This is a genomic window from Psychrobacillus antarcticus (assembly GCF_029533155.1).
GTDB classification, from domain to species: domain Bacteria; phylum Bacillota; class Bacilli; order Bacillales_A; family Planococcaceae; genus Psychrobacillus; species Psychrobacillus antarcticus.
On record NZ_JAIZDB010000014.1, the window covers coordinates 57,672 to 115,342 of the forward strand.

54 protein-coding genes, 1 pseudogene and 1 riboswitch (2 of these 56 cut by a window edge) are annotated in these 57,671 nt (G+C 35.9%); of the genes and pseudogenes, 6 read left to right on the forward strand and 49 right to left on the reverse strand.

Features of this window, described 5'->3' with window-relative positions; all coding sequences use genetic code 11:
* The 11 genes from LDK52_RS09020 to LDK52_RS09070 all read right to left on the reverse strand — a co-directional run.
* A protein-coding gene (locus LDK52_RS09020) for a nuclease-related domain-containing protein (protein ID WP_277585625.1) crosses the window boundary here: on the reverse strand, nt 1-262 show its start. Its footprint begins 689 nt before the window's first position; 262 of the gene's 951 nt are visible here — the first part of the coding sequence; the start codon lies at nt 260-262; the stop codon falls past the left edge of the window.
* Nucleotides 263-1,156: 894 nt separating this feature from the next.
* The gene (locus LDK52_RS09025) at nt 1,157-1,963 is read right to left on the reverse strand and encodes a MetQ/NlpA family ABC transporter substrate-binding protein (protein WP_277585626.1); all 807 of its coding nucleotides are present in this window, start codon (nt 1,961-1,963) and stop codon (nt 1,157-1,159) included.
* Nucleotides 1,964-2,026: 63 nt separating this feature from the next.
* A complete protein-coding gene (locus LDK52_RS09030; protein WP_277585627.1) occupies nt 2,027-2,695 on the reverse strand; it encodes a methionine ABC transporter permease in 669 nt (222 codons plus the stop codon).
* Entirely contained in the window at nt 2,688-3,713 is a 1,026-nt protein-coding gene (locus LDK52_RS09035) for a methionine ABC transporter ATP-binding protein (protein ID WP_277585628.1), read from the reverse strand. Before LDK52_RS09035 ends, LDK52_RS09030 begins: the two co-directional genes overlap by 8 nt.
* A gap of 90 nt (nt 3,714-3,803) precedes the next feature.
* A riboswitch (SAM riboswitch) is annotated at nt 3,804-3,908 on the reverse strand.
* Between the two features lie 34 nt (nt 3,909-3,942).
* Nucleotides 3,943-4,263 (reverse strand): thioredoxin family protein, encoded by a 321-nt coding sequence (locus tag LDK52_RS09040; protein WP_277585629.1) that lies wholly within the window; start codon nt 4,261-4,263, stop codon nt 3,943-3,945.
* A gap of 11 nt (nt 4,264-4,274) precedes the next feature.
* Entirely contained in the window at nt 4,275-4,625 is a 351-nt protein-coding gene (locus LDK52_RS09045; protein WP_277585630.1) for a toprim domain-containing protein, read from the reverse strand.
* A 73-nt stretch (nt 4,626-4,698) separates the two neighbouring features.
* Complete coding sequence (gene gcvH, locus LDK52_RS09050; RefSeq protein ID WP_277585631.1) at nt 4,699-5,079, reverse strand: glycine cleavage system protein GcvH; 381 nt, start codon at nt 5,077-5,079, stop codon at nt 4,699-4,701.
* Nucleotides 5,080-5,153: 74 nt separating this feature from the next.
* Nucleotides 5,154-5,516 carry an arsenate reductase family protein gene (locus tag LDK52_RS09055; RefSeq protein WP_277585632.1) on the reverse strand — a complete coding sequence of 121 codons (363 nt, stop codon included), beginning with the start codon at nt 5,514-5,516 and terminating at the stop codon, nt 5,154-5,156.
* A gap of 743 nt (nt 5,517-6,259) precedes the next feature.
* Nucleotides 6,260-8,041, reverse strand: a complete 1,782-nt coding sequence (locus LDK52_RS09060) for an acyl-CoA dehydrogenase family protein (protein ID WP_277585633.1) — start codon at nt 8,039-8,041, stop codon at nt 6,260-6,262.
* 30 nt (nt 8,042-8,071) lie between these two features.
* Entirely contained in the window at nt 8,072-9,247 is a 1,176-nt protein-coding gene (locus tag LDK52_RS09065) for an acetyl-CoA C-acetyltransferase (protein WP_277585634.1), read from the reverse strand.
* Nucleotides 9,248-9,276: 29 nt separating this feature from the next.
* Nucleotides 9,277-11,661, reverse strand: coding sequence for a 3-hydroxyacyl-CoA dehydrogenase/enoyl-CoA hydratase family protein (locus LDK52_RS09070; RefSeq protein ID WP_479687889.1), 2,385 nt, complete (start codon nt 11,659-11,661; stop codon nt 9,277-9,279).
* A gap of 198 nt (nt 11,662-11,859) precedes the next feature.
* Here LDK52_RS09070 and LDK52_RS09075 point away from each other — a divergent pair, with 198 nt between their 5' ends.
* Nucleotides 11,860-12,177, forward strand: a complete 318-nt coding sequence (locus LDK52_RS09075; protein ID WP_277585635.1) for a thioredoxin family protein — start codon at nt 11,860-11,862, stop codon at nt 12,175-12,177.
* 215 nt (nt 12,178-12,392) lie between these two features.
* Entirely contained in the window at nt 12,393-12,857 is a 465-nt protein-coding gene (locus tag LDK52_RS09080) for an STAS domain-containing protein (RefSeq protein WP_277585636.1), read from the forward strand.
* Between the two features lie 76 nt (nt 12,858-12,933).
* Here LDK52_RS09080 and LDK52_RS09085 read toward each other — a convergent pair whose 3' ends face one another.
* Together LDK52_RS09085 and LDK52_RS09090 are read right to left on the reverse strand one after the other, a co-directional pair.
* On the reverse strand, nt 12,934-13,284 hold the full coding sequence (locus LDK52_RS09085) for a sterol carrier protein domain-containing protein (protein ID WP_277585637.1): 351 nt from the start codon (nt 13,282-13,284) through the stop codon (nt 12,934-12,936).
* A gap of 53 nt (nt 13,285-13,337) precedes the next feature.
* Nucleotides 13,338-13,910 (reverse strand): GNAT family N-acetyltransferase, encoded by a 573-nt coding sequence (locus tag LDK52_RS09090; protein WP_277585638.1) that lies wholly within the window; start codon nt 13,908-13,910, stop codon nt 13,338-13,340.
* 139 nt (nt 13,911-14,049) lie between these two features.
* Between LDK52_RS09090 and LDK52_RS09095 the strand changes: the two genes are divergently transcribed.
* Nucleotides 14,050-14,565 (forward strand): C39 family peptidase, encoded by a 516-nt coding sequence (locus LDK52_RS09095; RefSeq protein WP_277585639.1) that lies wholly within the window; start codon nt 14,050-14,052, stop codon nt 14,563-14,565.
* Here LDK52_RS09095 and LDK52_RS09100 read toward each other — a convergent pair whose 3' ends face one another.
* Entirely contained in the window at nt 14,566-15,441 is an 876-nt protein-coding gene (locus LDK52_RS09100) for a 5'-3' exonuclease (protein WP_277585640.1), read from the reverse strand. It lies immediately after the preceding gene.
* 103 nt (nt 15,442-15,544) lie between these two features.
* Here LDK52_RS09100 and LDK52_RS09105 point away from each other — a divergent pair, with 103 nt between their 5' ends.
* Complete coding sequence (locus LDK52_RS09105; protein ID WP_277585641.1) at nt 15,545-16,759, forward strand: NAD(P)/FAD-dependent oxidoreductase; 1,215 nt, start codon at nt 15,545-15,547, stop codon at nt 16,757-16,759.
* A gap of 124 nt (nt 16,760-16,883) precedes the next feature.
* Here the strand turns inward: LDK52_RS09105 and LDK52_RS09110 are convergent, their stop codons facing one another.
* The 27 genes from LDK52_RS09110 to LDK52_RS09235 all read right to left on the reverse strand — a co-directional run bounded on the left by LDK52_RS09110 (nt 16,884) and on the right by LDK52_RS09235 (nt 45,631).
* On the reverse strand, nt 16,884-17,804 hold the full coding sequence (locus LDK52_RS09110; RefSeq protein ID WP_277585642.1) for a polysaccharide deacetylase family protein: 921 nt from the start codon (nt 17,802-17,804) through the stop codon (nt 16,884-16,886).
* Between the two features lie 94 nt (nt 17,805-17,898).
* On the reverse strand, nt 17,899-18,621 hold the full coding sequence (locus LDK52_RS09115) for a hypothetical protein (protein ID WP_277585643.1): 723 nt from the start codon (nt 18,619-18,621) through the stop codon (nt 17,899-17,901).
* 46 nt (nt 18,622-18,667) lie between these two features.
* Entirely contained in the window at nt 18,668-20,308 is a 1,641-nt protein-coding gene (locus LDK52_RS09120) for a GNAT family N-acetyltransferase (protein ID WP_277585644.1), read from the reverse strand.
* Nucleotides 20,309-20,323: 15 nt separating this feature from the next.
* Entirely contained in the window at nt 20,324-21,232 is a 909-nt protein-coding gene (locus LDK52_RS09125; protein WP_277585645.1) for an NAD-dependent epimerase/dehydratase family protein, read from the reverse strand.
* Nucleotides 21,229-22,329, reverse strand: coding sequence for a glycosyltransferase family 4 protein (locus tag LDK52_RS09130; RefSeq protein WP_277585646.1), 1,101 nt, complete (start codon nt 22,327-22,329; stop codon nt 21,229-21,231). The genes LDK52_RS09125 and LDK52_RS09130 overlap by 4 nt, the downstream gene beginning before the upstream one ends.
* Before the next feature lie 84 nt (nt 22,330-22,413).
* Nucleotides 22,414-23,700, reverse strand: a complete 1,287-nt coding sequence (locus tag LDK52_RS09135; protein ID WP_277585647.1) for a type III PLP-dependent enzyme domain-containing protein — start codon at nt 23,698-23,700, stop codon at nt 22,414-22,416.
* A 59-nt stretch (nt 23,701-23,759) separates the two neighbouring features.
* Nucleotides 23,760-24,959, reverse strand: a complete 1,200-nt coding sequence (locus LDK52_RS09140; RefSeq protein WP_277585648.1) for an ATP-grasp domain-containing protein — start codon at nt 24,957-24,959, stop codon at nt 23,760-23,762.
* 18 nt (nt 24,960-24,977) lie between these two features.
* Nucleotides 24,978-26,012 (reverse strand): dTDP-glucose 4,6-dehydratase, encoded by a 1,035-nt coding sequence (gene rfbB / locus LDK52_RS09145; protein WP_277585649.1) that lies wholly within the window; start codon nt 26,010-26,012, stop codon nt 24,978-24,980.
* 11 nt (nt 26,013-26,023) lie between these two features.
* Nucleotides 26,024-26,902, reverse strand: coding sequence for a glucose-1-phosphate thymidylyltransferase RfbA (gene rfbA / locus LDK52_RS09150; RefSeq protein WP_277585650.1), 879 nt, complete (start codon nt 26,900-26,902; stop codon nt 26,024-26,026).
* Nucleotides 26,899-28,017, reverse strand: a complete 1,119-nt coding sequence (locus tag LDK52_RS09155) for a DegT/DnrJ/EryC1/StrS family aminotransferase (protein WP_277585651.1) — start codon at nt 28,015-28,017, stop codon at nt 26,899-26,901. Before LDK52_RS09155 ends, rfbA begins: the two co-directional genes overlap by 4 nt.
* 34 nt (nt 28,018-28,051) lie before the next feature.
* Nucleotides 28,052-29,263: an ATP-grasp domain-containing protein gene (locus LDK52_RS09160; RefSeq protein ID WP_277585652.1), complete on the reverse strand. Its 1,212-nt coding sequence runs from the start codon at nt 29,261-29,263 to the stop codon at nt 28,052-28,054.
* Complete coding sequence (locus LDK52_RS09165) at nt 29,260-30,747, reverse strand: lipopolysaccharide biosynthesis protein (protein ID WP_277585653.1); 1,488 nt, start codon at nt 30,745-30,747, stop codon at nt 29,260-29,262. Before LDK52_RS09165 ends, LDK52_RS09160 begins: the two co-directional genes overlap by 4 nt.
* A gap of 9 nt (nt 30,748-30,756) precedes the next feature.
* Complete coding sequence (locus LDK52_RS09170) at nt 30,757-31,752, reverse strand: glycosyltransferase (protein WP_277585654.1); 996 nt, start codon at nt 31,750-31,752, stop codon at nt 30,757-30,759.
* A complete protein-coding gene (locus LDK52_RS09175; RefSeq protein ID WP_277585655.1) occupies nt 31,730-32,893 on the reverse strand; it encodes an O-antigen ligase family protein in 1,164 nt (387 codons plus the stop codon). The genes LDK52_RS09170 and LDK52_RS09175 overlap by 23 nt, the downstream gene beginning before the upstream one ends.
* A 30-nt stretch (nt 32,894-32,923) precedes the next feature.
* Complete coding sequence (locus LDK52_RS09180; protein ID WP_277585656.1) at nt 32,924-33,649, reverse strand: tyrosine-protein phosphatase; 726 nt, start codon at nt 33,647-33,649, stop codon at nt 32,924-32,926.
* 15 nt (nt 33,650-33,664) lie between these two features.
* Nucleotides 33,665-34,969 (reverse strand): tyrosine-protein kinase domain-containing protein, encoded by a 1,305-nt coding sequence (locus LDK52_RS09185; protein ID WP_277585657.1) that lies wholly within the window; start codon nt 34,967-34,969, stop codon nt 33,665-33,667.
* 122 nt (nt 34,970-35,091) lie between these two features.
* Entirely contained in the window at nt 35,092-35,202 is a 111-nt protein-coding gene (locus LDK52_RS20025; RefSeq protein ID WP_320415356.1) for a CpsB/CapC family capsule biosynthesis tyrosine phosphatase, read from the reverse strand.
* A gap of 31 nt (nt 35,203-35,233) precedes the next feature.
* On the reverse strand, nt 35,234-35,887 hold the full coding sequence (locus LDK52_RS09190; RefSeq protein ID WP_277585658.1) for a sugar transferase: 654 nt from the start codon (nt 35,885-35,887) through the stop codon (nt 35,234-35,236).
* Between the two features lie 250 nt (nt 35,888-36,137).
* The gene (locus tag LDK52_RS09195) at nt 36,138-36,860 is read right to left on the reverse strand and encodes an exonuclease domain-containing protein (RefSeq protein ID WP_277585659.1); all 723 of its coding nucleotides are present in this window, start codon (nt 36,858-36,860) and stop codon (nt 36,138-36,140) included.
* The gene (locus tag LDK52_RS09200; protein ID WP_277585660.1) at nt 36,850-37,824 is read right to left on the reverse strand and encodes a DUF294 nucleotidyltransferase-like domain-containing protein; all 975 of its coding nucleotides are present in this window, start codon (nt 37,822-37,824) and stop codon (nt 36,850-36,852) included. The genes LDK52_RS09195 and LDK52_RS09200 overlap by 11 nt, the downstream gene beginning before the upstream one ends.
* Nucleotides 37,825-37,876: 52 nt before the next feature.
* Complete coding sequence (locus tag LDK52_RS09205) at nt 37,877-39,145, reverse strand: ammonium transporter (RefSeq protein ID WP_277585661.1); 1,269 nt, start codon at nt 39,143-39,145, stop codon at nt 37,877-37,879.
* A 246-nt stretch (nt 39,146-39,391) separates the two neighbouring features.
* Nucleotides 39,392-39,874: an MgtC/SapB family protein gene (locus tag LDK52_RS09210; protein WP_277585662.1), complete on the reverse strand. Its 483-nt coding sequence runs from the start codon at nt 39,872-39,874 to the stop codon at nt 39,392-39,394.
* 166 nt (nt 39,875-40,040) lie between these two features.
* Nucleotides 40,041-41,384 (reverse strand): GH1 family beta-glucosidase, encoded by a 1,344-nt coding sequence (locus LDK52_RS09215; protein WP_277585663.1) that lies wholly within the window; start codon nt 41,382-41,384, stop codon nt 40,041-40,043.
* A 17-nt stretch (nt 41,385-41,401) separates the two neighbouring features.
* Nucleotides 41,402-42,436 (reverse strand): LacI family DNA-binding transcriptional regulator, encoded by a 1,035-nt coding sequence (locus LDK52_RS09220; protein WP_277585664.1) that lies wholly within the window; start codon nt 42,434-42,436, stop codon nt 41,402-41,404.
* Between the two features lie 34 nt (nt 42,437-42,470).
* Complete coding sequence (locus LDK52_RS09225; RefSeq protein ID WP_277585665.1) at nt 42,471-43,313, reverse strand: carbohydrate ABC transporter permease; 843 nt, start codon at nt 43,311-43,313, stop codon at nt 42,471-42,473.
* Nucleotides 43,314-44,258: a carbohydrate ABC transporter permease gene (locus tag LDK52_RS09230; protein WP_277585666.1), complete on the reverse strand. Its 945-nt coding sequence runs from the start codon at nt 44,256-44,258 to the stop codon at nt 43,314-43,316.
* A 74-nt stretch (nt 44,259-44,332) separates the two neighbouring features.
* A complete protein-coding gene (locus LDK52_RS09235) occupies nt 44,333-45,631 on the reverse strand; it encodes an ABC transporter substrate-binding protein (protein ID WP_277585667.1) in 1,299 nt (432 codons plus the stop codon).
* Nucleotides 45,632-46,203: 572 nt separating this feature from the next.
* Here LDK52_RS09235 and LDK52_RS09240 point away from each other — a divergent pair.
* Nucleotides 46,204-49,233, forward strand: a complete 3,030-nt coding sequence (locus tag LDK52_RS09240; protein WP_277585668.1) for an efflux RND transporter permease subunit — start codon at nt 46,204-46,206, stop codon at nt 49,231-49,233.
* A gap of 63 nt (nt 49,234-49,296) precedes the next feature.
* Here LDK52_RS09240 and LDK52_RS09245 read toward each other — a convergent pair whose 3' ends face one another.
* From LDK52_RS09245 to LDK52_RS09280, 8 genes and pseudogenes are all read right to left on the reverse strand, one after another.
* Nucleotides 49,297-49,506 carry a hypothetical protein gene (locus LDK52_RS09245; protein WP_277585669.1) on the reverse strand — a complete coding sequence of 70 codons (210 nt, stop codon included), beginning with the start codon at nt 49,504-49,506 and terminating at the stop codon, nt 49,297-49,299.
* Nucleotides 49,507-49,912: 406 nt separating this feature from the next.
* A complete protein-coding gene (locus LDK52_RS09250; RefSeq protein ID WP_277585670.1) occupies nt 49,913-50,920 on the reverse strand; it encodes an LLM class flavin-dependent oxidoreductase in 1,008 nt (335 codons plus the stop codon).
* A gap of 16 nt (nt 50,921-50,936) precedes the next feature.
* Nucleotides 50,937-51,221, reverse strand: a complete 285-nt coding sequence (locus LDK52_RS09255) for a DUF3219 family protein (protein ID WP_277585693.1) — start codon at nt 51,219-51,221, stop codon at nt 50,937-50,939.
* A 157-nt stretch (nt 51,222-51,378) separates the two neighbouring features.
* On the reverse strand, nt 51,379-52,911 hold the full coding sequence (gene ahpF / locus LDK52_RS09260) for an alkyl hydroperoxide reductase subunit F (protein ID WP_277585671.1): 1,533 nt from the start codon (nt 52,909-52,911) through the stop codon (nt 51,379-51,381).
* A gap of 15 nt (nt 52,912-52,926) precedes the next feature.
* Nucleotides 52,927-53,490: an alkyl hydroperoxide reductase subunit C gene (ahpC, locus tag LDK52_RS09265; protein ID WP_277585672.1), complete on the reverse strand. Its 564-nt coding sequence runs from the start codon at nt 53,488-53,490 to the stop codon at nt 52,927-52,929.
* Nucleotides 53,491-53,891: 401 nt separating this feature from the next.
* Entirely contained in the window at nt 53,892-55,124 is a 1,233-nt protein-coding gene (sstT, locus tag LDK52_RS09270) for a serine/threonine transporter SstT (RefSeq protein ID WP_277585673.1), read from the reverse strand.
* A gap of 343 nt (nt 55,125-55,467) precedes the next feature.
* Nucleotides 55,468-55,950 (reverse strand): annotated as a pseudogene (locus tag LDK52_RS09275) (gamma-type small acid-soluble spore protein); the annotation flags it as partial.
* Nucleotides 55,951-56,024: 74 nt separating this feature from the next.
* Entirely contained in the window at nt 56,025-56,855 is an 831-nt protein-coding gene (locus LDK52_RS09280; protein ID WP_277585675.1) for a MurR/RpiR family transcriptional regulator, read from the reverse strand.
* 153 nt (nt 56,856-57,008) lie between these two features.
* Here LDK52_RS09280 and LDK52_RS09285 point away from each other — a divergent pair, with 153 nt between their 5' ends.
* Nucleotides 57,009-57,671, forward strand: the 5' portion of a protein-coding gene (locus LDK52_RS09285) for a DUF8171 family membrane protein (RefSeq protein WP_277585676.1). 195 nt of this gene lie beyond the right edge of the window; 663 of the gene's 858 nt are visible here — the first part of the coding sequence; the start codon lies at nt 57,009-57,011; its stop codon lies off the right edge, out of view.

The following is a 57,671-nucleotide window of genomic DNA, read 5'->3' on the forward strand; positions in this document are numbered from 1 at the left end:
TTCCATATGGAGTTATTATTAAATAATCTAATTCAAATGCACATTCTGCGTAGAGAAACATTTTGTGGAAAATATAACTCTGATAAGGAAGTTTCATTTGCTCCAGCTCTTTGTAAACAATCTCTTCTCCATAATCTCCCGCTTTAATAGCTCCTATTTCTTTGGGAATTCTTGAATATTGTGGATGCTGCGGAGAAAGTCTTTCCGCTAATTCCGACAATCTCGCTACATATTTGGTTGGGGAATACGGTTTAAGTATCAAATTATCACCACCTCTCCAACACAATAGCATGAATAGTTAGTTTTTTCTAGTCTAGATTTTAAATTACGCAATGTTTTGTGAGGAATGCTTAATGCAGGGATACGACTTCTTCTCGGGCGTTCATTCAACTCTCGGGCGTATAACGGGCGGGCTCGGGCGTATGGCTCGGGCGTATGGCTCACCCGCTCGGGCGTATACGACTCCTTCTCGGGCGTTCATTCAACTCTTGGGCGTATAACGGGCGGGCTCGGGCTTATGGCTCCCACGCTCGGGCGTATACGACTCCTTCTCGGGCGTTCATTCAACTCTCGGGCGTATAGCGGGCGGGCTCGGGCTTATAGCTCCCCCGCTCGGGCGTATAAGACTCCTTCTCGGGCTTACATTCAACTCTCGGGCGTACAACCATCGGGCTCGGGCTTATGGCTCCCACGCTCGGGCGTATACGACTTCTCCTCGGGCGTTCATTCAACTCTCGGGCGCATAACGGTCGGGCTCGGGCTTATGGCTTACCCGCTCGGGCGTATACGACTCCTTCTCGGGCGTTCATTCAACTCTCGGGCGTATAGCGGGCGGGCTCGGGCTTATAGCTCCCCCGCTCGGGCGTATACGACTTCCCCCCGGGCGTTCGTTCAACTCTCGGGCGTATAACGGTCGGGCTCGGGCTTATGGCTCCCACGCTCGGGCGTATACGACTTCTCCTCGGGCGTCCGTTCAACTCTCGGGCGTATAGCGGGCGGGCTCGGGCTTATGGCTCCCACTCTCGGGCGTATACGACTCCTTCTCGGGCGTTCATTCAACTCTCGGGCGCATAACGTTCTGGCTCGGGCTTATGCGACTCCTTCCTGAGCAAACCAAAAAAAACAGACATCCAAGGATGCCTGTTCCCATAAACTATTATTTTACCGGTACTACTGATCCGCCCCACTCGCTTAGGATGAAGTCTTGGATTTCTTTAGATTTTAATGCTTCTACTAAAGCTTTAATCTCTTTATTATCTTCATCACCAGAGTTTACTGCGATGATATTTTTATATGGGGATTCATCTGATTCTTCAATTGCGATAGAGTCTTCTAATGGGTTAATGCCAGCGTCAATTGCATAGTTAGAGTTGATCAGTACAGCATCACCTTCATCATTTTCATACAACTGAACCATTAAAGCAGATTCATAATTTGCGTCAAATTCAAGGTTTTTAGCATTCTCAACAATATCTTTTACTTCTGCTTTTGTTTTATCAATACCATCTGCTAATTTAATAAGCCCTTTAGCTTCTAACATTGCAAGGATACGACCGTGATCTGCAACAGAGTTACTCATTAAAATAGTTGCGCCTTCTGGAAGTTCTTCGATTGAACCGTATTTTTTAGAGTATAAACCGATTGGTTCGATATGAATTTCGCCAGCGTTAGCGAAATCATACCCAAAATCAGCTTTTTGTGATTCAAAGTAAGGGATATGTTGGAAGTAGTTTGCGTCCAAATCGCCTGAATCTAAATCTTTGTTTGGTAATACATAATCTTGGTATGACTCAATAACAAGCTCAATTCCTTGTTCTTCAAGGATAGGTTTTACTTCTTCTAATATAACTGCATGCGGTACGTTAGATGCACCTACTACAAGTTTACTACTTTCTTCATCTCCACATGCTGCTAGTGTTAATGCACTTACTGATAATAAAACTCCAGCTAATAACTTCTTCATTTTCAATTCTCTCCCTTTTTATCCTATAATTTCTATGTGATCGAGTAATCTCGTTAACATCAATTATCGTTTGTCTATTTTTGTTGTAAGTACATCGCCTATCCACTGGATAATAAATACCATGATTAATATTAATATCGTAGCAACAAGCGTTACATCTGTTCTACCTCTTTGGAATCCATCTAAGAAAGCTAATGTTCCTAAACCGCCAGCTCCGATAATACCTGCCATCGCTGTATACCCAACTAAGGAAATCGCTGTAACCGTAATTCCTGATACTAAAGCTGGCATAGATTCCGGCATTAAAACCTTCCATATAATAGTAGAAGTTTTAGCACCCATCGATTTTGCAGCTTCTAGCACTCCTTTATCAATTTCTCTAAGTGCTATTAAAACCATACGAGCGTAAAATGGAGCAGCACCGATTACTAGTGCCGGAAAAGCTGCGTTTGGACCACGCATGGTACCGACCAATAACTTCGTTAATGGGATTAATAAAATGATCAAAATAATAAACGGAATAGAACGGAAAATATTAACGAATGCCCCCGTTAACCAGTTTGCTAATTTGTTCGCCCATGCCTGATGCGGACTAGTTAAGAAAAGCAATAGACCAAGAACTAGTCCAATAATTGCTGTTAAAATAGTTGATACTGCAGTCATATATAATGTTTCGAGTGTTGCTTCCCACATTTTTGGCCAATCAACATTTGGAAATAAATCATTAATCATTGTTGATCACCTCTGTATTCACTTTTTGTGCATGGATATAGCGAATTGCCTCATCCACTAGTAATGCATCTCCCTCTATTTGAAGGATTAGTGTGCCAAATGCGCCATTTTGAGTATGTGAAATATTCCCTTGAACAATATTCACTTCTAAATCAAACTGCTTGATAAGTCTAGACAGTATCGGCTGCTCTGTTTGCTCTCCTACAAATACGAGCTTGATCAGCTTGCCATTTGGATATAACTCAATTAAATGCTGTATTGTTTGATTTGCTTTATTTGAATCATTGACTTGCGAAACAAAACGCTTCGTTATAGGTTGTTGTGGGTTTTGGAAAACATCTAAAACATTTCCATCTTCTACTACTCGCCCTTCTTCCATTACTGCTACACGACCGCATATTTTTTGAATAACCTGCATCTCATGGGTTATCAGTACAATCGTCAGACCTAGCTTTTCATTAATACTGACTAATAAATCCAAAATCGAGTCCGTAGTTTCGGGATCCAACGCGGAGGTTGCTTCATCACAGAGAAGGACTTCTGGACGATTGGCTAATGCACGTGCAATACCAACACGTTGTTTTTGTCCACCTGATAATTGGGAAGGATAATAATGTCCGCGACCCTCTAACCCTACTAATTCAATCAGCTCATTTACTCTTGAAGTACGCTGGTCTTTTGGAACACCTGCTATTTCTAGAGGAAACGCAATATTTTCGGCAACCGTCCTAGACCATAACAGATTAAAATGTTGGAAAATCATACTGACCTTTTGTCTAACTTGACGAAGCTTCATTTCATTTATCTTGGTGATATCTTGATTGTTCACGATAATTTGTCCAGAAGTTGGTTTTTCTAATCCATTTAATAATCGAATAAGTGTACTTTTACCTGCACCACTATATCCGATAATGCCAAAGATTTCACCTTTCTTTATGTCAAGATTCACCTCTTCAACTGCAACGATCGTACCTTGTTTCGTACTAAAATTTTTCGAAACATTACTTAACTTAATCATGGGAACCTTGCCACCTTTCTAACTAAAAAAACCCTCCTGCAAAAGAGCAGAAGGGTTTAAAGTTATCCAATTTAATAACATTCATCCATTCTCTCATTTCCCAAAGCATTTGCTTTGCGTGATTTGGCACCATTTCATTTACATGACGGTTGCCGGGCTTCATAGGGCACTTCCCTCCACCTCTCTTTATAAGAGTGAAACTATTTAATTTATTGTATAACGAATATTATCATACGACTACTTGCTCGTCAATACTTTTTATTGCATCTAATAAAAAAGGTACTGATTGGAACGCATATATTTTTTTATATACCGCGCCACCTTTAGCAATTAGCAGACATGGCACACTTTCAATTTGATAATCCATGGCAAAATTTCCAAGATAATTAATATTTGCTTGACCAATCGAAAAATGCTTCATCTCTTGAACTACTTGCATCATTTTACTAGCAACTTGGCATGTTCCACATAAAGGAGTATAAATGTAAAACATTGTAAGCTGACCACTGTTCTTATGGCTGTTCCACTGTTCAAGTGTCCATTCATTCATATCACATCATCCTAAAGTAAATATTGTCTTTTCACTTTTATATTAACACTTTTTAATATGGAAGCCAAAACTTTGAATGGAGTACTTGCTACTTCGCTGTAAACAGGGTTCGTGTAGAGATGAATTGCTTCGGGGTATTCCTTCTTCACAACGGACCGAATTTGCTCTCCTGATTTATCTGCATCCAAAAATGCATATATTGGAAGCCCGTCATAAGGACTTAATATTTCTTCTAGCTTTACGTTTGAGATCGTTCCATTCGTACAAATAATTTCTGAAGCTTCATCAAGAAGTTTTAAAAGCTTTAGTTTATCCGATCTTCCCTCAACGAGAATTACTTTTTCACTAAAGACAATAGCCATTCAGCTCTCCCCCAAATTCGCTCTTTCCTTTATTGTATGAAAAAAACGCCGAAATTAAGCGGCGTTTGCATAATTATTCTGAAATTAACTCTTCGTATTTTTCTGGAGAAAGTAAAGCTTCTACTTCTGCTAAGTCAGCAGGTTCAATGACAATCATCCATGCATTTTCATAAGGGGATTCGTTTACAAATTCAGGACTATCTTCTAACTCTGTATTTACTTCAAGGACTTTACCGCTTATTGGTGCATACAGTTCAGATACCGTTTTAACAGATTCTACACTACCGAATGGATCTCCTGCTTTAATCTCATCTCCAACTTGTGGAAGCTCGACAAACACGATATCTCCAAGTTCAGATTGTGCAAATTCAGTAATACCAATACGGACATTTCCGCCTTCAGTCTTTACCCATTCGTGTTCAGCTGAGTATTTTAAATCTTTAGGTGCGATCATCATATAAACCCCTCTCCATTAATTAAACATTCATCTACTATATTCACATATTTTTAGAGTAAAAACAAGTGACATTAAGATGTCTTCCAAACATCCTCAAACTGTTGTTCCTTGAAGCCTAATGTCAATTCTTTTCCGTCAAAAACAACTGGTCGCTTAATAAGCATTCCATCAGAAGCAAGTAAGGATAATTGCTCGTCTTCAGACATTGTAGGAAGTTTTTCTTTCAGTCCAAGTTCTCGATACTTCATACCAGAAGTATTAAAGAATTTTTTAAGTTCATATCCACCTACTTCGAGCATTTTTTGAAGTTCATCTTTGGTTGGAGGATTTTCCGCTATATGGTTGTCTATGTATTCTAGATCATTGTCCTTTAACCATTTACTCGCTTTTCTACACGTTGTACATTTAGGATAGCCGTAATATTGAATAGTCATGTTGTACCGCCTTTTTCTTTTTATCATACATAAAAGTGGAAAGGATAGGCAATCATTTTGAATAGATTAATATAATGATTCAGCCTCAAATTAAGAAAAATCGAGCAAAATGCACCGGTTCCTTTAAAAATAAGAATGTAGAAATGCCATTGATTTCCGCTTCGAGCGGACGCTTTCCGTGGGCACGGCTTCAGCCGCTTCCCTCGCTTACGCTGCTCAGTCCAGGGTCTTCAGCTCGCGCTATTCCCACTGGAGTCGCCGCTCTGCGCTTCAATCAATTAGTTCCACTTTATATAATTGGATAATTGGCTTTAAACCACCTAAATATACATGTTTTACTTTAAAATAAGTAAGGCTGAAAAGAATTATCCAGGAAAATCCACTTTCTTCTTTCCTAATAAAATAGTATTCCTAACCAAGCGGACGGTTTTATCCCTATATTACCTTTGACTACTCTTATTATCAAAGTAAGAAGCTATGCTCTAGCTAATTGTTAAGTACTACTCACTTAATTGATTGTAGTGCCAGGTGACGACTTCGGCGGGATGAGTGAGACAGATGAGATATCACAGCGACGGTGATAGCTCATCGATCCCCCCGCGAAACGCGTCCTTCTGGAACGGAAATCAGTAGTATTATTTATTCATTCTTTCACCCTTAAAACACAGTGTTCATGCTGTATTTTTATATATTTTCTTTCAAAAAAGCCGATCCATTAAGGATCGGCTTTTTCATGTAGTTGATTAGAGAACGTATTTTGCTGCTTCGATTAATTTAACGGATGCTTCACGTTTTTTCTCGATCACATTATATGGTGTGTAGCGAGTTAATTTACGTAATGCAGAAATCATCATACGTTGGTTATCCCCATCTACAGCTGCAATAAGTGTTTCTTTTGCCGCTTGTTCGATTTCAATAAACGCTTCTTGTGTAAAGATTTGTGTATAAAGAAGTTTTTGTGCTGCTTTTTCTTCTCCATCACGTCCGATCGCTTTTTCTGTACGAAGAACTGCTGATTCCATTGCAAATAAATTATTTGCAATATTAGCAATGTTCACTAGAACTTCTTGTTCAGCCTCTAGCTTAGTACCATAACGTTGTGCAGCAAGTCCTGCAACTAGAATACCAATTTTCTTCGCATTAGCTACTAATACTTTTTCTTGCGCTAGTGCTTCTGTTCCAACCTCTTCTGGCATCATCATTAACAGTTCTTCTTGTAAGCCTGCAGCTTTTTGAAGAAGTGGTAATTCACCCTTCATCGCTTTTTTCAGGAAAGTTCCTGGCACGATTAAGCGGTTAATTTCATTTGTACCCTCGAAAATACGGTTAATACGTGAGTCACGGTAAATACGCTCTACCTCATACTCTTGCATGAAACCATATCCACCATGTAATTGAACTGCTTCGTCTACAATGTAATCTAGAACTTCAGATCCTACTACTTTGTTAATAGAACATTCAATTGCATATTCAGCGATAGAAGCAGCAATTGCTTTACCGTCTTTTTGCTCTTCAGGGCTTAACTGACTCATACGCTCTTCAAAATATCCCACTGTACGGTAGATTAAACTTTCAGTTGCATACAGTTTAGAAGCCATTGTAGCTAGCTTGTTTTTTGTTAAATTAAACGAAGAGATTGGTGTTTTAAATTGTTGACGTTGGTTTGTATAAGTAATTGCTAATTCTAACGCGCGTTTAGATCCACCAATTGTACCTACCCCTAATTTATAACGCCCGATATTTAAAATGTTGAATGCGATAACGTGGCCACGACCAATTTCACCTAAAAGATTCTCTACTGGAACTTGAGCATCTTGTAATATTAATGTACGAGTAGAAGAAGATTTAATACCCATTTTCTTTTCTTCTGCTCCAACAGATACTCCTGAGAATGCTTTTTCTACGATAAATGCTGAGAATTTGTCTCCATCTATTTTAGCGTAAACTACGAATACATCCGCAAACCCTGCATTTGTAATCCATTGTTTTTCACCATTCAGAACATAATGAGTGCCTTCTGCATTTAACTTTGCAGTAGTTTTTGCACCTAGAGCATCTGAACCTGAACCAGGTTCTGTTAATGCATAAGCAAATATTTTCTCCCCAGTAGCTGAAGCCGGTAAGTATTGTTGTTTTTGTTCTTCATTACCAAAAAGAACGATTGGCAATGTACCGATTCCTACATGTGCCCCGTGAGTAATGGAGTATCCACCAGCTACAGACATTTTTTCTGAAATCAGTGCCGATGAAATTTTGTCTAAGCCAATACCGCCATATTCTTCTGGAATATCAGCAGCAAGTAAACCTAAATCTCCGGCTTCTTTTAGCAAACGTACAGAATGTTCAAATTCATGATTCTCCAACTTTTCTACAACTGGAAGTACCGAATTTTTAACATACTCCTCCGTCGTTTTCGCGATCATCTTTTGCTCATCATTAAAATCCTCTGGTGTAAATATGCGGCTAGCGTCTAAATCTTCTACTAAAAACGCTCCGCCTTTGATTGCCTCTTTTAATTCGTTCATATATATTCCTCCTAGTTGTTTAAAAGATTCTTATAGTAATTCGAAAACTCCAGCAGCTCCCATACCGCCACCGATACACATTGTAACAACTCCGAATTGCTTCCCTTGACGTCTTAACTCACTCATCATTTTCAATGTTAAGATTGTTCCCGTCGCTCCAAGTGGATGACCAAGTGCAATTGCTCCACCATTTACATTCACTTTATCCATATCTAAACCTAAATGGCGAACAACTTGAATTGATTGAGAAGCAAATGCTTCGTTGATTTCCCAAAGATCGATGTCCTCAATAGATAAACCAGCAAGTTTTAATGCTTTTGGTACTGCTACAATCGGTCCAATCCCCATTACTTCAGGAGGCACTCCACCAACTGCAAAAGAACGGAATTTCGCAAGCGGTTTTAACCCCTGTGCTTCCGCTACTTCGCGGTCCATAATTAGAACAGCACCTGCTCCATCTGAAGTTTGTGAAGCATTCCCTGCTGTAACAGACCCACGAACGTTGAATGCTGGACGTAATTTTGCTAGTGTTTCAACTGTAGTACCTAAGCGAACTCCTTCATCCATTTCGAACATGAATTTTTTCTGTTGCGCTTTATTGTTTTCATCTACAAAATGCTTAATAACTTCAACAGGGACGATATCATCGTTAAACTTTCCTGCAGCTATTGCAGCTGCCGCTAGTTCATGTGATCTTACAGCAAATGCATCTTGATCTGCCCGACTAATACCATATTTTGTTGCCACTTGTTCAGCAGTGTGACCCATCCCCATATAGTATTGCGGCGCAGTTTGTGCAAGTTGTGCGTTTGGACGAATTGTATTCCCCATCATTGGCACCATACTCATCGACTCTACGCCACCAGCGATAATCGCTTCGGCATGACCTAACATAATACGTTCTGCACCGTATGCAATGGACTGTAATCCAGACGAACAGAACCGGTTTACTGTAATTGCTGGTGTTGTATCAGGCAAACCTGCTAATGCACCGATATTACGAGCAACGTTCATCCCTTGCTCTGCTTCTGGCATCGCACAACCTAATATAAAATCATCTATCGGGCCATCATATCCACCCGCTCTAAGTAATGTTTCTTTAACTACTAGCGCACCAAAATCGTCTGGACGTACTGTTGCTAAAGAACCTTTTTTTGCTTTACCTACTGGTGTTCTTGCCCCAGCTACTAATACTGCTTCACGCATAAGCTCTCCTCCTTTACCTTTATACAACTTTAGTTGCGTAGTGGTTTACCCTTCACTAGCATGTGTTGCATTCTTGCTTGAGATTTTGGATCTGCAACTAAGCTTAAGAAAGCTTCTCGCTCCAAGTTAAGTAAATATTGCTCGTCGACTAAAGTACCGTATGGAACTTCTCCACCTGCAATAACGTATGCAAGTTTTTTCGCGATTTTCAGATCATGCTCACTGATGAATCCAGATAATAGCATCCCTTCAGCCCCTAAAAGTAAAGCTGCGTAGCCTGGAGAACCTGAAACTGGAACTTTTTCACGAATTGGTGCTCTATATCCTGATTCAGCAAGTGCCAATACCGCTTGCTTCGCATCGTATATTAAATGGTCTGGGTTTACACTAATGCCATCTGCAAAATTCAAGAAGTTATTTTCACGAGCTTCTTCCCCCGATGTAGAAACTTTCGCCATTGCAATTGTTTCGAATACTTTGATTGCGACAGTTAAATAATCAATATCTACGCCGTTTGGAAGTCCCTTCAAGTGCTTAATATAAAGCTCTTTGTTACCTCCACCACCTGGGATAAGGCCAACCCCCGCTTCAACTAAGCCCATATAAGTCTCAGATGATGCTTGGATATGAGCAGCTGGTAAGCATGTTTCTGCTCCCCCACCTAAAGTCATTCCAAATGGAGCAACTACGACCGGTTTAGCCGAGTATTTAATCTTCATCATGGCATTTTGGAATTGACGAACAACAAAATCTAATTCGAAAATATTATCGTCCTGTGCTTCCATTAATATCAATCCAAGATTCGCTCCAACACTAAAGTTTTTACCTTGGTTACCAATAACAAGACCTTTGAAGTTCTTTTCAACTTCGTCAACAGCAAAACTAATCATTTGAAGAATATCTAAACCAATTGAGTTGGATTTCGAATGGAATTCAAGCAGTGCTACACCATCACCTAAGTCTATTAAACTTGCACCAGAATTAGATTTAATGACACCATGTTTTTTCTTATATCTTTTAAGGTCAATTACCTTTTCACTTACAGCAACCAGTGAATAATCAGTTCCATCGAAATAATATAGATCGCTATCTTCTTCTTTATAGAAGGAATGGAATCCTTTATCAAGTAATGATTGTACGAATGCTGGTATTTCTAGGCCTTCAGCTGACATCTTTTCAACTGATTCCTTTACCCCGATCGCATCCCAAATTTCAAATGGCCCTTGTTGCCAACCGAAGCCCCATTTCATCCCTTGGTCAATAGCGACGATATCATCTGCAATTTCGCCGTGAAGCTTAGCAGAATAGATTAATGTTGGACTTAAAATACTCCAAAGTAATTCACCAGTTCTATCTTTTGCATAAGTTAATGATTTCACTTTTGCAGCAAGACCTTTTTGTTGCTTCGCCATTTCCATTGAAGGCGTTTTCAATTTTTTCATTGCTTCATATTCTAGTGTTTCTGTGTTTAACTCTTTAATTTCTTTTCCTTCTTTTAAGAAGAATCCTTGCCCTGTTTTAGCTCCAAGCCATTTGTTTTCTAGCATTTTTTGCATAAAAGCAGGTACTTCAAATACTTTTTGCTCCTCACCAGTTGTTTGGTCATATACATTTTTCGCAACATGTGCAAATGTATCCAGACCAACGACGTCTAATGTCCGGAATGTCGCTGACTTAGGACGACCAATTAATGGACCTGTAACAGAGTCTACTTCTCCTACCGAATACCCTCTTGCTTGCATCTCACGTAATGTTACAAGTAAACCATAGGTACCGATACGGTTTGCTATGAAGTTTGGTGTATCTTTAGCGAGTACCACGCCTTTACCTAACACATCTTCCCCAAATTGCTTCATGAACTCAACTACTTCAGGTGCAGTCGTGTTAGCTGGAATTACTTCTAAAAGTTTCAAGTAACGTGGAGGATTGAAGAAATGTGTACCTAAGAAATGCTTCCCAAAGTCCTCTGAGCGTCCTTCCACCATTGCATTAATACTAATGCCCGATGTATTAGAGCTAATGATTGTTCCTGGTTTACGGACTGCATCTATTTTTTCATATAAGCTCTTTTTAACCTCTAAGTTTTCAACTACTACTTCAATAATCCAGTCCACGTCTTTTAGTTTTTCAAGATCGTCCTCTAAGTTCCCAGCAGTAATTAGTTGCAGGTTTTTAGTTGCTGTTAGTGGTGCTGGTTTTTGCTTCAACAATTTTTGAATAGCCGACTCCGCAAATTTGTTTCTTACAGAAGAATGTTCTAAAGATAACCCCTTTGCTTCCTCATCTTTACTAACCTCTTTTGGTACGATATCTAATAATAATGTAGGAATACCAATATTTGCTAAATGGGCAGCAATTCCTGAACCCATTACCCCTGAACCTAAAATAGCAGCCTTTTTAATTTGATATGTCACGTGCAAAGCCTCCCCTTCGTTTTGAATGAATGCTCATTCATTTTAAATACAAAAAAAATAGAAGCAACATCTATATCTACTAGTTTAGAACATTATTTTAATTTTCGCAATAATAAAATGAATAAATAATACTTTTTTCTTTCTCCAACTTTAAAAACAGTGTACACTGTAAACAAAGTCATAGGAGGTAAATAAAACATGCAAAAAATTACAACTACTGAACAATTCAATGAAATTATTTCTGGGGACAATGAGGTTTTGGTAAAATTTGAAGCTGGCTGGTGTCCTGATTGCCGTCGAATGGAAATGTTCATCGATCCAATAGTCGAACAATATAACCAGTATACTTGGTATGAAGTCAATCGTGATGAACTTCCTGAAGTTGCTGATAAATATGAAGTAATGGGAATTCCAAGTCTTCTTATTTACCAAAACGGCGAGAAAAAAGCACATCTACATAGTGCAAACGCAAAATCACCTGAACAGGTAACTGAATTTCTAGATGCACAAAACTAGTAAAAAGTATCTATAAAACAATGCATCTAAATATTATACTGCGACGAGCTTTGCGCAGGAGCACGGTAACTGAATTTCTAGATGCATAAAACTAACTAGGAAAATATATATGAGACAAATAAAAAGACTGTTTCTCTTTGAAGCAGCCTTTTCTTTTTAATCCGTGTTAAGTAAATATATTCGGTATAATAAGAAAAAACAGGGGTGCTTATTTTATGTCACTAGAACAAGAAATAATCGAGTTAAAAGAAAAAGTCGCTTATTACGAGCGAATTATTAAAACAATTTCTACTCCAATTATTCCATCAATCGTTCCTAAGACCATTTTAATCCCTATTGCTGGCTATATGTTTAGAGAGCGCTTTGATAATATCCAGACTAAAACACTCGAATATATCGGAGAGCATAAAGAAATTGAACAAGCAGTATTTGATTTTAGTGGGGTTAATGTAGAAGATTTAGAAGCATTCGATTACAATGAACTTGCCATGTCTATTACCAGTTTGAATAGCTCTCTTCGCTTAATGGGAATTCGCCCAATTTATGTTGGGTTCAATCCTCAATTTATCCGTGAGATTGTTCACGCTAGTATTCAAGTTGACATTGAGACATATAAAAGCTTCCGTGAGGCCTTGAAAAAGCTGTTAGCTGAATCTAAGAAATCCATCGGTGATAAATAAAAAAAGTAAGGAGAGCCGCATCAGCGCCTCTCCGTTATTCGTTAACTTACACAGTCACCCTAAGCTAGTGAACAGCTCAAAAAGCTGTAAAACAAATAGGTCCATACCTTGGTTTGAACCATTCATCTAGCATTTTAGAGTCAAGCTGATGTACTTCTGCTTCCCCGTGATTAGAAAGAGACTCTACCGATACACAGCCCATCCACCAAGAACTTAAATCATGGATTCCTATTGTAAGATTCGCCTGTTCATGCGTGCTTTCTACTTTATGAATTTTCCACTGGTCTTTACTATATGATAATTCATATAGCCCCTGCTGCTCTGCTATAAATGAATCCTTAATTGCCAATAGAACCTTTGTATTTTCCAGAGGTCTTCCTAAACCATTAAAATTAGTACCATTAACAAACGACTCAATATTTGTCATTCGATACATTATACCTGAACCAGTAGTAGCCACTTCATGATAAACACTTGGGATTACATGATTTGAATCATTTGTGGGATTAGAAAGACTATACACAAATGATTGATCATTCGGGACACGATGGCATCTTCATCTGAAGGTGTTAAAAATTTCACCTGGCTTTTATTGCCGTCTGAGATTAGTTCTGCTGGTTTAAATTTAAATTCATATAGTAATGGTCCATAACCATAGCCCATTTTCCGATAGAAACTAGGGTTAAAAGGATAAAGTGATACAAGCGCGACATTTTCCTGTCTAGCGTAGTTATGAAAATAAGCTAGTATTTGAAACGCTACTTTTTCTTTTTTATGTAACAAATGAACAGCAACCATTCCAATACCAAATATGCTTTGAAACTTTCCATTTATATTACATTCAAAATCATTCACTCGAAATATCCCTAGAAGCTCCCCCTGTTCTTCGAAACAGCCAAAAAATTGTATTCCATTATCTTCATTTTGTTCGGTTGTCAATCGCTCCATGAATTCTTTTTTCTTTTCATCTGACTGTATTTGCATTCCTGGATACGCAAGTGCAGCTATATCGGTCGCCTGTTTCATGTCCTCTGATTGTAGTAAGCGAATCATTCCAATTCCCCCTGTTTTAATGACTGTGTTAAATTGTATTATAGAATAAACAAACAATTATAAGAATAAGAATTTGGTTATATAAAAAAAGAGTTTTCCCATAGAAAAAAAGAGAACTCTATTATTTGGAGGTCCGATAATGAATATACAACTGCCAGTCCAAGGTTACTCACAATATGATTCATCCATTCAATCAAACTATCAAGCTTCAGCATGTGGACCAGTTACTGCTTACGTATTGTTAAATTACTTATTTCCAAATGCTTGTCCCTATCAACCTAATGAACTCTATAAAAAATTAGGAGGAACTCGCATCGGGTTATTTACCTATCGGTTTATTCGAAACTTGCGTAAGTTGCTTGGACCTAATTGGAAAGTAAACAAATGTACTTTGCAAGTAGCTTTGGAAGAACTCAAAATTGGAAGACCCGTTGCATTAAAATTCGATAAATACTTTTCGCTACAGTGTAATAAAAAATTCACTTTTTCCTATCACTGGGTTCCACTTATTGGCTATGAATTAGTAGATAGTGAACTGGTACTAATCATTCATGACAATGGTGGTAGAAATCGTCCCAGTCAAATAAGGAAAGTTCGGTATTCAGATAATGCGTCCATTCTTACGTTTGTTCAAATTACTCCGAAAGAAAAATAACTATTTTTGAAGCTGTCTAGCCAAAATAGTATAACCATGCTCATATAGGAAATCATGTTTCGCCGAAGGGATTTCTTTTATGAGTAAATGTTCTAGCTCAGCTCCTATTGGGACATCTCTTCGAATCGTAGCAAGCTCTTTGGAAAGCTTCAGCATCTCCAAATCCGTCTCGATTTTCGTCCGTTGACCTACTTTCAAAAGTGGTAATGCCTCTAAAACTTTATCAACAGTTCCATAGGTTTGAACGAGCTGCAGCGCTGTTTTCGGACCTATTCCCTTCACTCCTGCATAGCCATCACTAGAATCTCCCATAAATGCCTTCACATCTGGGAACAGCAACGGAGAAATGCCGTATTCTTCCAGGAAACGAGCTTCATTGTATACGTCATAAATGGTGAACCCTTTTTTCGTGAATGCAATTTCTGTGGAAGGCTCCAGTAATTGAAGAAGATCTTTGTCTCCACTCACGATTGTAAACCTCGCGTCCTCTTTCCACTTATGGGTAATAGAAGCAATGGTATCATCAGCTTCCATTCCTGCTTGTCCAAAATTCATCCACCCCAAATGCTCTGACAATTCCTGAGCCATATCAAACTGTGGAATAAGCTCTTCGGCTGGCTTGGGACGGTTTGCTTTATAGCCATCATATAGCTCATTTCTAAATGTAAGCATACCTTTATCCCAGCAAATAGCCATATGAGTAGGTTGCATTAAATTTTGTGCTGCTAATACATGGCGAGCAAATCCTTGCACCGCATTTGTTGGAATGCCTTTATCATTTTTAAAATAATTTCCGGACATTGCAGTTGCAAAAAACGATCTAAACAATAATGCCATTCCATCTATTACTAATACATGTGGTTTTTCCTGAGTCATTTCAAACACCCTTTTTAATAGTTTACATAATTATAACATGAGTAGATTAAATCTATTAAATGGTGGGTATATAGTTAAAAACTATTAGAATGGAGTATGAAATATGAAAATACATAATGGATCCCTCTACTGGCCTACAACTACAAACCCATTCACTCCAAAAAATACTTTTGAAAAACTAGACTTATATGATGTAGTAATAGTCGGTTCTGGAATGTCAGGAGCTCTTACTGGACTTGCATTAGCAGAGGCTGGTCTCAAGATAGCGATACTAGATAAACGTGAGATGGCCACAGGCAGTTCCAGTGCAAATACTGGTCTATTACAATATTCCAATGATATTATGCTACACGAATTAATCGGACAAATTGGAGAAAAAGATGCTGTTCGCTTTTACCAGCTTTGTTATGAAGCAATGGACGATCTTGAACGCATTGCAAAGAGTTTACCAATAGAAGTAGACTTCATCCGAAGACCAAGTATATGCTATGCGAGCGACGAAAACGATGTTGAAAAGATAAAAGCAGAATACGATACATTAATAAAGTATGGGTTTCCTTGTGACTATTGGGGACCAAATGAAATGGCTGAAAAAATGCCTTTTTCCAAACCAGGTGCATTAGTAACATTCGGTGATGCGGAGATTAATCCATTAAAGTTTGTGCATGGTATTCTAACTAAACTAGAAGAATTAGGTGTACATTTTTTTCCTTATACGGAGGTTTTAGATGTATTGGAGGATAACGATAAATTAGAAATACGTACCTCTGGTCAACCTTTTTATGCCAACCATATCGTCTACACAACTGGCTATGAAACAACTCCCGTAGGTGAGCGCATTGGGGCTGATATTAACCGTTCTTATGCATTTGTCAGCAATCCAATCCCAGCATTTAATGATTGGTATGAACAGGCATTAATATGGGAAACCAAGCGCCCTTACTTATATATTCGTTCGACTGTAGAAGGAAGAATCGTTGTCGGTGGCTTGGATGAAGACAAGCCAGAAGCACCGGACTCTGATGAAGTCATCCTGCAGCGAGCAGAAAACTTATTACAACAAACAAAAGAGCTTTTCCCTAATTATGACATTCAGATAGATTATGCATATGCGGCAAGCTTTGGCGAATCTATTGATAATATTCCATTCATCGGAGAACACCCAACGAAAAAAGACCACTTTTATTTACTAGGTTATGGTGGAAATGGAACAGTATATAGCATGCTAGGCTCACATATTTTAAAGGATTTAATAGAAGGTAAACGGAATGAAGATGCTGAGCTGGTGCAGCTTGAGAGGAAATATGGCGTGAGATAATTATAGAAGCTTAAAGGATCATGTACTATGATGCATGATCCTTTTTTTCATCATAACTAAAAAATATTGACTCTAATGAATAATTTCTTTATATTCTTTTAGTTTTAGCACTAAACCAGTAGACTTAAAAAACGACAATAAACGGGAAGTAGTAACTTTTTGCAACTACTTTTGCTGTAATAACTTTTAATACATCCGTAACATCCCGCATATGCATACTTTGAAAGTTATACTTGTTCTTTAAATAGTCGACATGCTTTAAGATTTCTTCTAAAAATTGTAGGTTTTCCTTTGTATCTCTACCAAAATTATGTGGGTGCCACCATAAATGATAGAGTTCGTTTTTCTTTGCAGCCCTAGTTAATCCCTTTTTAATTCGTATGAGACGAAGCTGCTCTAGCATGGACAACCGGCTATTATAAGGTCTCAAAAAGCGACTAGAAGGAATATTGACAATAGGATCTGTTTCGATATTCTTTAAGCAATACGTATGATTGCCTGATATATTCATATAGGCATCGATTAGGCGACACAGTCTTTTCAGCGAAGAATTTTTTTCAGCTGTATGAGCTTTATACATCCAGTTTTTTTCATTTCCTCGGTATGCCTTTACTCCAAGCTCTTTACATACATGTAAATAATGAAGGTTTACTTGGTTCCTTGGAAAAACCAAAGATGCTGTTTTCTCCAAAGAAGAAACAGCTACCAAATCCTTTACAAAATGCTCCATATTTTGCCCGTCTTCTAAACAATAATAATGAGAAAAGGTGTGTGTTCCAATCTCTTGATTGGATGTTTCTCGTATCATATCGATTAGTGACCTTCCGAAATGGTAAGGGTCTACCGTTTCATTCTCCCCTACGTTGGAGAGATTTTTTATTGGGCTAAATGCAGTATTCTCATAAGGTATATCCATTGTGTTAAAATATGATAAAAGTTCCTGTTTATCCTTGCAATACAGCATACCAACAATTGCCCATGTCGCATGAATATCATATTTTAAAAACAATTGGAGTATTTGAGGAATAGCTACACGAGCTCCCAAAATATTGTTGCCGTATTCCTCTATTGTGTAAACATCGTGTACTCCCCAATTAAGCTCAAAGTCTAATGAAATAATAAGAGCCCCCCCCAGTTCCTCATCCTTTCCTCAGTTTCATCGTTCTCCCTAAGAGGACTAATTTCCCTAATAGGGAGCTTGCTTCGTAACCTGAATAGACATCGGTAATTTTACCGCCGAATTCCCTTTTAAAACTACTAATATTATCATTTGTTGTCAAACCACCCATATCATATACCAAATTCTTTCTATCCTTAAAATACAAAATATTTCTCCAAAGTAAATAGCGGCTAGCTATACTTAATATTCTCTTATCAATTGCGTTATTCTTAAATCTAAAGTGGGTTGCAGAGTATAAAGAAAAGGCAGTCTCATCATCTGTAATAAAGACTTGATAGCCAAGGATTTCTCTATTACTCCCATTTACTATTCTAGTAATAATTAAATGACTAGCTTCCATTAATAACTCCATTGTTTTTATATGAAATGCACCACATTTATACGTATTTGTGTGTTTGACAAATTCATTGTAAAAGGTTTGGAATTCCCTTATATTAGCTAGGGTTGGTCGGTCCAATACTTCTATTTGAAAATCATACTTAGCCGCCTGGCGAATTTGTTTTCTATTTGTACGATGAAGGTCTTTTAATAATTGTTCTTCACTTTTTGTTAAATCAATAATGATCGTAGTTTCTTTTATCAATTGGTTAACAGGTTGATAAGCATGAGAAAAACCAATTAAGTGCGCTTTTGGTAATGGAGTTTCACCCGTTTTTAAAAAGTAGCAATTTACTAAAGTCAAATTTATAAGTTTCCTTTTAACAACTATTATTATGGCACCTTCTTCTCTATTTGAGTTCTTCTCTACTTGTTTTTGACTTTCCAAGTATTCGAGTAAAAATTATTTTCTCGGTCCATTGAAAGCCAAGCTGATTTAGCAAATTCATACTTTCCTTATCTTTTCTATTAACAGATACATATACATCTTTACATTTGTAATTAATATTTACAAAATCGAGAATTTGTAAGAGGTTTTCTTTTTTCCAATCTTTAATGTAGATGCTTCTCTTTTTTAGATTAAACACTACTTTAATATCATCTAAACGAATGACGTTTTCATTTATCCAAAATGCTTTTAATATGTCATCCAAGTAATACCCAGCGTATCCACTATAAACTTTTTGTAATATATCTCTTCTTCGTTGCTTAGAAGAAAGTGCTAAGTCCGTTGTGATTTTCGAGACATACACGTTATTATTTTCTATCGATGAGTAGGGTTTCGTCAGCTTACCTATTAGATACTGTCTCTTGTAATAAATATAGTGTAAGAGTCTTTCTTTAATGTCACTCATCAAATAGTACTTATTTTCTTCTTGACGTAAAAGGTACTTAATCTTCCCTATCGTATTTCTACGAAACATAACAACTACTCTGTACTTTTTTATTTTAGAGATTAGAATATCCTTCAGCCATAATATATTTCTACAAGTCTTTGCCCGAATCGTATTCGTAGAAAATATTGATTTTCTAGTAAAATCTACGTTCGTATTCCATTCCATTTTATATGGCTCATAACCAATGCTCATATCCAACTTATGAAAACCGTCGGAAATTAATTGACTCATTTTTTCTTTTATTAACAATCTACCTGGCCCATAGGAATCAAAATCTGAATCGTGACCTAGTACATATCCTAAATATCTTGTTCTACATGTAAACCCGTAAGTGAAAGCGACTTTCTCACCTTGAACTTCTAAAGCTGTTAAACGAACCGAAAAATTTCCAGGTGGTAGAGCAGCTAAATGTCTAAAGAATACCTGCTTTCTTTCTGTTGAAAAGCCGCTCGTGTCATTTTTCTTTTCCCACCTTCGCTTATGTAGCCTTACAATTTCATCCATATCATTTTCTTCTAATATTTTTAACGAAACGTCCCCTAATGCCCTCAACCTTTTTTCTCTTCGATCCATGCCGTGTAGTTTTTTTCGAGTTTTCATGTACTCGTCAAAATTAAGCTGCTTCAGATTTATATATGGAGTAATGATTGAAAAATGACGTTCCTTCATATTCCTTGCATTTAAATACTGAGTAATAGCAAAAGGTGTGTCTGTGCTTTCTAACAGACCATGAAGAGAAAATACAATACTTTTCTTCATTTTTATCAATTCATCAAATGCAAACATAATGGCACGACTTGCATCTGATTTCCTCACAATAATATCCATATAATTTGCTATACCTAGCGCTAAAAAGTTAGCCATATATCCATACCATGTTTTTTTAAATTGAAAAGGGAAAAAAGCAATCATCCTGTTGTGTTCTTCAATTGCTATAATTTCAACATTTTCTTTAGATCCTAGTATTCTCCACCAGTTATATACAAACTCATATTCTATGAAAGGATTAGTATTTTCGATATCCTCAATAATTTTATTCCAGTCTTGTTTGTAAACTTCTAAATGGCTATAAGATTTAATACTTATAAGTTTCAAATAATCCTCCTTCGTTTACAATTTATTGCCCTTATTGTTAGACTGAATAATTTTTTCCAGTCCCTCCTCCAATGTGTAAGATGGTTCCCACTGAAGAATTCTTTTAGCTTTTTCATTTGACAGGACACTTCGTTTAATCTCAGCAGCATCCAACTCTTTTACAATTGGTTCTATTTCTATATTAGTAATATGTGAGATTAACTTAGATACTTCTTTAATAGTTCTTTCTATACCAGAACTAATATGAAAAACACCGGTTTCATGACTTACCATTGCAGTAAGACAAGCAGCGGCTACATCCTTAACATATATGAAATCCCTTGTTTGACTTCCATTATGAATAATTGGCGCTTCTTTTTTAGAGATACGATTAAGAAAGCTCGAGATGACGCCACTCTCTTGATCAGGTCCATAAACATTCGAAAACCTTAAAATACAGGTTTTGAGGCCGAACATTTTTTCATACAGGCGCACGTAATTCTCAGCAGAAACTTTCGATAATCCATAAAAGGAAAGTGGAGATAATTTAGCGTCCTCCTCTACGGGTAGAGCACTCGAATTTCCATAAACAGCTGCTGAGGAAGCTAAGATAAATTTTTGCACATTAAATTGATTGGCGTATTTAAGTGTATTGATTGTACCTAAAACATTAGCTTGGCAATCTGCTATTGGGTTCTCCATAGAAGCTAGGACCGAGGTTTGTGCTGCAAGATGAATAACATAATCTGGCTGTTCTAGTTGGAAAATGCGCTCAGTCTCAGAAGTTGTAATATCAACTTCATAGAATGTTGCATTTCTAGGAACTCTGCTTTTTTTACCATTCGAAAGATTATCTAAAGCAACAACTGAAAATTGATGATTTAACAGCTCCTGGACTACAAAAGAACCTATGAAACCTGCTGCTCCTGTTACTAGTACCTTCAATCTTTTTCCTCCAATTTTATTAGGTTTTTATACGTTATGAAGGTTTGACTATACATCTGTTCAAAGGTAAAACTTGCTTCATATATTTCGCGACTTTTTTTCCCCATACTTTTTCGGAGAGAAGGATTTTCGATTAAAGTGGTAAGTAACTCGGGCAAATTATGCTCAATTAAAAATCCGTTTTCAGAATTCCTCACAGCCTCTTTCACTCCCCCTACATTAGAAGCGATAATTGGCAGTCCATGCGCCATAGCTTCTAATATGGATAGAGGCAAACCCTCCCATGCAGAAGTAAGCACAAAAATATCCGCATCCTTCAATAGCTCGGAGACGTTAGAATGATTGCCTAAAAATGTTACTTTATCCCCCAAGTTCTGCTCCTGAACATATTTAGCCGCTTGTTCCTTTTGCCTACCGTCACCAGCAAAAATCATATACCAATTTAACTCTCTTATTTGAAGAAGTGCATGTAATAGCTCCAATTGTTTTTTAGGTGTGTCAAAACGAGCAACCATTAATATTTTTACAATGTCATTACGTACAAATTGAACACTTCGTTGACTTTGGTCCATAACACCATTGTGAATCGTTATTAATTTGGAAGAGCTTAACACCTGGTGCTGCAAAGCTAGAATTCTGTCATAATCACAAACAGTAATTACTATTTTTGATATTTTACCTATGCATTTTTCTACTCTACGATAGAAAACCTGTTTGTTTTTCGCCACACCATCTGTGAAAGCCCATCCATGTGCTGTGAAAACGAAAGGAATTCGAAGCGTCCAACAGGCGATTCTTCCAAGTATCCCAGCTTTAGAAGAATGAATAGCTACAATATCAGGATCCAGTTGTTTTAAAGTTTTTCTAATTTCAATAAAAGCGAGTATATCCTTGACTAAATTCATATTTCTTATTAAATGCTTCAGTGGAATGTATTCAATCTCTTTTACATAAAGCTCATCCGCTAGTTGTTTTTCGGTTCCATAAAGGATTGAAACTCGATTACCATCTGCTACCATTCTTTTCGAAAGGTCAAGAACATGTACTTGAGCCCCTCCTACCTCATACATATGTGTAATCAGTTGAACAATTTTCATCTACTATCCCTCATTTTCCTTTGTAGAAACCTATTGATAGTAAGTGCTATTCAATTTAGAGTTTGGAATCCATTAAGTTACATATTAGAAGACATAAACATTACTATTGATAAAATCATCTAATTCCTCTCTCTTCCTAACTGCCTTAAATTCATTGCCTATTTTAGCGATAATTGGAGGTCTCTCTTTGATAAAAGGAGGATTAAGTACTATAGTGTAAGCACCCATGTTGTGGAATACTAGAAAATCTCCTACTTTTGGAATTTCTCCAACATGGTCAATCATTAAATAATCTTTCTCCATACATGTATAACCAACAACATTAAATCTGTCTGTTTGATAACAAGCTACATTTGTTTTGACAAGCTGCATCGAGGTATTTTTTTTACTAATACTAGGTTTAATATTATGAACACTCCCATTAACTAGAACAAAATATTCATTACCATTTTTCTTCACATCGACTACTTTACAAAAGAATTTAAATGTATCGACTACTAATGATAAACCTGGCTCTATTATTAAAAATGGCTCGTTTTTAAAATGTATTTTTTCTTTATTCATAATGGAACAGATCGCCATAGCATAATCATCATAGGATGGGACGTTATTTATCTTCATTGTTTCGGGTACATTACCATAAAATCCTCCACCAATATCCAGATACTCTAATGTGTTTGAAATATATATTTTTGACAGATCGCATAATTTCTGGGTTATTTTCTCAAAAACTTCTAAACTTCTTAATTGGGTGGAAAAATGACCATGCAGACCAACCACATCTAAGTTTTCTATTCGCTTTAAATCGTTTAAGGCTTTCTCTAAATTTCCATTTTCAACGCAAAAACCAAATCTACTTTGTTTAAATCCACCCTGAAGAGGGCTTTTCCCTTCAATTGATATATCAAAATTTACTCTTAATCCTACTTTATAATGCTTATTTTTATTCTTCTGAGTATATTCTTTTACAAACTCAACCTCACTAAACGAATCTAAATTAATAATACTGCCTTCTTTCAGTGCTAATGCGATATCTTCAGAAGACTTCAACGGACCATTAAAAATAATATTTTTTGGATTCATTCCGATTTTTAGTGCTAAATCATATTCAATCCTAGAAACAACTTCTGCGTATCCTCCTAATTTAGATATCTCTTTTAATAAAATTGGTAAATAATTTGTTTTATATGAATATCCCAGAATAAATTTACTGTGCCTACTACTAAATGCTGAGAACATCTTCAAATAGTTTGTGCTTAGTTTTTCCAAGTCAAATAAATAAAAGGAGTCCCCAAATTGTTGTTTTAATAAATTCACTTTCTTTAAAAAATCAACCTGGTTTCTATTCTCTATTCCCTCAATATTGTTCACCGATTAATTAGCCCCTTTTTTATTTATAATTGGTTGAACACTGAAATTAAATAAAAATTTTAGCTAATCAATTGAATATCAATGTGTTGTTTCATGTTCTTCATTTTAGATTTCAACTCTTCTGAGGAACTAAACTTCAGGAAAACAATTCCCACTATTTTATTTAAGCCTTTAAATATTTCTATTTGATCATTATATTTTTTATTTATTACTTTTTTAATAATATTTCCTTGTATTTCATCAGAAAATACTATGTCTTTTAGCTTTCCTCTTTTAAATGAATGCAAGTAATAAGTAGCATAGTAATTCTGTGCCTGCCTATCTTTTATTTCTATCTCATTGTTATTTAAAGCTGCTTCAACGGTTGCTTTTACAAAGTCTACTCCCGTTGCCATCTCTAATAGTTGAGATATCATATGTCCACCATTCCTAGCAGCCATTTCAATAATATATGGTTCTCCATTTCTATCAAACAGAACTTCAATATTAAAGACTCCCCTACTTATGTTCAATAAATTTATTACTTTTTGCAATTCCTTGCGTACTAAGACTAGCCTTTCTTCCTCTATAAAAACTGGGTAACTATTACCTGTTGGGATAAATACATTTTTTTCTATATCTCTATATCCATTTAAAAATCCATAACATTCAATAATTCCATTTACTACGATTATGTCACCACCAATCATGCACTCATGTGTCATACCAATATACTCTTCGAGAATGACTAGTTTTTGTTTTGAATTTAAAAGAGCTTCATCAAATGCCCTATCAAACTCTTCCAGAGAAAATATTCGCGTAACTCCTCTACTTCCTGAAGAATCTACAGGTTTTACCATTATCGGAAATTCAAAATCTGCAAGGCAATCCTTTGCTTCACTTTTTAAATGGTTGCTTCTCACTTTTGGACAATTAAAACCGTTATTCATTAAAAAATCTCTGAATAGATTTTTATTTGATAAAATTAATACGGATTCATATGGATTTGATGGTAAATTTAATTTGTTAGCTACATAAGCTGCCGTAGCTGTTGCCACTTCTGATGAATAAGCAACAATTCCATCTATATTCTTTTGCTTTGCAATTTCAAGAATCGCTTCCTTATCCGTTGTGCTTACACAATAATATTCATCCGAATGATATTGTCCTGGATTATCTATTAAGTAATCACATAAAATAGTGTAATATCCTTGATCTTTTGCAGATTTAATCGCAATAACTTGCTGATCCGATCCACCAAGTAACATGATCTTCTTCATACATACACCCCAGTAATTTTAATGTTTTTTTGAAGTCTTGTTCGCAATAGAAATAGGAGACGTTATCCATTCTCTATTTTCTAAATACCATTGTATTGTTTTTGAAAGACCGTCATTGAATGTATTAGAAGGAACCCATCCCAACTCTTCACTAATTTTAGTATTAGCAATAGCATATCTTCTGTCATGCCCCAAACGATCATCAACAAATTTGATTAAATCCTCACTTTTGTTTAATAAATTTAGAATTATTTTAACAGTTTCTATATTTTCTTTTTCATTATTTCCACCTATGTTATATACCTCTCCAATTCTTCCAGAGTGGAGTACTGAATCAATTGCAGTACAATGGTCTTCCACGTGTAACCAATCTCTTACTTGTTTTCCATCTCCATAGACTGGTATTGGCAGATTATTTAAAGCCTGTGAAATAATCATGGGAATTAACTTCTCAGGATATTGATACGGACCATAATTGTTTGAGCATCTAGTAATAACAGCAGGTAATTTGTACGTTTCATAATAAGCTCTCACCATTAAATCTGCAGATGCTTTGGAGGCAGAGTATGGACTATTCGGTGAGAGATTTGTCTTTTCAGTAAAATATCCTACTTTACCTAAAGCACCGTACACTTCATCCGTAGAAATTTGGATAAATTTAACGTCGTCTTTGTATTCAGTGCAATATTTATCTGATTTATGGACCTTCCAATAATTTTTGGCTGTATCTAATAATGCCTGTGTACCAAACACATTTGTTTTCAAGAAAATTTCTGGTTCATCAATACTTTTATCTACATGAGATTCAGCTGCGAAGTGAATAACAGCTTGAATATCATATTGATGAAACAGTTTATTTAGTAAATCACGATCACAAATATCTCCATTTACGAAGTGATATCTTTCTTCGTGCTCGATATCCTTTAAATTTTGCAGATTACCAGCATACGTTAATAAATCCAGATTAACTATTGTGTAGTCATATTTTGACAGCACATATTTTATAAAATTGGATCCGATGAATCCTGCTCCACCTGTAACTAAGATATTCATCCTAATCTCCTTTATGCTCTATTAGAATTCGCAACATCTACTAAATACTTGCCGTAGTTTGTCTTCATTAACGGTTCTGCGAGCTTTAATAATTGTTCTTTCGATATATAGTTTCTGCGAAAGGCTATTTCCTCAATACATGAAACATATAATCCCTGTCGATTTTGGATAGCTTCTACAAAATTAGATGCCTCTAAAAGAGACTCATGGGTTCCTGTATCTAGCCAAGCTAATCCTCTTCCCATTATTTTTACCTTCAATTCTCCCAATTGAAGGTACTCATTAATAATAGAAGTTATTTCCATTTCTCCTCGGGAAGAAGGTTTAACCTCTTTGGCGATTTTTGTTACTTGATTATCAAAAAAATAGAGACCTGGTACCGCGTAAAAGGATTTTGGATTCTCTGGTTTTTCTTCTATTGAAATGGCATTTTCTTCTTCATCTACTTCTACTACTCCATAGGCTCTAGGGTCCTTCACATAACACCCGAAAATTAGGGCACCTTTAGATAAGTTAGTTGCCGCTTCCTTTACTTTATGCCCAAAATTAGAGCCATAAAAAATATTGTCACCGAGCACTAAAGCAACCGAAGAGTCTCCTAAGAATTTCTCACCAATAATAAAGGCATCTGCAATACCGGTTGGATTTTCTTGTATTGCATATGTTAAATTCACTCCTATTTTAGTACCATCTTCCAATAATTCTTGAAATCCCTCTATATCTCTTGGTGTAGAAATAATTAATATGTCTCTAATCCCCGCAAGCATTAAAACGGAAAGAGGATAATAAATCATTGGTTTATCGTAAACTGGTAGCATTTGCTTAGAGATAACTTTTGTTAGCGGATATAAACGAGTACCAGATCCACCAGCTAAAATAATTCCTTTCATATAGAATCACGAATCACTTTACAAATTTTCTCCACTGATTCCAAATGAAGTTCACCGTAATAGGGCATAGCCAATACTTGTGTAACAGTTTTATTTGCTATCGGAAGATTTTCTTTCCGGGCAGACTCTAAATGCTGGTACCATTCAAAGTCGCTACATAAAGGATAGAAATACTTTCGTGTAAATACGTTGTACTCTTTTAGTTTCTCGTGTAGCCAATCTCTTGATTTACCATATAACTCTTCGTCTATTTGAATGACAAAATACTGATAACTGCTGCATTCATCTTCTAATTTCGTCAACACGTTAATACCGGGTACATCTTTCAAGTACGATTCATATGCTCTTTTTATTTCATGCCTCTTCTTGCGTTCGGTTTCCACAAGCTTTAATACTTCAAGTCCAATTACTGCCTGAATTTCGTTTAACTTTGCGTTTAGACCTGAAAGAACAACCTCCTCTGGATTTGCTATTCCAAAATTTTTTAGGAGATTAAGTTTTTCAACTAAACTATTGTCTCTAAAAGTCAATGCTCCGCCTTCGATAGTATTAAAGAGTTTTGTTGCATGGAAACTGAACATCGTCATATCTCCATATTCGCTAACAGGCTTATTATTAAAATTTGTCCCAAAAGTATGTGCTCCATCATAAATTACTTTCAGTTTATATTTGTTTGCGATTAATTGAATTTGTTCGACATCACATGGATTTCCAAATGTGTGAACACCAAGGATAGCAGAAGTTTTTTCTGTAATAAGGGGTTCAATTTTTGCTGCGTCTAGGGTAAGTGTTGTGGGATCTATATCACAAAATACAGGGGTTAAATTATTCCAGTCGAGTGCTTGGACTGTTGCGGGAAAAGTAAATGGAGTAGTAATCACTTCTCCGGTTAGGTTTAAAGCTCTTAAACCTAAAAGTAATGCAGATGTGCCATTATTAAATAGGGATAAATTTTCTACTTTCAAGAAGGTTTTTAATTCTAGTTCTAACTTAGATTGCTGTGGACCACTATTAGTTAGCCATTTGCTATCCCAAACTTCTTTTAATTTAGCGTATATATCATCTAGATCTGGAAGTAATGGTCTTGTAATGTAAATAGGTTCATCTTTTATCATCTAAAACTCCCTTTTTTTATTTCGTTTGGATTGATTACTTTATATCGTCCATTTGTATTTTAATAAACTTATTCATATTTTTCATTTTGGAATTTAATTCTTCTAAACTTCTATACTTTAGAAAAATAATTCCAATTGCTTTGTTAGAGCTATCAAATATTTCCACTTCATCATTTACCTCTTTAAAGATAAATTTGTCTAATATATTTTCTTGTATTTCCTTGGAGAAAATAATGTTCTTTAATCTACCTGCTTTAGAAGAATGAATGATATAAGTTGAAAAAAAAGAATCTATTGGGAAAGAACACCTAAGTTTTAATTCTTCCACTTTTCCTAAAGCAGCTTCCACGGTAGCTTCAACTAAATCTACTCCAGTTATTATTTTGAGTAGTTGTGGTATCATATTGCCACCGTTTCTTGGTCCCATTTCTATAATGTATGGACCTCCATCTTTACTGAACATTACCTCAATATTAAATGCCCCCATACTTATGTTCAGAAGGGTTATTACTTTTTGTAACTCATCATGTATTAAATGTATTTTTTCTTCCTCGATTAATAATGGATAGCTTTTACCTATTGGTACCAATGAATTGACTTCTTTACTTCTATGACAGTTTAATAACCCAAAAAATTCTATTTTTCCTTTGACTACAAAGATATCACCCCCGACCATATATTCATGGGACATCTCAATAAACTCTTCTATAATCACCTTTTTATCCTTGGAGTAAGAAATGGCTGTATTAAATGCTTCAAATAATTCTTCCTGTTTATCAATTTTGGAAACACCTTTACTACCGGAGGAGTCAGTTGGCTTAACTATTAATGGAAACTGAAATTCACTTAAACTTATTATTGCTTCTTCAACATTTTTGAAGCTTTTTGCTTTTGGACAATTAAAATTTTTATTGAATAAAAATTCTCTAAACAATTCTTTATTTGATAGCACTAATACTGACTCGTACGAATTGGAAGGTAAATTCAACTTATTACTAACAAATGCTGCAGGTGCTGCAGCTGGATCGGATGCATAAGCTACAATTCCATCGATTTTTTTTTGCATCGCGATTTTACAAATTTTTTCTTTATCCGTTGTGCTCTCACAATAAAATTCATCTGAATAATATTGTCCTGGATTGTCCTGTAAGAAATCACATAAAATCGTATGATACCCTTGTTTTTTGGCATATTGCATTGCTGGTAACTGCTGTATTGAGCCTCCAAGGAACATGACTTTTTTCATGAATTCCCCTCACTTTTTCTTGATTTCTGTCCAGATAAGAAAGACCTTAATAGTTCAATTAAAAGATGTAATTCACGAATCTTAAAGATTTTACTTAATCCTATATAAGCTACAATACCTATGCTAATTTGAGAAATAAGTGTTGGAATACTCCCAAGTATTATTATCTTACCTACCATAAATACAATAGTTCCCATTACAATGGAAATCCCAAAAATCGGCAGAAGGTCTTTTAGCTGTTCTTTAGTCGAATATGAAATCTCTCTTGCTGAATAATACATATTAATAAGTAATGAAAGATAAGAACTTATAACTGCTGCGCAAATTAACCCAATGATTCCTAGCTTAAATAAAAAAGAAAGAACAATAAGTATCGTGAGAAGGCCTTTTTTAATAATTTCTAATCGTAAAAACAAATCAGATCTACCTTTGACTTGTAAAATATTTAAGTTGATAGCGTGAAGTGGGTATAACATTCCTGCAAAACACAACAATTGAAAATATATGACTGAAGGAATCCACTTTTCTCCAAAAAGAATTAGGAAGATTGGGTTCCCTATTGCTGCCAGGCCAATTAACAATGGAAAGTTAATAAATGCAGAAAGTTTAATTATTTTCTTGAATCCTAGTTCAAGACGCTTCTCATCGTCTTGAATACTACTAAGCACTGGATACGTTACTCGTTGTACTGTCGAAGCTAAGGATTGCGATGCAAGGTCCCTAACTTTTACCGCATTTGTATAATAACCAAGCTGTGTAATTGAAAAAAACTTACCTATTATTAAAAAATAGAGATTGTTATAGAAAGTGTCAATGAGACCAGAAAGAAGTAATTTTGAACCAAAACTAAAAAAACGTTTAAAAGATTGGTAATTAAATATAAAACTTGGCATCCATCTGTTATAAATAATGAGCAACAATGTCTGAATTAGCTGAAGAGAAATCATATTAACTACCAGACTCCAAACACCAAATCCTAACACTGCTACAATTATTGTAATTGTTCCTGAAATTACGGATGATATGACACTAATTTTTGTTATTGTACGAAAGTCAATTTTCTTCATAAGCATAACTCTTTGAATAATTGCAAAGGCATTAATGATAATGACAATAGAAAGCACTCGAATAATTTCTATTAATTGTGGTTCCTCGAAAAAAATACTAATTCCTTTAGAGCTGATAAAGAGTATTCCATATAAAATCATCGAGATTCCAAGATTAAAAAAGAACACAGTTGAATAGTCTTCCTGAGTTGTCTGCTGATCTCTTATAAGAGCCTGGGTAAATCCACTGTCCACAATAGAGTTAGAAATTGCGATAAATACTAAAATCATTCCAAATACACCAAAATGCTCCGGTACTAATAACCTAGCTAAAACAATTTGTATAATAAACTGAATCCCGTAATTTGCCATCAATTCAGTAAAGCTCCAAACAATCGCTCGTGTCGTCTTATTCGTTAAAGTGGCTGTTCCCTTCATTGGATGTCCTCAAGCATTTGGTTTTTTCATATATTTAGTAGTTTTTAAGCTGGATAATTTCATAAACAACTGCGGATAATTGCAACGTAGAAATACTTTAAGATGTACACTAATTTTGTACAAGAAAGAATAGTTGTGTATATTTTTATTGTTTATCTTTTTCTTTTGGAGGATTAATATTTCATATTCTAAGACTTCCTTAACCTTTGCTATTTCATTTTTGTACCTAAATTCGGAGTACTCATTAAACCCGGTTAACAGATTAATAATTCCACTATTTATTTGAATAACTTTTCCTCGAATATTACCGCTAAGAATCATACGATTTGTCCATGACCCCTCTACACCACTTCGATATGCGCACATGCTTTTATCCATATAATATGCATAACCTTGACTTGCAAGTAGCATCTGCATAGGATAATCACCTATGGGTGCTGATTCATAAAAGGGAGGTGGATTTTCCATAAGGTTTTTAGGATAAAATAACGATGGTGTTGGACAAAACCCTCCACCTTCAATAATAATATCCTCCATTGGGCTAATTTGATCAGTAACATATGGTCTAATGAATCTATTAGTTTTTATACTAGGTGCCTGAATAATTTCAGCTGAATGAAAGCACAAAGTACAATTTGGATGCTGCTCCATATAGTTTACTTGTCGCTGTAATTTGTTGGGATCTGTCCAATAATCATCCCCTTCGCATTCAGCAATATACTTTCCTTTACTGTTTTGAATAAGCCTTTGTGAATTTTTTCTTGCACCTACATTAGTCGGAGATGTTATTATTCTTATTTTATCTGGATACAAATTTGCGTAGTGTTCTACTATTTTTCTAGTATTATCAGTGCTGCAATCTTCTCCAATAAGAATTTCATATTTGAAATTTGTTATTTGATTTAGAAAACTTTCAATGGCTTCTGCTATATATTGTTCATGATTATAAGTAGTACAGTTTACACTTACTAATATGGTCAATCTACCACTCATTTCTTCGCTCATTTAATGGAATCCATGCTAAAGCTAATAGCAGCCAAAAATGTCTCCAATGTAATGTATCAACAAAAAAACTATTAAATGCTAAACCGATTAGACTTGCAAATATAACGACATAAAAAACGCCATCTTCCCGCTTCGAACTCCAGTAACTACAAAGTGCTTTATACAAACTAACAATGAGAAATAAAATGAAGGATAAAAAACCTATTACACCGTTCTCTGTAAACACCCGGGCGTATAGGCTATGTGGAGAATATTGAAAGATACTCTCCGACTGACCTGCTCCAATACCGAGTGGGTTAGAAATCCCACTTTCAAAAGCCGCAAGCTGCGTACCAAATCGCTCATTATCATAATTCTGAAAGCTTAATCGAGATACGAGTAAGTCTTCGATTAAAGGAGACTGAATAATAAATAGAATAACCGGAATTCCGACAATTACGATAAATAAAACAGTATTAATCCTTCTTTTAAATAGATTGACTTTAAATAGAAATAGATAGATCAATAGCGAAATTAATAAGTTGCCCCATGCTGCCCTAGAAAAACTAATAATTACTGCAGCTATTAATATTAGAAAAGTAGTATAGTAGAAGATTTTTTTCTTTAATGGCATGTCCTTACGCTCTGTCATACTTAATGAAAACAAGGCTGGCATAACTAAAAATGGTCCAAAAACATTAGGATCTTTGAAAAGCGCTTTGGCTCTTCCATACATTAAAAATAAATCACTAAAAGGTATCAGATTAAAATAAGCTAGAAGACCAATAATTGCTGAAAGGCATGCAGAAATTAAATAACCATGTAATATCAATTGCAATCGAGTTTGGGTAATCCGTTCGCTCAGCCCAATTATCCCAATCCAAGTTAATGCTAAGTAAAATGTAATTGCTGTAAAGAAAATAGAAGGACCAATAGCTTTAATAAAAAATAAAGATAATAGATTGCTTATTAAGAATATAGAGAGAATTATTATTGGAAAAACCATTTCCTTGGAAAATCTATAAATAGATAATGCAAAGGCTATTCCAATAAGTAGAATAATAAATAGATCATAGGGAGATGGTTCAATGACAACAAAGGAACTGACTGCCAATGTGATAAATAAAAAATACGATAACCAATCATTACTTCTCTCCTTCATTTTCTTCTCCTCAAGTATAATATTTTCTAATTATCTCTTTGTATCCAGTACGTTAAACTCACTGCCTTTTAATACATGCTCTGAATTTCCTTTGAAATATTCTACTAAGTCAGTACCATACTTACTTTCAATATACTCATATGCTTTGGTCAATAGAAATGGTCGGTGCCTTATACTATGCGCATCTGATGCAATAAAGTGAACAAGTTGTTCTTTTAGTAGCTGTTTAGAAAATGCTTTAACTTTCGTTCCATTCTTTCCAAGTACACTTCCAGCAGTAATTTGTAATAGTGCACCTCTTGCTACAATTTCTAATAATTTACCTTTGTTCTTCATGAGAAATAGGTTCTTTTCTGGATGAGCAATGATCGGTATTAAACCCTTTAATTGAAGTTTATATAATACATCGAATAGATAAGGAGGAAAGTGATTATTAGGTAATTCAATTAGTAGATATTTCCCACTATTTGCCAAGGTTAATAATGTATTATCTAGTATACTTTCATTCAATAATATTTCCATGCCAGCATATAAGGTAACTGGAATATTTTTTTCTTGTAATAGTGCATTCATTTCACATACCTTAGTGTATACAACCGATGATTTGTTTTTATATGTTTCGTTTTGGTGCGGAGTTGCAATAATATGTTTTATTCCGTTAGCTCCTGCATTAGCTATAAGCAACAATGATTGCCCTACTGTTGAAGCACCGTCATCTAGCCCTGGTAAAATATGATTATGAATATCTACTATCAAATTGTCTCCGCTCCTTTAGTAATATTCAGTTGGACGATCCTGTTGATATTTATTTCTATTTAGAATTGTTCCTAATACATTAGCTTGCACTTTATGAAGCTTCTCCAAGCTTTTCTTTGCAGTATCCTTTTTTGTTTTACTACCATTGATAACAAGCAGACAACCATCCGCTATATCTACTAAACTAAGCACATCAGCAACTATTAATGGTGGACTATCAATAATAATTACATCAAATTGCTTCTCTAACTGGTTGAACAATGTTTTCATCTCAATGGATGAAATAATCTCAGCTGGATTTGGAGGATAAGGACCTGCCCCTATGAATGACAGGTTTTCAAATTCTGTAAGTTGAATAATATCTGCAAGCTTTGCCTGCCCAGCAACATAGGAAGTTATCCCTGCTTGTTTTTTCATATTAAATATTTTTCTACCTACAGGTCGACGTAAATCAGCATCAATATAGACAACTTTTTTGTTATCCATCGCAAACGTTTTTGCCAAGCTTGTACTGATAAATGATTTTCCCTCCGCTGCAAGTGAGCTTGTAATTACAAAAGATTTTATTTTTTTTTCATTTAATTGGAATTGTATATTTGCCCGTATGTTTCGAAAGGACTCAATCGAATGTTCAAATCTTTCCAAATGGTCTTTTATAACAGGAATTGAGCCCATGCTAGGTAAACTAAGATGCTTTTCTGTTAATTCCTCAAGATTTAAAATAGTAAAATATGTTTCTTTTATTATTAAGAAAACGAAACAGATAAATATTCCTAGGAAAAATGAAATAACGAAATAAAATGCAGAATGTGGATTAACTACTCTTGTATTATTTTTAATAGTTGCTTCTCCGAGGATATTCAAATTATCCATCTTCATCAAATTTTTAATCTCTTCTTGAAATACATTTGCTACAGTATTTACTAAATTAACTGCACTCTTCGCTGTTCCATCCTGTACTTGAATCGTCATTATTTGTGACTGGTTATTCGATATTATTGTTATTTTATTTCTTAACTCACCTATACTTACTTTGCTATCCAAGGAATCACTTACTTTTTCTAATACTTGATTTGTAGTTAATAAATATTTATATGTTTCAATTAATCGTAAATTCATATCGATTTCATTGATGGAGACGCCTGTTTCTGGAGTCGTTGAATAATTTACAAGGATATCCATTTCTGCTTCGTATACTTTTGGAATGGTTAGTCCAATGGCTCCCCCAAGGCAAGTTATGAACAAGATAAAGACTAGTATCCGAATCCAATAATTTCTTATCACTGCAAGTATTTGCTTAAGATTGATACTATAATTCATGTTAGCTTCAACATGTTCATATTTAGTAAACCCCTTCCTCAAAAATTCCAATCAGAATTAGATTTAAATCGTTTATATCATAAATTCGTACATATCCTTACCATCTCTTCTTTACGTTTTGATTAATTTAAGAGGGGCTGCAAGCTAGCAAATGCATTAGTGGAGTCTTCCTCTATAGACTCAGGACCATCATCTAAACCTGGTAAAATGTGATTATGAATGTCTACTAGCAAACCCCTCTCCCTTTCTAAATTAAGTTATTCCTTACCAAGCACCTTTTCCAATAATCACTATATATACTGTATGAAGGATGATTTTCACGTCTAATAAAAAAGAGCAATGGTTGATATAATACAAATCATAAGCAATTTTTTCTCCGTGTGTTATTGCAGAACGGCCATTTACTTGTGCATATCCTGTAATTCCTGGTTTTACTTGTAATCGTTTTTTTTGAGTAGCGGAATAATAATTAGTAATTTCAATCATTTCAGGTCTTGGTCCTACTATACTCATGTCCCCCTTTAAAACATTCCAAAGCTGGGGAATTTCATCTATACTATATTTCCTATATATTTTCCCTAGTTTCGTGATGGTTAGGGTTTGTGGTGTTGTAAATTCAAAATCTTGTGGCACCTCGTCTTTCCATTCATATTTGTGTGAGCTAGATTCAATATCCTCCGCTTGCATGGTTCGAAACTTCCAAATAATAAATGGTTGTTCATGCAAGCCCGCCCTTAGTTGATTGTAAAAAAGGGGACGTCCTGAGAAAATCAATAAAATAACTGAAAACAGTATAATTGTAGGAAATAACAAAATAAGTAATAAGCTGCTCCCTAATATATCTACTGTTCGTTTAACAAAACTACGATAGAAATACGTTGGAGCCTGTTCATAAGTCGGTTGGTCTAATTTTTCCACGCTTTGTTCTCCTTAACATAAAATATTAGAAAACAATTCCATACATAAAAGAATATTCAATGCTCCTATAAAAAAGACCTATTCTTATATAACTATTAAATTATTTCCCATCCTTATTAGCTTATGAGTTTATGAGTTTATATACCTTATGATGGGGGACATTCTATTCATGCCTTAGTAATTTTTTTTTGTATCTATTGTAAATTTCATAACAAAAAGCACTACAGGTTAATTTTCTCCTGTAGTGCTTTTAGATTCTTGCAAACTGATTGTATACATCTTCTAACGTTTCACAGCCGTGCCTTTTTACTTTCTCCACATAGATGCTCCAAAGTTTTGCGGTCATTTTAGCGTCTTCTAATGCGTGATGGCGTCCCACAATTGGAACGCCGTTATGCTCGCATAGATCTTCTAACGAACTGAGTTGTATATTGGGCTCCGCAATTTTGTATAAAAAAGATGTATCCACAATTCGATGCTTAAATAGTGTACGAAAAATCTTTGTACTAGCATATTGCATAAAACTTCTTTCGTGATTTGCGTGATGCGCCACAAGTGTGCTGTCTTTTGCAAATTGAAGAAATTCCATTATTACATCCCCAACTAATCTTGCTTCCTTCAATTGTTCATTTGTAATACCTGTTAGTGCCACGATATTTGAAGGTATTTCTTTTTCGGAATATATTAGAGAGTAGAAAATCTCGTCTTCTTGAATGGTTGAACCGACCATTTTTATAGCACCAATGGATATAATGTCATGGCCTTGCACTGGACTAAATCCTGTCGTTTCAATATCCAATACTACTACGTCTAGCTCATCCAAGGGGATCTTTAGTGTATCCTCTTTTTTCATTTCTTTTTGGAGGTTTCTTAAAAAAGCCATTTGTTGGGTACTTTGAACATCACCTATGCCAACATTCGTACGTTTACCTTGAATACCTCTTAGTATTTGCATGAACGGTTCAAATGCCATGGTGAACACCCTTTTTCATTAAGGCAATTATTTCACGATGTAATTTACTTCCTCCTTTAAGAATACGTTTTATATCTTTCAGTTCCACCTTGGTTCGTTTTTCAACCTGCAGATAGTGTGTATCTGAATAGCTTTCAACCTGCGATAATGACAATCGATATGATAATAAATCCGAAAAATTTCTTTCGCTATTTTTCAGTAAGCCTGCATATTCCTTCATTTGAATTAGTTTATTCATTCGAGCTAAAGTGGAAGTTTCCATTATCCCCTCTCTGATTGAAAGTAGTCGAATGGCATTTACATATGGTAGGAATCCAGCGTATTTTAAGTTCACGCACCCTTGATATAATCCATGCCTTTCTACTAATAGTTGGCCAACAGGACCTATGACATTTTTAATATGTTCTATATTAGTAGTGAACCGGCTTAGTAAAATTGGATGTTGTAATTGGTATGCATGAATGAATGACTTCAACTGATGAATAATTTGCCAGTTTCCATGAAACACCCGTGCATCATAAAAAATGTGAAGAAAACGAATGGACTCCCAGCTTTCATCAGTCGCCCAATCGTGGAGTTGAATTTTCCAACCATCATAAGATTTACACCACTCAGGATTAGAACTCATCACCTTACCTTCACAATACGGATATCCTACTTCATATAAGCCTTTAGAAATTTCCGTTCCAAGCATCTGAAAATACATATCATTTTCAGCATTAGCTATTTCATAAGCAATTCCATGATCCTGATCACTAATTAACCCTTGTTCTAATCGGCCTCCACTGCCTGTTATAAACCAAGAAAATTCACATGGAGCTGGACCAGTTCCCATTTTCTTAGATGCTACTTTCAATACTTTTAGCATCACCTGATCATGAAAATCATTAAGCGAAACGATGTCATCTTGGAAGTTTGTCATATTTAATTCCTTCCACTCTCGAATAGATTTATACGTTTCCACAAGTACACGCCCTTTTATATAAAGAGCCTCTAAATTAAAGAGGCTTTCATAATTAATTAAGTGATTTAGATTCTTCTAAAATCATTTGTTCTGGATAACCATAGTTGCCATGTTCGCTCATATCAAGGCCCATTAGTTCCTCTTCCTCCGTTACCCTAATACCACCCATTACTTTTTTCATGATAAAGAGAATAGCATAGGAAACGATGAATGCAAATAAACCACAAGACACAACACCCATTAGCTGAACTCCTAATTGATCAAATCCTCCACCGTAGAATAATCCCGCTTTACCAACGGATGCAAGCTCCGGTGTTGCAAAGAATCCAGTAGATAATGTCCCCCATACCCCAGCTGCTCCATGGACTGATAAAGCATAAATCGGATCATCCACTTTTCTCTTTTCAAAAAATCTTGCGCTATAGAATACTAACACTCCCGCTAGTAAACCAATGACAACAGAAGCCCAAACATCCACGAATGCACAAGAAGCAGTAATAGCGACTAATCCAGCTAAGGCTCCATTTAAAATCGTAGGAATATCTGATTTACCTAATACTACCCATGATATTAGTGTTGCTGCAACCGCTCCCGCTCCAGCAGCAAGTGTTGTATTTAATGCAACATATCCAAAGAATGCAGCATCTACAGATATAGTACTACCTGCATTAAATCCGAACCAGCCAACCCAGAGGATGAGTACGCCTAAAGCTGTATATACTTGGTTATGTCCTGCAAGATTATTTGCTGATCCATCTTTATTGAACTTCCCAATTCTTGGTTTAAGAATCATTGTTGCAGCTAAGGCAGCCATCGCACCAGTTAAATGAACTACAGTTGAGCCTGCAAAATCCTGCTTGCCATGTTCGGCTAACCAACCTCCACCCCACACCCAGTGTGCAATTACAGGGTAAACAATTATTCCAAAAAGAATAGTGAATATTACATATGTGGATAATTTAGCACGTTCTGCAAATCCACCTAACGCAATCGTTACTGCGATACCAGCAAATGCTAATTGAAAAACAAAGAATACGGTTGTTGCAAGACCAGCTCCCTCTAATATTTCACCACTATAGAAGAAGTCTGTCATTCCTACAAAGAAATTTGCATCTCCCCCGAAGATAAACCCATAACCTACTGCCCAGAACACCATGGACGCTAATCCAAATGTGAATATTGTTTTACCTGCGACATGACCAGCATTTTTCATTCTTGTCGATCCAGCTTCTAGTAATATAAATCCACCAATCATAAATATGACTAAAATTGCAGCTACCATCGTCCACAAGCTGTTCATCAAATACATTACATCTTCCATTGTCATCTCTCCCCTTTTATTAATTGTTACGTTCTCTCAATTTTAAATGTGAGAAAACCTAACATCTTTTATATTTTTATTCTATTCACTTTTATAGAAAAGTCAACACAATTTTCTGAATATTTTTAACTTTCTCTTTAAAAACCTTTAAAACCCTTACTAAACCTCATTAAAATATTTTTACAAATAAAAAAACTGCCACCACTGTTTTATCAGTGATGACAGTTTATCTATCATATACTTATTTTAATCCCATTCCCCATCGCTATCCTCTTCTTCTTTACCTCGAGCAGGGAGTATACCAATTTTGACTACTAATTTCGGTAGGTTCATCGCGATGAACATTAATACGACTGTTATGATTGCTAAATCATACGCTCCATAACCAATTGTTAACCCTACACAAGCAGTGATCCAAAGGTTTGCTGCCGTTGTAAGTCCTCGTTTTACGTTATCCTTGTCTACCCAGATAACACCCGCCCCAAGAAATCCAATACCACTGATTACTTGCGCTGCTAAACGCATTGGATCCATGTATGCACCCTGGTTTAGAGAAGATAATGCCATAGCTAATGTGGACCCTAAACACACCAAAATATGTGTTCTTATTCCAGCTGGTTTATTTTTTAGCGCTCGTTCTAGACCTATAAAAAAACCTATTATAGTAGCCACAACTAACCGAATGTATAAGTCATAATGTGAATTAAATAATGTAGTAATGAAGTCCATTGGCTAAATCCTCCTAATAATACTGTCTCGATAACATTCGATATAACTTTTTAAAATCCTTCAATCCTCCATATTATCACATATTGGTTAAGGAATCATAGATGGTGCACAATACAAAAAAGAAGCAAGCACTAAGTTACTTAGTGCTCACCTCTATATTAAGAGATTATACTATAAATTCACCTTTTTTGATTGTTTCACTAAACCAATGATAACTATCCTTTTTTGTTCTTTCTAATGTCTCATAATTTACATGTACAATGCCAAAACGCATACTATACCCTAAAGCCCATTCAAAGTTATCCATAAGCGACCAGTATAAGAAGCCTTTTACATTAACACCAGAATCCATACTTCGCTTCAAGGCAGTCAAATGAGTCCTTAAGTAATCAATTCGTTTTTGATCAGAGACAACACCGTTTACTGGTTCCTCGTTATAGCAAGCACCATTTTCAGTAATATAGATCGGCACACTGCTGTAAAGATCTTTAATTGTGACTAAAACTTTATAAAAACCCTCCGGATAGATAAACCAGTCTATAGCTGTTTTGTCATAGCCAATATCTATATTTTCTAAGTCGAATAATCCTTCATTTTCTTTATAGCGCCCTACATTGCCTGTGTAATAATTTATCCCTAAAAAATCGATAGGTTGCGAAATTATTTCCAAATCACCATCTAAAACTGTCGGGACAGCTCCTTTTTCTTTAAACCACTCCAACATAAAGTCAGGATAGGTACCTTTAAAAACTGGATCAAAAAACCACTCTAAATTCCAAGCGTTCCCTCGATTGCAAGCTTCAATATCCTGTTCTTTCGTACTGTATGGTTCAAACCAAGTAACATTAGGAGCGTAACCGATTTCACCCTCTATCTTACTTTCTCTAAAACTTTTCACGGCACGACCATGTGCAACCAATAAATGATGCGCTATATCCATCGCTAGTTGGAGGTTCTGATTACCAGGTGCATGTACTCCAATATAATTTGACAGGAATGATGAGCACCAAGGCTCATTAACTGTTATCCATTTTTTAATCTTGCCATGAAATTCCTTAAACATAAAGTCTGCATATTGAACGAAAGCTTCAATTGTATCCCGGTTATCCCATCCACCCTTGTCCTGTAACGCCTGTGGGAGATCCCAATGATACAGTGTACACATTGGTTCGATACCTTTTTCTAACATATAGTCGACCAATTTGTGATAATAGTCGACCCCTTTTTGATTCACTTCTCCAGTACCATTTGGGAAAATCCTCGGCCAGGCAACTGAAAATCGATAGACATCCGCACCTAAATCATGTATTAGATCTACATCTTCTTCATACCGGTGGTAGCTATCGCATGCTACATCACCAGTGTCTCCATTATGTACTTTACCTGGAGTCTTTGAAAAGGTATCCCATATAGAGAGCCCTCTACCATCTTCGTTTGTTGCACCTTCAATTTGATAGGAAGCTGTTGCTGCTCCCCATCTAAAATCCTTTGGAAACTGAATAATTGCCATTTTGTGACACCCTTCCTTTATCGTTTCTTCGTCGTTTCCTCAACAACACCAGAAGAACTCCTCACTACCAACTCTGGATCTACGAGTGACGGTCTTAAACCAGTTACTCCATTTATCAAATCATTTAACTTTATAGCAGCCAATCTACCTATTTTCTGCTTATCCTGCTTAATAGTTGTAAGAGCAGGCTCCATATAACGACAAGCTTCTACATCATCACAACCTATTACTTGAATATCTTGAGGAATTCGAAGCCCATAATCTTTTATAGCCCTCATAGCACCTAATGCCATCATGTCGGAAGCAGCGATAATTGCTTTTGGCAAGGATTCACTTTGAAGAATTTCTTCCATTGCTTCGTAGCCACTCGACTCAAAAAAGTTCCCATGTTTAATCCAGCTTGGTTGCGGGCTCATACCGAATTGACTCATTGTCTGTAGAAATCCCTCTAATCGTTGGTTCGATATTTCAGAACTTTCTTTCCCAGCAATATACCCTACATCTCTAATAGAGTTTAAATACAAGTATTCCACCGCAAGCTGCGATACTTTATAATTATCCGTCATAACGTAGCTAGAATTCTGTCCAGTCAGTTCAATGTCAATTCCCAGACATGGGACGTCACTCTTATCCAACTCCGACACAGCTTCCTCCACTTCTTCTCCAGCAATTATTAGGCACCCATCTAAACGGAAATGCCTCGATCTTGCAAGGTAATCTACATTTTCTTTATCAAACATCTCATTGGAGAAAATGATAATATCATACCCCATTGCACCCAATGTTTTTTGAAAAGATGAGATTACTTCATTGAAAAACGGATGGTTAAACTCTACATTTATTTTACCGGCATAAATGAGTCCTATTAAACTGGATTTCTTCGTCGCAAGTGACCGAGCAGAAAAGGTTGGTTGATAACCAGTTTTATCAATAATTGCTAATACTTTACGCTTTGTCTGTTCACTCACGCCAGCATAGTTATTGATGACTTTAGAAACTGAACTTCTCGAGACACCGGACATTTCTGCTATATCACCTATAGTTAAAGTCATTTTACTTCCCTCATATCCCATATGTTTTTTGCTATTATTTTACCGATCCCTCGGCAATACTTGATATGAACAATTTATTGAACAATAAGAACACGATAAGCAGTGGTATCGTAGCCCAGAATACACCAGATAATAACATACCAAAATCTACTTTATGTGTATTGTTCAGTGATGCTAATGCTACTTGAATTGTGTAGGATTCAGGATCTCTAAGCACCGTAAATTGCCATAAGAACTCTCCCCAAACCGAGGTAAAAACAATAATTCCAAGCGTCGCAAAGGCAGGTAAAATGATTGGCAGCACAATGCTTCGATATATCCGGAAAATAGAACAACCATCTAGCCTTGCCGCTTCTATCAATTCGTCAGGCACTGATTCACTCACATACTGCCTCATCAAGAATATCCCTAAAGGATTTAGGAAAAACAACACCATCGCTGCAAACAAATTATCTAATAACCCAGCTTTTGCAACTAACAAATACTGTGGTATTAAGCCTAGTTGTGGCGGAATAATAATAGTGAATAATATTGCGAAGAAAAGAATATTCTTTCCTGGAAATTTTAATTTTGAAAATGCAAATCCAGCTAACGAGCTTATAAGTAATACTACAATCGTTACTGTAAGACAGACGATTAATGTATTAAGCATTGATTGAAAAAATGGAATCATATCCAATACTTTTTGGAAGTTCTCCTTCAACTGATCTCCTGGAACCATCGCTGGAGGTATCGAATTATAAGCAGAGCTATGCCTTGTGGACATTACGAACATCCAGTAAAAAGGGAATAACGAAAAGAGCGATATTACTGTTAAAAACAAGTACATCCCTAGACGCCCAATGCCCCACTTTTTAGTACCAACATCACCTTTCATTTACGTTTCCCTCCTATCATTGCCAAGTCTTTTCGTAAGCATCATATTAAATGCAGATGCAACTACAATGAATAAAAGTAGAACAATAGCAGCTGCGGATGCTGTCCCGAAGGAAGATAACCTAAACGCATCACGATATAAATACATAACTACTGTCATTGCTTCATCCCTTGAAAATGCGGTGTTCCCTAAAAATACTGTCGGCTCTGTAAATAATTGCATCGCTCCAACCGTCGAGAAAAAGACAGTCAATAAAATAAATGGTTTCAGTAGAGGAATCGTAATATATCGAAGTTGTTGGAATATACTTGCACCATCTATTTTTGACGCTTCATATAACTCTTTCGGAATACTCTGCATCCCCGCTAAATAAATAATGGTGTTGTATCCAAGCCACCGCCAAAAAACCATCGTAGCGATCGCAATTTTTGCTCCCCATTCAGAGGTCTTCCAGCTCACTGGATCAAAGCCAAACAACCCAATAATGTAATTTACTAACGCCGTTTCATTGTTACTAAAAAATACGCTAAATACTAATGCAACAGCTACCATAGAAGTAATATATGGCATGAAAATTGTTACCCGAAAAAATGCTTTAAATCGTAAATAAGACAAATTCAATAAAAAAGCGAGTATTAATCCAATGACAAGTTGTGGAGCAGTACCCATTAGTCCAAGAATGATTGTATTATAAACAGATTTCCAAAATAGCGGATCACTTAGTATTACTTTGAAATTACTTAACCCAACAAACTCCATTTCTCCCATACCATTCCACTTTTGAAAAGCGAGGATTAAACTAAATATTGCCGGATACAAACCAATAATCGCAAATATGATAAAAAAAGGTGATATATATAAATATCCCGAAAGCATTTCCTTCATCTCCTGGGATGAAAAACCTTTCCTTCGTCCCTTTTGCTGTTTTTCATCTAAAGAAACCATACATTTGCCTCCTGCCTACATACAGAGTATATTCGGCGAGTTTACCCGCCGAATATGTTAATCACTTTCATCCCTTAGCGATCTAGTTTAGTTTTAATACGCTTAACAGCATCTGTCCACTCTTTCTCTGAATCCGCACCAGCCTGTGTGTTAACTAAAGCAGCAAGAATCTCATCATGTACGCTCGTATAATCTTTACCTTTATATACTTTTCCAATTTTTTGTGCAGATTGAGCAAACACTGTTTGCGTAGACTGTCCACCGAAGTACTCATCGCTCGCTTCTTTAAATTCAGCCTCATCATATACAGCAGGAGCAGAAGGGAATAGACCATTGCTCTTAAATGATTTTAATTGATTTTCAGGTGAAACTAACCATTTTACAAATTCATATGCTTCTTCTGCATGTTTCGTTTCTTTAGGGATAGAAATATAAGAACCACCCCAGTTCCCGCTGTACTCCGTCGGTAATGTAGCTATGCTAAATTTCCCAGCAGCTTCAGGGGCATTTGATTCCATCCATCCTTTGAACCAAGCAGCTCCTAGTTCAACAGCAAAGTCACCATTATCCACACCATTCGCCCATTCAGCAGACCACATTGCGTAATTCCCTACTAAACCAAGTTCGTTCATATCGATAGCTAAGTCATAAGCTTCTTTTACACCGTTACCACTTTCTTCGATTAATAAATTTCCTTCTTTATCAAAATAACTTTCCTCTAACGCATCCAATTGAGCACGGTACATCATTTCCATACTCGCAACCATCGGTATTCCAGTTTTTTCTTTTATTTGTAATGCAACTTTTTTGAAGTCCTCTGGTGTTTCGATTAAAGCAGAAACTTCTTCAGGTTTTGTTGGTAATCCCGCTTTTTCAAATACATCTAATCTGTAGTAAAGCCCCTTTGGACCAATATCCGTTGGAAGACCCATTAAGAACTTTCCATCATCGTTCTCAGCAATTTCCCATTTCCAATCCAAATATTCTCCTTTGATATCCTTCGCGCCAATATCATATAGATTCACAAATCGATCTTGTGCATCACGGAAACGATCCAATTGGTCAAGCTCAAGCGCCGCAATATCAGGTGCCCCACTACCAGCAGAAAGTGCAGTAAATAAGTTGTTGTGATGATCAGCAGTTTCTGATGTTTTTATTTTTATTTCAATATTATCATTTAGTTTCATATACTCTTTTGCAAGTTCTTCATATCCTGTAGCACCGAACATCCAAAAGTTTAACGATACTTTTTCTCCATCTTTACCTGAATCACTTTTCGTTGAATCACTTGACGACGAATCGGAAGAACATGCCGCAACGATAAATACAAACAAAATGGACAATGAAGCGATTAGCAGTTTTTTCAATTTCATTTTGATTTCCCCCTGAAATTTAGTAGTTTAGTAGTTTAGTAGTTTTTATACCATAATACCCCTATTACTCCTAACCGCCCTCCAATCTATTATTTACTCCATCAAGCATCTGCATCTTCGGTGTCGTATAGTCACTTCATTTTATCGAAACCGGTTTCCGTAAAGTATAAAAAAATATGGATTAAACCCGACTTTCTTACGATAAAGCGCTTTCTTTTATTATTATAGCCCAATATTCAGAAAAATCAATATTTTTTTAGAATATTCTTGTAAATCGGTTTCTATCACAATCTATTCTATGCCTAGAAGTCTTCAATCATACTACTTCTACTTCTACTTTTTGTTCCTTGCAAAAAGCAAAGTGCTTAGAACCTCCTACATCTCAAGCCCTAAACTAATTTATGTCCAAAGTACAATGTAGAACTTTACTCCCTTTTATACAATGAAATGGTAACCATACCATTCTTAGGAAGGAGAAATTAATACCAGCTTTAATAATTATTTAGCAGCATTTTATTTAAGCATTTTTTCTATTTTTATACCAAGGTAATTATTTTAGGAGGAAACTTACAATGTCATTACTCACAAAATGGGCTTTTGGAAACAGGGCAGCGGTAGCTGTTTTAACTGTTTTAATATTAATTATAGGGATTGCAAGCTATTTTAGACTCCCTATGGAATTTCTACCGACTGCGGACAATCCGCAAGTCACCATTATTTCCATGGGTCAGGGTATTGACTCCAAAACGATGGAATCAGAAGTAACCCTACCAATTGAAAGAACTGTCACAGGTTTGAATGGCAAAACGTCTGTCTATTCAACGACGGGTGATGGATTTTCAAAAGTAGACCTATTTTTCGAAGCAGGATATGATATGCAGCAAGCAAAGCTAGATGTTCAAGATGCATTAAATAGTATTTCTTTACCTATCTATACATCTAAGCCAATTATTTCACAACTTAATACTTCTATGATTCCGATCGTCAACATTGCTGTCACCTTTGATGAAGGGTTAACAGAGGAAAATTTAGAATTCGCACGTAACGAACTACAATCGATGTATCAAGATATAAAAGGTGTCTCCAAGGTAGATGTATATGGGATAGCAGATTCCATCATTTCAGTTAATATTGATGAAAGATATTTAGTAGAAAATGAGATTCCCCTCCAATCAATTATAGGTATCCTCCAAGGGCAAAATACTGCCGTAACAGTGGGAGAAAAGATTATTGATGGAAAAACTAGCAATATTAAAGTAATCGGCGATATTAATCTAGATTCACTAAAAGCCTTACGAGTAACATCCGATTTAGCACTAGGAGATATTGCTACTATTGAAGAAACGAAGGATTCAAACTTCATTAGTCGGTTTAATGGAATGGATAGCTTAGATATAAGTATTACAAAAGATAGTCAATCCAATGCAGTTACGATTAGCAAGGAAATTGAAAAAGTAACAAAAGAAATCAATGAAAAATATGACCAACAAGAATCGGTTATTTATGTTTCTTCAGCCGATTTGGTGGAAACTTCCGTTCATACGATGATCAAAGAAGTTCTACTTGGCGCATTATTTGCAACAATTGTTATTATGCTCTTTTTACGAAATATACGTTCCACTTTTATAACGATCATTTCAATTCCTTTATCTCTTTGCTTTACATTATTTTTGTTATCATGGTCTGGTGTAACGTTAAACATTTTAACGCTAGGCGGCGTCGCTGTTGCAGTTGGACGGCTTGTGGACGATAGTATTGTGGTCATTGAAAATATTTTCCGCAAAATGCAAACGGAGAAGTTCTCCATTCAAATGATTATAGACGCAACAAAGCAAGTTGGAGTAGCCATAACAGCTTCTACATTAACAACAGTAGCTGTTTTCCTGCCAATGAGTTTGTTAAATGGAGGACTTCAGGAATTTCTTTTACCATTCGCATTAACGATAACCTATTCTTTACTTGCCTCTTTAATCGTTGCATTGACAGTTGTGCCACTGATGAGTGCGACTTTATTGAAGAATGCTAAAATTCCAGAGCATAAACCGGCCGTTCGTTTCCCTAGAATGGTTACTTGGTCCTTAAACCATAAATGGCTCGTATTCTCGGTTTCTATCCTTCTATTCGTCGGTTCTATTGGAGCTTATTTTGTCATCCCTAAAGGTGCGGTTGATAGTTCTTCTGCTGACTATGTCACTGTCACAATGAGCTATCCAAATGATACACCCCTTGAAAAAGTGAAGGAAAAAACCATTGAACTCGAATCATCAATACTAGCTATAGATGAAGTTCAACACGTGTTCGCACAGGTCGGTTCCCCTCCTGAAGCAGCTCAGTATGGTTGGGTTGGTTCTTCGACAGAAGCATCTTTCAGCATCTTACTAGAGGATAAAAAGGATACCGATTTAATAGTACAAGAAATGGAACATCAAAAAGACCAATATGCTGATGCTCGATTTGAGGTAAATACAGCATCCTTTATGATGGGAGGAGCTAGTACAAATATTACAATTGACGTTGTCGGAGAAGATATTGCTGTACTTGAGGTTGTAGCAACAGATATTAAGGAAAAAGTACAAAAATTGGATGGCGTAGAAAAAGTTACGACGAACCAAGATGAAAAGAAAACTGTACACTCGCTTATTGTGGATCCTTCCAAGGGAAATACAGAACAAATTGCACAGCAGTTAGCTGTGCTGTTAAACAAAACACCAATCGGAACAATTAGTATGAACGACAAGCAAAAAACGGTCTTTTTGGAACCTCTTCTAGATACCATCACACCCGAAGACCTTGTAGATATTCCTGTCATGACCAATGAAGGGATGGTCCCAGTCTCCTCTATTGCAACATTGCAAAGCGAAGAGCAATCAACTAACCAAGTTCATAAAGATGGGGATGCCTATCTTCGAGTTACAGCATCTGTTGATCCAGCAAAACTTTCAGAAATCGCTAGTGCGGTTAACGTAGAGATATTCGGTGATCAAGAGGATAATGAAGGAATGAATATTCCAGAAAACATAGAGGTTTTAGTGGGTGGTTCGAGTAGCCAGCAAGCGGAAGACTTTACAGATTTATTCTTAATAATGCTTGTTTCCATCGGAATTGTATTCTTAATTATGGTCATCACTTTCAAGTCAATCAAAGCACCTATTGCAATTCTTTGCTCACTACCATTGGCTGCCATTGGAGCGATCCTAGGAATTCTTATTAGTCGAATTTCAGTGGATATCACAGCGCTTCTTGGTGCATTAATGCTAATTGGTGTCGTCGTAACAAATGCGATTGTACTATTAGACCGAGTGAAACAAAACGAGCAAAAAATGATTATACGAGATGCACTTGTGGAAGCAACCGCAACAAGAATGCGACCGATCTTCATGACCGCAATTGCAACCATCTGTGCGATGCTTCCCCTATTATTGAAACAAGCAGAAACAGGAAGCTTAGTATCACAAAGTCTTGCTATCGTTGTTATTGGCGGATTAGCTATGGCTACCCTGCTAACTTTAATAGTAATCCCATGTATATATGAGTTATTATATTTCAAAAAATCAAAGAAACAGCGGATGACCCAAGCAGCCGAGCAAGATACTGTTTCATAATGTAAACATAATAAAAACCAGGCCATAGTTTAAATACTATGGCCTGGTTTTATGTGTTTCATATTAACGGGATGGTCTAGCTTCTTGGCAATTAGAACATTTTTTCTGATTGCTACCTTTGAATTTTGTTAACGTTTTTTCAAAATTAGTTCCACATGAACATTTAAATAGTAGTTTTTGTGAGAATCCTACATATTCTTTTGAAAGTAATGTACTCTCTGAGTTCTTACTAACATAATCTCTTATTTCATCTATAGTCCATTTTTTATTCATATTGACACCTCCGATAGCGATATTATTTAAGTCTAGGAAGAAGCATTGTTTACCTTCCGTTCAATTAGATTCATGAATTCCAAATCTATCTCAATGTGTAATTATACCACCACTTTAAGAATCCTTATACTATTTTCCAAAAGAAATGTTGTTTTTAGTTCTGCTACATGCTATACTAGATTTCTTACAACAAATACGTTTTGACATCCATACTTTCGATTACATTGTTAGTCGACATTAATGGGTGCCAAACCCTCAGGAGTTCTTAAGGAACAAAGAATTCTTTAGAAAAAAAGCATTATCTCTTCGGAGATAGTGCTTTTTTTATTTCGAAATGATAAGTAGAATAATGTACAGTCATTTAACAGTTTGTTTTAATCCTACTTGGTAGCTGCACCATAGCTGTTTAATCATTATGGAGCAACAATTCATTTGCTATTAGTTTATAGGAGTTTCTTCGAGTCTCAGCAGAATATGTGATTGTACTTAGCATGATTTCATCTGCTTTATAAGTAGTTTGTAACTCGGTTAATTTCTGTTTTACTTCTGTTGGATTACCGATAATCATATTCTTTTTCAGATTATCGAATGTATCTTTTTCTCGATCTTCCAATTTATATTGCTTAGCCTCTTGAATAGAAGGGACTCCTCGATGCCCTTCCCCTTTTGCTTTCTGTAACTCCCAGATGAGTACACTTAGCGATATTTCATTGGCTTTTTCAGTTGTTTCTGCACAAATGACGGAAACAGTTACCATGACTTGAGCTACTTGTCCTTGTTTTCGTGGAGTGAAAGCGTCTAGATATTCTTGAATAATGGACGGTCCATCCTTGTCACTCATGAATTGACCGAATGTATATGCAATCCCATTTTCCGCAGCAAGCAAAGCGCTTTTTTTACTAGTTCCAAGCAGCCAAGGTACCGGCGACACTTCTGGAATTGGGGAAGCCGAAACCTTAGAGTACTCATGGTCAGTAGGAAAATCATCATCAAGAAAATGGAGCAATTCTTTTACTAAGCTAGGCATTTTATACACATTTTGCAAAAAGTTATCGGAAAGCGCATTGGTTACTTCAGCAGATCCACCTGGAGCACGCCCTAAACCAACGTCAATACGATTGGGAAATAAAGTAGCGAGCGTATTATAAATTTCCGCCACTTTAAATGGTTTATAATGAGGCAACAAAACTGCTCCCGAACCGATGCGAATACTATTTGTATTTGCTCCAATATAACTTAAGATCACTTCTGGAACGGAACTTGCTAACCCAGGTAAATCATGATGTTCCGTAACCCAATAGCGTGTATATCCTAATGACTCACCAGCTTGCGCTAACTTCAGCGATTCATTTAAAGCTTCTTTAGCAGTTTGATTGGAAGAAATTGGTGATTGATCTAGAATACTTAACTTCATCTCTCAAGCCCCCTACTTATATCTCTGTTTCCAGTAAACTCAATTTATATTCTCCTACTTGCGCTTCTTCATATAAGTTAGTTATGGAAGTAGAATATTTATTGATGGTCCCCCGAAAAAATAAAACCAAGTCTGGTACAGTCACTTCAAAAGTACCTTTATACAATAAAGTGGCAATATCATGATATTCTTCAGTTGTTACATTAAACACAATGGAAATTTGGTGTAAACCATTTACTATTTCTTGTTCATAATGATTTACTTTAATTAACGTATTATCCAGTATTATTTCATTCACTATATTTTCACTCATGCCAAGCACCTCCGAATTTTAGTATTGGATTAAGTGTATCATCTTCTCCCAATTCATAAAATTGTAATGATCACTAGGAATATAAAAAAGGGATATTAAACAAGAGTATAACTCCCGTTTAATATCCCTAGTCTTTAATCAATAACTAATTTCGGATTAGATAATCAAAAGCACTTAAAGCTGCAGTTGCACCAGATCCCATAGAAATAATGATTTGGTTATAAGCACTGTCAGTACAATCACCAGCAGCAAATACACCTGGAACTGTAGTAGCTCCACGCTTATCTACGACGATTTCACCAATACGATTTCTTTCTAGCGTTCCTTCTAACCAATCAGTGTTAGGAACTAGACCGATTTGAACAAATACACCGGCTAATTCGATGTGGTTTTCTTCGCCTGTCTCTCGATTTACGTATGTAATACCATTTACTTTGTCAGTACCCGTAATTTCTTTTGTTTGAGAGTTTGTTAACACAGTGACATTTGGAAGGCTGTTTAAACGTTTTTGTAGGACATCATCGGCTTTTAACTTCGTATCATATTCAAAAACAGTTACATGTTGCACAATCCCTGCCAGGTCAATCGCTGCCTCAATACCGGAGTTACCTCCACCAATTACTGCAATATCTTTCCCTTCAAATAATGGGCCATCACAGTGAGGACAATAAGCTACACCTTTATTTTTGAACTCTTGCTCACCAGGAACATTAATATTACGCCAACGAGCACCAGTTGAAATGATTACTGTTTTACTTTTAAGAACAGCTCCATTTTCTAATTCAATCTCAATTAGGTCTTTCTTTTCTAAACGTTTTGCACGCTGTAGATTCATAACGTCAATGTTGTATTCTTTCACATGCTCTTCTAGAGCTTGTGCAAGTTTAGGACCTTCTGTAGTTTTCACACTAATAAAGTTTTCAATAGTAAGCGTGTCCAAGATTTGACCACCAAAGCGTTCCGCTACAATTCCTGTGCGAATACCCTTACGTGCTGAATAGATAGCTGAACTTGAACCAGCTGGGCCACCACCAATAACAAGCACATCATAGGGTTCTTTTTCAGAAAGCTCTTCTACGTTAGGACCACTACCTAGTTTAGATAGAATTTCTTCCATTGTCATTCGTCCATTTCCAAATGACTCGCCATTCATGTAAACAGCTGGTACGGCTAATATATCTTTGCTCTCTACTTCCTCTTTAAATGCTGCCCCATCAACCATTGTATGCGTAATGTTAGGGTTTAGTACGCTCATAATATTAAGCGCTTGGACAACATCAGGGCAGTTGTGGCAAGTTAAGCTGACATATGTCTCAAAGTGGCATTCACCCGTAATATTTTGAATTTGATTGATGACACTTTGATCTACTTTTGGCGCACGTCCACTAACTTGAAGTAGAGCTAAAACTAATGAAGTAAATTCATGTCCTAGTGGAACACCAGCAAAAGTAACTGCTATATGTTCTTCTCCAACACGACTAATACTAAAGCTTGGTGTTCTTGTTAGTTCTATTTTTTCTACTGTAATTTTAGATGAAAGGGAAGCTAGCTCATCTACTAGAGCTAGCATTTCATCTGAAATTTTGTCAGAACCAGCACTTACTTTAAGAACAATATCGTTTTCAAGCAGTTCAAGGTACTGATTTAATTGAGACTTAATTTCTGCATCAAGTGCCATTTTGTATCGCTCTCCTTAAATTTTACCTACCAGGTCAAGACTTGGCTTAAGTGTTTCGCTGCCTTCTTCCCATTTAGCTGGGCATACTTCACCTGGATTTTTGCGAACATATTGTGCTGCTTTAATTTTGTTAATAAGCGTACTAGCATCACGACCAATACCATCTGCGTTAATTTCGATTGCTTGAATCACACCATCAGGGTCAATGATGAAAGTACCACGATCAGCAGCACCTTCTTCTTCAATAAACACATCAAAGTTGCGAGAAAGAACATGCGCAGGGTCGCCAATCATTGTATAAGTAATTTTGCCGATAGCATCTGATGAATCATGCCAAGCTTTATGAGTAAAATGAGAATCTCTTGAAGAGGAGAATACTTCCACACCTAAATCTTGTAGCGTAGCGTATTGATTTTGAAGGTCTTCCAGTTCGGTTGGACAAACAAATGTAAAGTCTGCTGGATAGAAGCAAACAACACTCCAATGACCTCTGAAATCTTGATCAGTTACTTCAATAAAATCACCATTTTTGAATGCTTGTGCTTTAAATGGTAGTACTTCTTTTCCGATTAATGACATAGTAAAAATACCTCCATATATTAGTAATAATTATAATTTAATCAGTATTAATTGTTACGCACGTGTGTAACTTTGTCAACTGAAGTACATTTGTATTCTTTGTGTAAACCTTTAAAATATACTTTTTCATAGAGGATGATTTGTTGATTTTGAAAGATAAAACTGAGTTATTAGTATTTAAGTACGAAAAACCATTACATAGTCCCAATGCTATATAATAATTTGGGGTATAAGTTAGTATTATATACTCGATTAATTCCATAATAGTTAGAACTATTCCTACATAGAAAAATCATCTCACCTTGAGCTAAAAAGGTGAGATGATTTTTGTATTACTAAATTAGGAACTCGATTTGGCTTGGCCAAAATTAGAAAGTAACAATGCTTTAATTGTCGTAGTTTTAAGAATTCACAGTAGCTACTTTTCTTTCTCTACGTACTTTAGCATGTTCTGCTGTAGCAGTGAATAATACATCAGAAGATGAATTCAATGCAGTTTCACAAGAATCTTGAATTACACCAATGATAAAACCAACACCAACAACTTGCATAGCAATATCATTCGGAATTCCAAACAAATTACAAGCTAACGGAATAAGTAGCAATGATCCGCCTGCTACACCTGATGCACCTGCAGCAGACACTGCTGCAACAACTACAAGCATAAGTGCAGTTACAAAATCAACTTCAATGCCAAGCGTGTTTACTGTAGCAAGTGTTAGAACAGCAATAGTTACAGCTGCACCTGCCATATTAATAGTAGCGCCTAAAGGGATTGACACTGAATAAGTATCTTCATCTAAGCCAAGTTTTTCACATAACTTCATATTTACCGGAATATTTGCTGCCGAACTACGTGTGAAGAATGCCGTAATACCACTTTCTCTTAAAACCATTAGAACGATTGGATAAGGATTTTTTCTCGTATAGATATATACGATTAAAGGATTTACTACAAGTGCGATAAACAACATACAACCAACTAATATTAATAGTAATCTACCATAATCTAGCAAAGCAGATAGACCGCTCGTTACAATTGCATCATACACTAGTCCCATAATACCAATTGGTGCTAAATTGATTACCCATTGTACTATTTTAGTGATAGCATCAGAAAAATTACCTAACATGTCCTTTGTACTTTGATTTGCACTTTTTAGTGCTAACCCAAGTACGACAGCCCACATTAATATCCCTAAATAATTTGCACTTATTATTGCATCAACCGGATTGGCAACTATATTAAATAATAATTTTTCAATAACTTCTGCAATACCTTCAGGTGGAGATAAATCTTCTACTTTTGCTGTCAGTTTTAGAGTAACTGGGAACAGAAAACTTGCAACTACAGCAACAGCCCCAGCAAGTATAGTACCAATAGCATAAAGCCCAAGAATTGATTTCATATTCGTCTTCTTACCACTCTTATGTGAAGCAATTGCGTGCATTACTATAAATAATACTAATATTGGTGCAACTGCCTTTAATGCGCCTACAAATAAAGATCCAAAAATTGAAATCCAACTTGCGCCAGTTGGAACGATTAAAGCTAAGATAACACCGACAATAATCCCAATAATAATCCTTTTTACTAGACTAATTTGATTCCACTTAACTAATAACTTTTTCATCATACTATCCCCCATAGTTTTCTCTTTTGATGTAAAAATCAATTTTCCCTTGTAAAATAAGATATACTTATCTTAACTTCAAGTAGACTGATATTTTATTTTAACAGAAGATTCCGGAATTGTGGAATAATTATTTAGGGTTAGAATACCTTTCGAGATTTATGAAGAAAAATGTCCATATGTTTGCCACTACTTTGGGGAATTATGGTTTATTCCAATAACAAGGAATTTAGCATCGTTGAATCATCGTGCTCGTATTAAGCTTTCTGTTTAAGTACGATTTAATATTATATACAAAAAAACGATGGAAGTTTGGCTTCCATCGTTTTTCTTAAGTATTCTAGTTACTATTGCCGTTTTGTGTGGCTTTACTATTAGCTTGAGCATTTTGCTTTTTAACTTCTTGTGCATTTGTTTGGCTTTCCATTCCTACGCCAAATTCTGATCCAAATTCAGTTGACATGTTTTGTGATGCAGCTTGTCCGTTTTGTTGAGCTTTTTGATTTGCTTGTGCGTTTTGCTGTTTAACTTCTTGAACATTTGTTTGACGTTCAGCTGATATGCCAAATTCTGATCCAAACTCAGTTGACATGTTTTGAGATGCAGCTTGTCCGTTTTGTTGAGCTTTTTGATTTGCTTGTGCATTTTGTTTTTTAACTTCTTGTGCATTTGTTTGACGTTCAGCTGATATGCCAAACTCTGAACCAAATTCAGTTGACATGTTTTGTGACGCAGCTTTTTGATTTGCTTGTGCGTTTTGCTGTTTAACTTCTTGTGCATTTGTTTGACTTTCAACTGAAATATTTTTGTTTTTGTTGTTTGCCATTTTATTTCACCTCCATGAATTATGATTGCCAAAACGGAGGTAATTATGATTAGAAAATTTTGGATTTTGTTGGATTACCTCCCCTGTTTATATTTCTCACGTAAATTATTTAAGTACTCTAAGTTGCCCAATGCTTCCTCACTCTTCAGTTGTCCTAAAGAGACGATTAAATGTTCGATTAAAAATGTAGCTGCTACCATAGAATGAAATTCCTCTAAATCGCCGCGATTCACATAGAAAGCTTGCGTGCAAAGTGTTTGAAATTCATGCACAATACTATCGGTTATCACGATACTATGGCATTTCATTTCTTTCGCATGATCTAGCAAAATCGCCGCTTCCCTCGTCAGTTTCACAAAGCCAAATACGAATACACAGTCGTTTTCTTGTAAATGAAGAATTTGCTCGAAAAGTTCCTGATCATACCTCGCCAATATAACTACATCAATCCCAAAACGCATTAGTCGATGTTTCATTAAAAACCCCAATCCTGTTGAAGAGGTTGGTGCATAAATAAAGAGCTTTCGACATGTTGCTATTTGCTTAACACAAACTTTACTTTCGGCTTCGTCGATATGCTCCAGCGTATCTGTTAGCTGGTATTGCATAAAATCAAATATGGATTGCTGAAGCGACTTGCCGTTGTCCTCCACCTTTGCCAAAATACGTTCAAATTTTGTTTTCGGAGTGATCACCTGATGCTCTAAATAACTATGCTTGAACTCCTTAAAGTTTCGGTAGCCAACTTTACGCCAAAATCGAGAGAGCGTGGCGTTGCTACTGCCTATTGCAGAAGCTAGCTCCGTTTCATTTAAATACATGACGGAATTCTTATTTTTCTCAATAAAGTCTGCTATTTTACGCTCACTTTTTGTAAAATCAGAAAAATTTTGTTCGTTATTCATATCTTTCACCTCTCTCTCTATAGTATAAATGAAAAATTTTTTTCATTTATGATTATTTTGAAAATTTACAAATCAAAAACATTGTAGTAACCATTCATTTACATTTCACCTTCATACTAACTATAAGTTCTAAAATAATGGAAGGGGATTTATATGTTAAAAAAACCAGCAACTTTTACACAGTCTCAAAAAATGATGATTTTTATTTTGTCGATGTCGCTTTATGGATTGAGTAACATGTTTACCGAATTGATACCATCTGTTCAGCTCGGTCCAATTGAACTCCAAATTGATTGTTTCGCATTTATTCCGTTAGCACTTTGTATGTTGTTCCATCCTTTCTATGCTGCAATTGGTGCAGCAACAGGAGAAATCATTTTTGGAGAATTAATGCTTGGACAGTTTGGTGGTATTGGTGAAATCGAAAAGTTCATTTTATTCTCAATTGGAATGATTGTTGGGGGCTTGGTTGTTCGTAATCCAAAAAAGAAAGCACAGGTCGCTTTAGGGGCAATTTTAGGCTATGGTCTATTCCTTGTACTTAGCACAATTGTGGATATTTTAAAAATTGTCATTGGGGTAGAAGAATTCGAGGCTGTACCTGGTCTTGCAGAAAGTATTTTCATAGTTGAAGGGGTCGAATTTTTAACAGACTTTCTATTAACGGGAACTTTATTTACAGTTTTACCTGCACTTTACTTAGTACCACGCCTTTACGGTAAGGTGGAGCCATTGCTTGGATTAAAACCACGCACAGCTGCCAATTTCCGTGTGAGTGATGTAATTACACTAAAGTTTATAAGCGTAAGTGCCCTG

What these genes read in the sequence shown, in the direction of transcription:
- LDK52_RS09025 (WP_277585626.1), bottom strand. Translation starts at nt 1,963, where the DNA reads ATGAAGAAGTTATTAGCTGGAGTTTTATTATCAGTAAGTGCATTAACA.
- LDK52_RS09030 (WP_277585627.1), bottom strand. Translation starts at nt 2,695, where the DNA reads ATGATTAATGATTTATTTCCAAATGTTGATTGGCCAAAAATGTGGGAA.
- LDK52_RS09035 (WP_277585628.1), bottom strand. Translation starts at nt 3,713, where the DNA reads ATGATTAAGTTAAGTAATGTTTCGAAAAATTTTAGTACGAAACAAGGT.
- LDK52_RS09040 (WP_277585629.1), bottom strand. Translation starts at nt 4,263, where the DNA reads ATGAATGAATGGACACTTGAACAGTGGAACAGCCATAAGAACAGTGGT.
- LDK52_RS09045 (WP_277585630.1), bottom strand. Translation starts at nt 4,625, where the DNA reads ATGGCTATTGTCTTTAGTGAAAAAGTAATTCTCGTTGAGGGAAGATCG.
- gcvH (WP_277585631.1), bottom strand. Translation starts at nt 5,079, where the DNA reads ATGATCGCACCTAAAGATTTAAAATACTCAGCTGAACACGAATGGGTA.
- LDK52_RS09055 (WP_277585632.1), bottom strand. Translation starts at nt 5,516, where the DNA reads ATGACTATTCAATATTACGGCTATCCTAAATGTACAACGTGTAGAAAA.
- LDK52_RS09060 (WP_277585633.1), bottom strand. Translation starts at nt 8,041, where the DNA reads ATGAACGAATTAAAAGAGGCAATCAAAGGCGGAGCGTTTTTAGTAGAA.
- LDK52_RS09065 (WP_277585634.1), bottom strand. Translation starts at nt 9,247, where the DNA reads ATGCGTGAAGCAGTATTAGTAGCTGGGGCAAGAACACCAGTAGGTAAA.
- LDK52_RS09075 (WP_277585635.1), top strand. Translation starts at nt 11,860, where the DNA reads ATGCAAAAAATTACAACTACTGAACAATTCAATGAAATTATTTCTGGG.
- LDK52_RS09080 (WP_277585636.1), top strand. Translation starts at nt 12,393, where the DNA reads ATGTCACTAGAACAAGAAATAATCGAGTTAAAAGAAAAAGTCGCTTAT.
- LDK52_RS09085 (WP_277585637.1), bottom strand. Translation starts at nt 13,284, where the DNA reads ATGACAAATATTGAGTCGTTTGTTAATGGTACTAATTTTAATGGTTTA.
- LDK52_RS09090 (WP_277585638.1), bottom strand. Translation starts at nt 13,910, where the DNA reads ATGATTCGCTTACTACAATCAGAGGACATGAAACAGGCGACCGATATA.
- LDK52_RS09095 (WP_277585639.1), top strand. Translation starts at nt 14,050, where the DNA reads ATGAATATACAACTGCCAGTCCAAGGTTACTCACAATATGATTCATCC.
- LDK52_RS09100 (WP_277585640.1), bottom strand. Translation starts at nt 15,441, where the DNA reads ATGACTCAGGAAAAACCACATGTATTAGTAATAGATGGAATGGCATTA.
- LDK52_RS09105 (WP_277585641.1), top strand. Translation starts at nt 15,545, where the DNA reads ATGAAAATACATAATGGATCCCTCTACTGGCCTACAACTACAAACCCA.
- LDK52_RS09130 (WP_277585646.1), bottom strand. Translation starts at nt 22,329, where the DNA reads ATGAAAATTGTTCAACTGATTACACATATGTATGAGGTAGGAGGGGCT.
- LDK52_RS09140 (WP_277585648.1), bottom strand. Translation starts at nt 24,959, where the DNA reads ATGAAGAAGATCATGTTACTTGGTGGATCGGATCAGCAAGTTATTGCG.
- rfbB (WP_277585649.1), bottom strand. Translation starts at nt 26,012, where the DNA reads ATGAATATCTTAGTTACAGGTGGAGCAGGATTCATCGGATCCAATTTT.
- rfbA (WP_277585650.1), bottom strand. Translation starts at nt 26,902, where the DNA reads ATGAAAGGAATTATTTTAGCTGGTGGATCTGGTACTCGTTTATATCCG.
- LDK52_RS09155 (WP_277585651.1), bottom strand. Translation starts at nt 28,017, where the DNA reads ATGATAAAAGATGAACCTATTTACATTACAAGACCATTACTTCCAGAT.
- LDK52_RS09160 (WP_277585652.1), bottom strand. Translation starts at nt 29,263, where the DNA reads ATGAAAAAAGTCATGTTCCTTGGAGGCTCAATACAGCAGTTACCAGCA.
- LDK52_RS09165 (WP_277585653.1), bottom strand. Translation starts at nt 30,747, where the DNA reads ATGAAGGGAACAGCCACTTTAACGAATAAGACGACACGAGCGATTGTT.
- LDK52_RS09170 (WP_277585654.1), bottom strand. Translation starts at nt 31,752, where the DNA reads ATGAGCGAAGAAATGAGTGGTAGATTGACCATATTAGTAAGTGTAAAC.
- LDK52_RS09175 (WP_277585655.1), bottom strand. Translation starts at nt 32,893, where the DNA reads ATGAAGGAGAGAAGTAATGATTGGTTATCGTATTTTTTATTTATCACA.
- LDK52_RS09185 (WP_277585657.1), bottom strand. Translation starts at nt 34,969, where the DNA reads ATGAATTATAGTATCAATCTTAAGCAAATACTTGCAGTGATAAGAAAT.
- LDK52_RS09195 (WP_277585659.1), bottom strand. Translation starts at nt 36,860, where the DNA reads ATGGCATTTGAACCGTTCATGCAAATACTAAGAGGTATTCAAGGTAAA.
- LDK52_RS09205 (WP_277585661.1), bottom strand. Translation starts at nt 39,145, where the DNA reads ATGGAAGATGTAATGTATTTGATGAACAGCTTGTGGACGATGGTAGCT.
- LDK52_RS09210 (WP_277585662.1), bottom strand. Translation starts at nt 39,874, where the DNA reads ATGGACTTCATTACTACATTATTTAATTCACATTATGACTTATACATT.
- LDK52_RS09215 (WP_277585663.1), bottom strand. Translation starts at nt 41,384, where the DNA reads ATGGCAATTATTCAGTTTCCAAAGGATTTTAGATGGGGAGCAGCAACA.
- LDK52_RS09220 (WP_277585664.1), bottom strand. Translation starts at nt 42,436, where the DNA reads ATGACTTTAACTATAGGTGATATAGCAGAAATGTCCGGTGTCTCGAGA.
- LDK52_RS09225 (WP_277585665.1), bottom strand. Translation starts at nt 43,313, where the DNA reads ATGAAAGGTGATGTTGGTACTAAAAAGTGGGGCATTGGGCGTCTAGGG.
- LDK52_RS09230 (WP_277585666.1), bottom strand. Translation starts at nt 44,258, where the DNA reads ATGGTTTCTTTAGATGAAAAACAGCAAAAGGGACGAAGGAAAGGTTTT.
- LDK52_RS09235 (WP_277585667.1), bottom strand. Translation starts at nt 45,631, where the DNA reads ATGAAATTGAAAAAACTGCTAATCGCTTCATTGTCCATTTTGTTTGTA.
- LDK52_RS09240 (WP_277585668.1), top strand. Translation starts at nt 46,204, where the DNA reads ATGTCATTACTCACAAAATGGGCTTTTGGAAACAGGGCAGCGGTAGCT.
- LDK52_RS09245 (WP_277585669.1), bottom strand. Translation starts at nt 49,506, where the DNA reads ATGAATAAAAAATGGACTATAGATGAAATAAGAGATTATGTTAGTAAG.
- LDK52_RS09250 (WP_277585670.1), bottom strand. Translation starts at nt 50,920, where the DNA reads ATGAAGTTAAGTATTCTAGATCAATCACCAATTTCTTCCAATCAAACT.
- ahpF (WP_277585671.1), bottom strand. Translation starts at nt 52,911, where the DNA reads ATGGCACTTGATGCAGAAATTAAGTCTCAATTAAATCAGTACCTTGAA.
- ahpC (WP_277585672.1), bottom strand. Translation starts at nt 53,490, where the DNA reads ATGTCATTAATCGGAAAAGAAGTACTACCATTTAAAGCACAAGCATTC.
- sstT (WP_277585673.1), bottom strand. Translation starts at nt 55,124, where the DNA reads ATGAAAAAGTTATTAGTTAAGTGGAATCAAATTAGTCTAGTAAAAAGG.
- LDK52_RS09280 (WP_277585675.1), bottom strand. Translation starts at nt 56,855, where the DNA reads ATGAATAACGAACAAAATTTTTCTGATTTTACAAAAAGTGAGCGTAAA.